The organism is Bacillota bacterium, assembly GCA_012842395.1.
Taxonomy (GTDB): domain Bacteria; phylum Bacillota; class SHA-98; order UBA4971; family UBA4971; genus UBA6256.
The window spans coordinates 115,344-173,014 of sequence record DUSX01000004.1; the positions used below are offsets into that span (position 1 = coordinate 115,344).

Annotated in this window: 55 protein-coding genes and 1 tRNA gene (2 of these 56 cut by a window edge); 1 reads left to right on the plus strand and 55 read right to left on the minus strand. The window is 63.0% G+C overall.

Features of this window, described 5'->3' with window-relative positions:
• The 27 genes from GX515_02700 to GX515_02830 form a co-directional block, all read right to left on the minus strand.
• Positions 1 to 1,810: the 5' portion of a CehA/McbA family metallohydrolase gene (locus tag GX515_02700; protein ID HHY31924.1), read on the minus strand. 326 nt of this gene lie to the left of the window's left edge; the window shows 1,810 of its 2,136 coding nt (coding positions 1-1,810); the start codon lies at positions 1,808 to 1,810; its stop codon lies beyond the left edge, outside the window.
• A 117-nt stretch (positions 1,811 to 1,927) separates the two neighbouring features.
• Positions 1,928 to 3,193, minus strand: a complete 1,266-nt coding sequence (locus GX515_02705; protein HHY31925.1) for an ABC transporter substrate-binding protein — start codon at positions 3,191 to 3,193, stop codon at positions 1,928 to 1,930.
• 312 nt (positions 3,194 to 3,505) lie between these two features.
• Positions 3,506 to 5,914 (minus strand): DNA internalization-related competence protein ComEC/Rec2, encoded by a 2,409-nt coding sequence (locus GX515_02710; protein ID HHY31926.1) that lies wholly within the window; start codon positions 5,912 to 5,914, stop codon positions 3,506 to 3,508.
• 93 nt (positions 5,915 to 6,007) lie between these two features.
• Positions 6,008 to 6,676 (minus strand): ComEA family DNA-binding protein, encoded by a 669-nt coding sequence (locus GX515_02715; GenBank protein ID HHY31927.1) that lies wholly within the window; start codon positions 6,674 to 6,676, stop codon positions 6,008 to 6,010.
• A gap of 225 nt (positions 6,677 to 6,901) precedes the next feature.
• Positions 6,902 to 6,977: transfer RNA gene (locus GX515_02720), tRNA-Ala, on the minus strand.
• An 85-nt stretch (positions 6,978 to 7,062) separates the two neighbouring features.
• Entirely contained in the window at positions 7,063 to 7,434 is a 372-nt protein-coding gene (rsfS, locus tag GX515_02725; GenBank protein HHY31928.1) for a ribosome silencing factor, read from the minus strand.
• Between the two features lie 153 nt (positions 7,435 to 7,587).
• Positions 7,588 to 7,845 carry an RNA-binding protein gene (locus GX515_02730; protein ID HHY31929.1) on the minus strand — a complete coding sequence of 86 codons (258 nt, stop codon included), beginning with the start codon at positions 7,843 to 7,845 and terminating at the stop codon, positions 7,588 to 7,590.
• 409 nt (positions 7,846 to 8,254) lie between these two features.
• Positions 8,255 to 8,842, minus strand: coding sequence for a nicotinate-nucleotide adenylyltransferase (locus GX515_02735; protein HHY31930.1), 588 nt, complete (start codon positions 8,840 to 8,842; stop codon positions 8,255 to 8,257).
• 56 nt (positions 8,843 to 8,898) lie between these two features.
• Positions 8,899 to 9,921, minus strand: a complete 1,023-nt coding sequence (gene obgE, locus GX515_02740) for a GTPase ObgE (protein ID HHY31931.1) — start codon at positions 9,919 to 9,921, stop codon at positions 8,899 to 8,901.
• A gap of 342 nt (positions 9,922 to 10,263) precedes the next feature.
• Entirely contained in the window at positions 10,264 to 10,533 is a 270-nt protein-coding gene (gene rpmA / locus GX515_02745) for a 50S ribosomal protein L27 (GenBank protein HHY31932.1), read from the minus strand.
• A 3-nt stretch (positions 10,534 to 10,536) separates the two neighbouring features.
• On the minus strand, positions 10,537 to 10,908 hold the full coding sequence (rplU, locus tag GX515_02750) for a 50S ribosomal protein L21 (protein HHY31933.1): 372 nt from the start codon (positions 10,906 to 10,908) through the stop codon (positions 10,537 to 10,539).
• 179 nt (positions 10,909 to 11,087) lie between these two features.
• Positions 11,088 to 12,860, minus strand: a complete 1,773-nt coding sequence (locus GX515_02755; GenBank protein HHY31934.1) for an Rne/Rng family ribonuclease — start codon at positions 12,858 to 12,860, stop codon at positions 11,088 to 11,090.
• A gap of 86 nt (positions 12,861 to 12,946) precedes the next feature.
• On the minus strand, positions 12,947 to 13,597 hold the full coding sequence (locus tag GX515_02760; GenBank protein ID HHY31935.1) for a DUF2344 domain-containing protein: 651 nt from the start codon (positions 13,595 to 13,597) through the stop codon (positions 12,947 to 12,949).
• 89 nt (positions 13,598 to 13,686) lie between these two features.
• Positions 13,687 to 15,567, minus strand: a complete 1,881-nt coding sequence (locus GX515_02765; protein ID HHY31936.1) for a TIGR03960 family B12-binding radical SAM protein — start codon at positions 15,565 to 15,567, stop codon at positions 13,687 to 13,689.
• A 145-nt stretch (positions 15,568 to 15,712) separates the two neighbouring features.
• Entirely contained in the window at positions 15,713 to 16,585 is an 873-nt protein-coding gene (locus GX515_02770; protein HHY31937.1) for a peptidase M50, read from the minus strand.
• Positions 16,582 to 17,673: a M23 family metallopeptidase gene (locus GX515_02775; GenBank protein HHY31938.1), complete on the minus strand. Its 1,092-nt coding sequence runs from the start codon at positions 17,671 to 17,673 to the stop codon at positions 16,582 to 16,584. The genes GX515_02770 and GX515_02775 overlap by 4 nt, the downstream gene beginning before the upstream one ends.
• Before the next feature lie 482 nt (positions 17,674 to 18,155).
• Positions 18,156 to 19,274 (minus strand): rod shape-determining protein RodA, encoded by a 1,119-nt coding sequence (gene rodA / locus GX515_02780; protein ID HHY31939.1) that lies wholly within the window; start codon positions 19,272 to 19,274, stop codon positions 18,156 to 18,158.
• A gap of 10 nt (positions 19,275 to 19,284) precedes the next feature.
• On the minus strand, positions 19,285 to 19,593 hold the full coding sequence (gene minE, locus GX515_02785; GenBank protein HHY31940.1) for a cell division topological specificity factor MinE: 309 nt from the start codon (positions 19,591 to 19,593) through the stop codon (positions 19,285 to 19,287).
• Between the two features lie 21 nt (positions 19,594 to 19,614).
• The gene (gene minD / locus GX515_02790; protein HHY31941.1) at positions 19,615 to 20,418 is read right to left on the minus strand and encodes a septum site-determining protein MinD; all 804 of its coding nucleotides are present in this window, start codon (positions 20,416 to 20,418) and stop codon (positions 19,615 to 19,617) included.
• Complete coding sequence (minC, locus tag GX515_02795; protein ID HHY31942.1) at positions 20,400 to 21,179, minus strand: septum site-determining protein MinC; 780 nt, start codon at positions 21,177 to 21,179, stop codon at positions 20,400 to 20,402. The genes minD and minC overlap by 19 nt, the downstream gene beginning before the upstream one ends.
• Positions 21,180 to 21,308: 129 nt before the next feature.
• Positions 21,309 to 23,180: a penicillin-binding protein 2 gene (mrdA, locus tag GX515_02800; protein HHY31943.1), complete on the minus strand. Its 1,872-nt coding sequence runs from the start codon at positions 23,178 to 23,180 to the stop codon at positions 21,309 to 21,311.
• Between the two features lie 248 nt (positions 23,181 to 23,428).
• Positions 23,429 to 23,938, minus strand: coding sequence for a rod shape-determining protein MreD (gene mreD, locus GX515_02805; protein HHY31944.1), 510 nt, complete (start codon positions 23,936 to 23,938; stop codon positions 23,429 to 23,431).
• Complete coding sequence (gene mreC, locus GX515_02810; protein HHY31945.1) at positions 23,935 to 24,855, minus strand: rod shape-determining protein MreC; 921 nt, start codon at positions 24,853 to 24,855, stop codon at positions 23,935 to 23,937. The genes mreD and mreC overlap by 4 nt, the downstream gene beginning before the upstream one ends.
• Positions 24,856 to 24,857: 2 nt before the next feature.
• The gene (locus GX515_02815; protein HHY31946.1) at positions 24,858 to 25,916 is read right to left on the minus strand and encodes a rod shape-determining protein; all 1,059 of its coding nucleotides are present in this window, start codon (positions 25,914 to 25,916) and stop codon (positions 24,858 to 24,860) included.
• Positions 25,897 to 26,667, minus strand: a complete 771-nt coding sequence (gene radC, locus GX515_02820; GenBank protein ID HHY31947.1) for a DNA repair protein RadC — start codon at positions 26,665 to 26,667, stop codon at positions 25,897 to 25,899. Before radC ends, GX515_02815 begins: the two co-directional genes overlap by 20 nt.
• A gap of 11 nt (positions 26,668 to 26,678) precedes the next feature.
• A complete protein-coding gene (locus tag GX515_02825; GenBank protein HHY31948.1) occupies positions 26,679 to 27,302 on the minus strand; it encodes a septum formation inhibitor Maf in 624 nt (207 codons plus the stop codon).
• A gap of 72 nt (positions 27,303 to 27,374) precedes the next feature.
• Entirely contained in the window at positions 27,375 to 28,496 is a 1,122-nt protein-coding gene (locus GX515_02830) for an FAD:protein FMN transferase (GenBank protein HHY31949.1), read from the minus strand.
• A gap of 194 nt (positions 28,497 to 28,690) precedes the next feature.
• Here GX515_02830 and GX515_02835 point away from each other — a divergent pair, with 194 nt between their 5' ends.
• Positions 28,691 to 28,918 (plus strand): alpha/beta-type small acid-soluble spore protein, encoded by a 228-nt coding sequence (locus GX515_02835; GenBank protein HHY31950.1) that lies wholly within the window; start codon positions 28,691 to 28,693, stop codon positions 28,916 to 28,918.
• A gap of 227 nt (positions 28,919 to 29,145) precedes the next feature.
• Here the strand turns inward: GX515_02835 and GX515_02840 are convergent, their stop codons facing one another.
• The 28 genes from GX515_02840 to ispG all read right to left on the minus strand — a co-directional run.
• A complete protein-coding gene (locus GX515_02840) occupies positions 29,146 to 29,979 on the minus strand; it encodes an RnfABCDGE type electron transport complex subunit B (GenBank protein HHY31951.1) in 834 nt (277 codons plus the stop codon).
• A 24-nt stretch (positions 29,980 to 30,003) separates the two neighbouring features.
• Positions 30,004 to 30,603: an electron transport complex subunit RsxA gene (gene rsxA, locus GX515_02845; GenBank protein HHY31952.1), complete on the minus strand. Its 600-nt coding sequence runs from the start codon at positions 30,601 to 30,603 to the stop codon at positions 30,004 to 30,006.
• Between the two features lie 48 nt (positions 30,604 to 30,651).
• On the minus strand, positions 30,652 to 31,281 hold the full coding sequence (locus GX515_02850) for an electron transport complex subunit E (GenBank protein ID HHY31953.1): 630 nt from the start codon (positions 31,279 to 31,281) through the stop codon (positions 30,652 to 30,654).
• Positions 31,282 to 31,878, minus strand: coding sequence for an RnfABCDGE type electron transport complex subunit G (locus GX515_02855; GenBank protein HHY31954.1), 597 nt, complete (start codon positions 31,876 to 31,878; stop codon positions 31,282 to 31,284).
• The gene (locus tag GX515_02860) at positions 31,871 to 32,824 is read right to left on the minus strand and encodes an RnfABCDGE type electron transport complex subunit D (GenBank protein HHY31955.1); all 954 of its coding nucleotides are present in this window, start codon (positions 32,822 to 32,824) and stop codon (positions 31,871 to 31,873) included. Before GX515_02860 ends, GX515_02855 begins: the two co-directional genes overlap by 8 nt.
• A 42-nt stretch (positions 32,825 to 32,866) precedes the next feature.
• On the minus strand, positions 32,867 to 34,198 hold the full coding sequence (rsxC, locus tag GX515_02865) for an electron transport complex subunit RsxC (protein HHY31956.1): 1,332 nt from the start codon (positions 34,196 to 34,198) through the stop codon (positions 32,867 to 32,869).
• Positions 34,199 to 34,627: 429 nt separating this feature from the next.
• A complete protein-coding gene (gene ndk, locus GX515_02870; protein ID HHY31957.1) occupies positions 34,628 to 35,071 on the minus strand; it encodes a nucleoside-diphosphate kinase in 444 nt (147 codons plus the stop codon).
• A gap of 339 nt (positions 35,072 to 35,410) precedes the next feature.
• On the minus strand, positions 35,411 to 37,084 hold the full coding sequence (locus GX515_02875) for a formate--tetrahydrofolate ligase (protein HHY31958.1): 1,674 nt from the start codon (positions 37,082 to 37,084) through the stop codon (positions 35,411 to 35,413).
• A 26-nt stretch (positions 37,085 to 37,110) separates the two neighbouring features.
• Positions 37,111 to 38,523, minus strand: a complete 1,413-nt coding sequence (gene gltA / locus GX515_02880) for an NADPH-dependent glutamate synthase (protein ID HHY31959.1) — start codon at positions 38,521 to 38,523, stop codon at positions 37,111 to 37,113.
• Positions 38,508 to 39,359: a sulfide/dihydroorotate dehydrogenase-like FAD/NAD-binding protein gene (locus tag GX515_02885; GenBank protein HHY31960.1), complete on the minus strand. Its 852-nt coding sequence runs from the start codon at positions 39,357 to 39,359 to the stop codon at positions 38,508 to 38,510. Before GX515_02885 ends, gltA begins: the two co-directional genes overlap by 16 nt.
• Before the next feature lie 533 nt (positions 39,360 to 39,892).
• The gene (locus GX515_02890) at positions 39,893 to 40,528 is read right to left on the minus strand and encodes a redox-sensing transcriptional repressor Rex (protein HHY31961.1); all 636 of its coding nucleotides are present in this window, start codon (positions 40,526 to 40,528) and stop codon (positions 39,893 to 39,895) included.
• Positions 40,529 to 40,910: 382 nt separating this feature from the next.
• A complete protein-coding gene (locus tag GX515_02895; protein ID HHY31962.1) occupies positions 40,911 to 42,671 on the minus strand; it encodes a 4Fe-4S binding protein in 1,761 nt (586 codons plus the stop codon).
• Between the two features lie 44 nt (positions 42,672 to 42,715).
• Entirely contained in the window at positions 42,716 to 44,326 is a 1,611-nt protein-coding gene (gene nuoF / locus GX515_02900) for an NADH-quinone oxidoreductase subunit NuoF (protein HHY31963.1), read from the minus strand.
• Between the two features lie 24 nt (positions 44,327 to 44,350).
• The gene (gene nuoE, locus GX515_02905; GenBank protein ID HHY31964.1) at positions 44,351 to 44,830 is read right to left on the minus strand and encodes an NADH-quinone oxidoreductase subunit NuoE; all 480 of its coding nucleotides are present in this window, start codon (positions 44,828 to 44,830) and stop codon (positions 44,351 to 44,353) included.
• A gap of 32 nt (positions 44,831 to 44,862) precedes the next feature.
• Positions 44,863 to 45,225: a (2Fe-2S) ferredoxin domain-containing protein gene (locus GX515_02910; GenBank protein HHY31965.1), complete on the minus strand. Its 363-nt coding sequence runs from the start codon at positions 45,223 to 45,225 to the stop codon at positions 44,863 to 44,865.
• Between the two features lie 255 nt (positions 45,226 to 45,480).
• Positions 45,481 to 45,906, minus strand: a complete 426-nt coding sequence (locus tag GX515_02915; protein HHY31966.1) for a SoxR reducing system RseC family protein — start codon at positions 45,904 to 45,906, stop codon at positions 45,481 to 45,483.
• A 51-nt stretch (positions 45,907 to 45,957) separates the two neighbouring features.
• Positions 45,958 to 46,503, minus strand: coding sequence for a sensor histidine kinase (locus GX515_02920; protein HHY31967.1), 546 nt, complete (start codon positions 46,501 to 46,503; stop codon positions 45,958 to 45,960).
• A gap of 18 nt (positions 46,504 to 46,521) precedes the next feature.
• Positions 46,522 to 47,262: a PHP domain-containing protein gene (locus GX515_02925; protein ID HHY31968.1), complete on the minus strand. Its 741-nt coding sequence runs from the start codon at positions 47,260 to 47,262 to the stop codon at positions 46,522 to 46,524.
• A gap of 100 nt (positions 47,263 to 47,362) precedes the next feature.
• On the minus strand, positions 47,363 to 47,719 hold the full coding sequence (locus tag GX515_02930; protein HHY31969.1) for a serine kinase: 357 nt from the start codon (positions 47,717 to 47,719) through the stop codon (positions 47,363 to 47,365).
• A 5-nt stretch (positions 47,720 to 47,724) separates the two neighbouring features.
• Entirely contained in the window at positions 47,725 to 49,074 is a 1,350-nt protein-coding gene (locus GX515_02935; protein ID HHY31970.1) for a 4Fe-4S dicluster domain-containing protein, read from the minus strand.
• On the minus strand, positions 49,071 to 49,502 hold the full coding sequence (locus GX515_02940; GenBank protein ID HHY31971.1) for an anti-sigma regulatory factor: 432 nt from the start codon (positions 49,500 to 49,502) through the stop codon (positions 49,071 to 49,073). The genes GX515_02935 and GX515_02940 overlap by 4 nt, the downstream gene beginning before the upstream one ends.
• Positions 49,492 to 49,983 (minus strand): hypothetical protein, encoded by a 492-nt coding sequence (locus GX515_02945; protein HHY31972.1) that lies wholly within the window; start codon positions 49,981 to 49,983, stop codon positions 49,492 to 49,494. The genes GX515_02940 and GX515_02945 overlap by 11 nt, the downstream gene beginning before the upstream one ends.
• A 59-nt stretch (positions 49,984 to 50,042) precedes the next feature.
• Entirely contained in the window at positions 50,043 to 50,591 is a 549-nt protein-coding gene (locus tag GX515_02950; protein HHY31973.1) for an SPOR domain-containing protein, read from the minus strand.
• 61 nt (positions 50,592 to 50,652) lie between these two features.
• Positions 50,653 to 52,686, minus strand: a complete 2,034-nt coding sequence (locus GX515_02955; protein ID HHY31974.1) for a hypothetical protein — start codon at positions 52,684 to 52,686, stop codon at positions 50,653 to 50,655.
• A gap of 14 nt (positions 52,687 to 52,700) precedes the next feature.
• Complete coding sequence (locus GX515_02960; protein HHY31975.1) at positions 52,701 to 53,399, minus strand: endonuclease III; 699 nt, start codon at positions 53,397 to 53,399, stop codon at positions 52,701 to 52,703.
• Between the two features lie 22 nt (positions 53,400 to 53,421).
• Positions 53,422 to 56,073: a valine--tRNA ligase gene (locus GX515_02965; GenBank protein HHY31976.1), complete on the minus strand. Its 2,652-nt coding sequence runs from the start codon at positions 56,071 to 56,073 to the stop codon at positions 53,422 to 53,424.
• A gap of 740 nt (positions 56,074 to 56,813) precedes the next feature.
• Positions 56,814 to 57,470 (minus strand): glycosyltransferase family 2 protein, encoded by a 657-nt coding sequence (locus GX515_02970; protein HHY31977.1) that lies wholly within the window; start codon positions 57,468 to 57,470, stop codon positions 56,814 to 56,816.
• Between the two features lie 38 nt (positions 57,471 to 57,508).
• Positions 57,509 to 57,671 carry the 3' end of a flavodoxin-dependent (E)-4-hydroxy-3-methylbut-2-enyl-diphosphate synthase gene (gene ispG, locus GX515_02975; GenBank protein ID HHY31978.1) on the minus strand. 908 nt of this gene lie beyond the right edge of the window, so the window shows 163 of its 1,071 coding nt (coding positions 909-1,071); its start codon lies off the right edge, out of view; it ends in the stop codon at positions 57,509 to 57,511.

Genomic DNA, 57,671 nt, shown 5'->3' on the forward strand with positions numbered 1-57,671 from the left:
CATCGGCGGTGAGGATGCACGTGGCCGTTGAGCCGAACGCTGAACCCTCTCCTTTCTCCCGGACCTCGTCGTCCGAGAACCTCATCGAACAGCCAAGCGCCGTCAATATCGCATTGAGCTGATCCACGTCACGCTCGGGGTCTTCAGCGTCCGACGAGCCCGCAAGCACCAACGAGCCCCCGCTCGTCACGAACTCGCGCACCGCGGCGAGCTCGGATTCATCAAAGGTGGTCGGGGTGAGCGCGATACCCGGCTCGGGATTCGCGATGATGAGGATCGACGTTCCCCTCAGGCTCTCGGGTGTGATCCTTCCCTGGCACAGCACTCCCTCGTACCCGTTCGACGCCAGCGCGTCCAGGAAACTGCCTGCGAAACCACTCGCACGGTTATTGTGACCCTCGTCCACCACGACCCTGGGTAACGCTTCAGGAAGCACGTGGAGTTCAATCGAGTAAGCGTTCTCCGAATACGCGGGCATGGACGGGTCGATGACCGTGGCCACAACGGTGACGTCCCCGCTCACCGGGCACGCCCATTCGAGGGAGACCGGCACCGTGGCACCCGGGCCGACGTCTGTCTTGACCGCCCCGATGGGCATGCGTTGGCCGTCCGCCACCGCCGCGAACTCCACAATTGTGCCCGGCGCAGGTCCTGCGCCGAGGTTCACCACGTCGCCGCGCAGGTGCCCCGTCGCGCCCTTCTTGGCAAGCGGAACGTCGAACCGGAAGTCAGCCATCAAGAGGTCGGACCGGCTCTTTATCCAGATCGGGCTTGTGACCACCACATCTTTGTCCTTTTGCTCGATCCGCAGGTAATACCAGTTGTACCCATCCTTGGGCGTAATGCGCAGCGTCCGGTGGAAGGGCACGCCCGACGCACCCTCGTCGCCGGAACCCGGCAGCGTCGCGATCACGGTCCCACGGTTGGAGACCACCTCTGCCTTTTCCACGGCGTCGCCGGGATCCGGGTCAGACACATCGATGACGAACTCGGCAGGCCCAAGAGGGAGGGTCGACCCCATCCACTGCCCTTCGGCAGCGAACCGCACGCGAACGTTCTTGTCTTCGGTTGAGTAGGTGCGCATCGCCCGGAGCGCTTCCATGAGGTCCTCACGCGTGAGAGCGCGCGCCACCACGCCGGTCCTCGCGTCCGTCGCCGTGCCCCAATCGGCTCTGTGATTGTCCTGGCTGTTGATGGCTCCGAGATGCCATCCCCGGTCCAGGGCGCGAACGTATGACGCCTCATACTTGGTGTTCCCCGGATACGGCCCGGAGCCGACTTCGAGAAGCCTTATGGTCTTGTTGCCCTCAAGCGAGTACTTGAAGTCATCCCAGTTCCCCTGCTCGTTTCTTTGGGGGTGGTTGAAACTCGCTATGCCTTTGTTCTCGCTCATCCACCCGATGAGATCGTCAAAAGTCACCTGAACGTCGCGGGAGCAAGGCTCGGGGGCTTCAATGATGGATATGTGTCCAGCCCCGTGCGTCCACTCGGTCCCTCTGAAGGCAACGAACCTGCCTGGTTCCGTAAAACTCTTCGCCGCCTCCACAAGCGCTTCCCAGTGATGAGGGTTCTCGACCATGTAGTAACCATGCTCAGTGATCCCCAGAAAGTCGAGACCCGCGACGTCCCTCGCGTAAGCGTAAGCCTCCTCCGGAGTCAGCTCACCGTCGGAGTACGACGTATGAGAGTGGATGTACCCGAAGTAGAAGTCCCACTCCCCATCCTGCGCCGAGACCTGGCCTGAGGCCGTCGCCACCGCAGCAAGAACGCATATGATCGCGGACCACAGGAGCTTTCTTCCGCGGATCACGGGTCCTCCTCCTTCCCGCATGTGCACCGGACAAGGGTCCGGGGCAAGCCCCGCATAGCTGCCCCGGACCACCCGCCCGCATGCCTTGCCGTGTACCTCAGTGACACGAGACAAGAGCTACTTGGCTAGCAGAGCGTTGACTTTCTCGGCCGCCTTGTCCAAAGCCTGTTTGGGAGTGGCCTTCGCGAGGAACGCCTCTTCCACCGCCTGGCTGATGATATCGCGGATGTCCTGCCATTCCGCTATGTTCGGGTCGGTTACCGCGTACTTGAGCGCGTTGAGACTAGCAGCGTTTCTGGGGTTGGCGGCCATCCAGTCCTTCATTTGCTGCAGGTAGAGCGCGGACTTCCTGACGGGAATGTAGCCGGTGTTGATCGCCCAGTATGCAGTCTGGGTCGGGCTCGTGAGCCACTTCATGAACTTCCACGCGGCCTGTTGTTCCTCAGGGGTGGCGGAGGCGAACATTACGAGGTCCGTTCCTGCTACGGGCGCTGCCGGGGTCTTCTTATACGGAATCGGCCCTATGCCCCACTCGAACTTGTTCCCGACCGCCTGGTCTGTATACGAGTAACTCGCCGAGGTCGCGAAGTACCCGCACGTTCTGCCGGCCCCGAAGTCGGCATCGGCGTAGCCGGGGATATAGTAAGCCACCTTGTACTTGTGAAGCAGGTCCACCATGAACTGAAGGGCTTCGACACCCTCTGGGCTGTTGAAGACGGCTTTCTTGCCGCTTGCATCAAGATACCGACCGCCGTTCGTGAAGAGGAGGTTGGCGAAGTAGTCAACGTTGGGCCTGAGCACGATCCCATATCGCGTGATCTTGCCGTCCTTTACCACGGTCGTCGCCTTCGAGGCGATGAGAAGATCCTCCCACGTCTTGGGCGGTTCAAGGCCGGCTTCCTTCAGAGCTGTAAGATTGTAAATGTAGATGGCGACGCTTTTGTTGAACGGCAGGGTGTACATCTTGCCGTTGAACGTGCAGCCGACCCGTAGCTCCGGCCAGAAATCCTCCACTTCCTCCTTGGAAAGACCACCAGGCCCCGCGAAAAAGTCTTCAACCGGCTTCACGGCGCCGGATTTGACGTATTCAGCCACCCAGTTGCCGTAAGCCTGCGCCATCGTGGGAGGTTTCTTCGCAGCAAGCGCGGCCATTATCTTCTGGTTGAGCGCGCTATAGCTCCCCTGGTATTCGGTCTTCACGACTATGTCGGGATTCTGCTTTTGGAACTGGGCGACGAGCTCATCCAGGGCCTTCCCGAGGCCCGACCCCATTCCGTGCCAAAACGTTATCGTAACCTTGGAGCCTGCCGCCACAGGCGAGAATCCCGCAAGAAGCACGATGAGAAGGCTGAGGCTTATAACGCTGACAACAACTCGTTTCAACCGGTTCCCCCGAAGCGACGCGCCTCACCGCGCGCACCGGGGAATCCCCCCTTTCATGCTCGTTGTCCCGCCCTCAGGCGTCGTTCGGACCCTTTCCATCATCATTTGCGCTTTGACAACCATGCAAGGTCGGAAGAGCCCACTCTCACCTCCTTTTGACCCTCCTCTGTCGCCCGTCAGTCTGGGCATGCCGGGACAGCCGTATGACGCGGCTCGCCCTCCCCGCCACTTTCCTGGCGGACTTATAAAATTCTCCCCAAAATTCGTCATTCCTGCCATAGCTGAACCTTTCCTGTAAGAGACCTTGTCACCTCATCGTCGCATGGGAATGACCCTCAGCCTTCTGCCACACACGCGCGCGGTCACCGCGCCGTTTATGTCTGTCCTCAGCGTGGTGACAGCACCCCCGGACAGCAACTGCAGGGTGTCGCGCGCGGGGTGTCCGAAGTCGTTGGGACCAACCGATATGACGGCCCAAGACGGGGATACGGCCCGGAGGAACAGCGGGGGGCACGCGGCCGACGCCCCATGGTGCGGGACCTTGAGGATGTCAGCGTCAAGGTCCCAGGAGGCCTCCACGAGCGCCGAGAGGACCTCCGGGCCGGCATCTCCCGTCAGAAGAACCCTCGTGTTCGCGAACCTCATCATCATCACGACGGAGAGGTCGTTGAGGTCTTGAACCGCAGTGCCCGGACTGAGTCTGGACGGGCAGAGGATATCTATGGTGACGCCATCGCCCAGGTCCACACGGCCTCCCTGGGCGACTTCGACGACCGGGACGCTCCTAGCCTGCGCAGCGTCTGCCAACCGCACGTCGAGCTCCGGCCTCAGTCCCTCTGGGAGCCGAGGTCTCAGCAAAACACCTACATCAAGGCGCCTGAGCACTTCGAAAAGTCCGCCGATGTGATCCTGGTGTGGGTGCGTGGCGACAACGACGTCTAGACGCCTGACGCCGCGACGTTCCAGATACGGCACGACCGTGTCGGCGCCAGGGTCACGCCCTGTTGGGGCAAGGGAGCCTCCGGCGTCAACCAGCATGGTCCGACCAGCAGGGGTGCGGATGAAGCTCGAGTCGCCCTGGCCGACTGACAGGAACACGATCTCGAGCGCTCCCGGCCTCAGGACCGCGACCCACATCAAGACGGCGGCGGTGGCCAACCCGAGCACCACAAGATGGCGCCGGCGCAAAGCGACCGCGCGCCGCAGACGCCTGGGGCCGTCGGCCACGAACATCGAGAGATATAGGCACAGCACGGCCCAGAGAGGGGGCTGGGCCACAGGCAAAGACGCGAACGGCACGCGCCCAAGCGTCTGTATCAACCGCTCCAGCGCGAGCAGAACGAGTGAGTTTCCGGCGTTCAGGACGACCGCCACCGGAAGGCAGACCGTCCCGACGAGGGCCGCGACGAAACCCGCGACGACCGCTACCCCCGCAAGAGCAACGCACGGCACATTTGCGATGATGCCGATGAGGGACACCCGGCCGAAGTACCAAGCTACAAGCGGCGCCACACCGACCTGAGCCGCAAGCGACGCCGCAACGGTATCTGCGAGCCAGCCTGGGAGTCTCGCAAACATGCGCCTGAACCGGGGTGAAAGCTGCAGGATGCCGAGGACCGATGCGAAAGACATTTGGGCCCCTGGATCGAAGATCACAAAGGGATTCCGCCCTGCCATCACAAGGCCACTCAGATACAGGGCACCACGGGCGCTTGGGCGGCGTTTCCTCAGCGCCGCGGCGCCCGCACACGAGAGCATCAGGGCGGCCCGCACCGCGGACGGGCGCATGCCGCATGCGACCGCGTACAACCAGCCGCCCCCTACAGCGCAGATAAGAGCAACGCGCCCGCGAACGCCCAGGATTGCGAGAATGCCCCACAGGACCGCAGCCACTAGCCCGACGTGCAAGCCGGACACGGAAAAGAGATGCGCGGTACCAGTGGCCTGCGCCTCAACCTGCATGCCCTCCGGAGCGCTCCCGAACAGCATCGCTGAGAGAAGCTCCGCTTGCGGCTGGGGCAAAGTGGCGCGTGTCACCGCGATCATGCGCCGACGCACGTCTGCTGCCACCGTGGCCGCCCCGAAACGGCGACCCGGCCGAACAGACACTTCGCGGGAGCTGGCGACGTACAGCGTCCCCGAGACGCCTTTGCAGGCGAGCGCGGTTCTCGTGTCGCGCTCACCTGGGTTCGCGGGAGGTTGCGGAGGATAGAACCGTCCCGAGACCTCCACCACAGCACCTGGCAGCAGGCGGGCCCGAAGGTCCTCGTTACAGTTTACGACTAGGAGCAGCTTGGCGCCGGAGGCTCCCGGATGACCGTTTACCGACCGAACCCTGACCACGCCGCGCCATCGCCCGTCCGACGTCTCGTCGGGGACTCCGTCGATGACGCCCGCAAAGGTCGCCCTCGCAGCGCGGCCGAGGTCGCGCACAATGCGGTCAGGCTCCCGTTCCCACGAGGCCATCGCCATGGATACCATTCCAGCCAGAAACACAAAGGCCCACAACGCAAGGTTCTTGGAGCCAGGACGCGGCGCTGCACCGCCCCGGAATCGCTGCCACGGTCTTCGTGCGGCCCGTCGGTCACGCCAAGCTAAGATTCCGGCCGTTACCAGCAGGGATGCCGGGCCGAGGAGGGCAGTCGGCCCCCATGCCTTCATCATCACCGCACCGGAACCGAATAGAACGAGCGTACACCGGATGACCGCAGCTTGCTCCACTGTCTCGTGCCCCCGTCGCACCCAACCCGCTTCTAGGCCGGTACCCTCGACACGTGGCGGCGCGCCGCCAGCTCGGACACCTCGAGGCGCCCGTCAGTACACGGTGACGAAGTCCTTCAAAGCCTCGTACTTCTTCGCACCGATCCCTGGCACGTCCAAGAGTTGCTCCGGGCGTTCAAACCTTCCCAGGGCGTTGCGGTAATCAACTATCTTCTGGGCAAGGACCGGGCCTATGCCGGGAAGCGCATCCAGCTCGGTGAGACCGGCCGTGTTGATGTTGACGCGGCCGCGACCGCCCCCTGGCGCACTCGCGGGGTCGGCGTGCGTCTGGGCAGGACCTTCGGTCGGGCTCGTGCTCACGCCGGGCTGCTCGCGGGGTTTTACTGGAACGTACACCTGTGAGGAGTCGGACAACACCATAGCCATGTTCACTAGCTCGGCCCGCGCATCAGGAGCAAGCCCTCCCGCTGCCTTCACGGCGTCGGCCACGCGAGACCCGCGGGGAAGCGTATAGACACCAGGCTTCACGACCCCTCCGCATACGTGTACGGTCACCTCATGTTCCTGAGAGCAATCGCCTGTGGCCTCACCTCTCTCTGCTGCCTCCACGCTGCTGGTCGCGCGGGGTTCTGTCACCGCGCCCGGAATCACCACGACATCGTTTTCAGAAAGGCGCCTAGTGACGAGCACGACTGCGCCTGCGCAAAGCGCGAAGGCCACCACGCACAACACAAACCTCTGCCGCCTTGATAAGTCGAACACTGGATCACTCCCCCCAGCTTGTCTCCGCAGTTACCATAAATGTTCCATGTGCGGCAGAAAGTTCCTCTGGTGCCGGACTAGCCCACCAAGGCGGTTTCGGGGTGACACCGTGGGTGATTCTCAAGACGGCAACGCCCTCCGCCTACGGAGGCGGAGGGCGTCTCTTAGGTTTCATCGAGACCAGCGTTCCGCGAAGAATCGCTGCCCCCAATCAGTCAAAAAAAGTGGTGGAGACGATGGGAATCGAACCCACGACCTCGTGAATGCCATTCACGCGCTCTCCCAACTGAGCTACGTCCCCAGACACTTGATGCCTCATCACGACCATCGAACCGCGTTGCGCGTCATGCGGTTCACTGCGATTATAACAAACCATCCCGGCCAAGTCAAGACCGCCGAGCCTCGCGCCGCTCGGCGCACACGCCATCAAGACCTTGCCCTGCCCGGCCTTCAACAATCCGCGCGCCCCTGTACAGGCGCTCCAGATCGTAATACTCTCTCTCCCGGGCATGAAACACATGGACCACCGTGTCAGCATAGTCGAGGATTATCCAGCCACCCTCGACGGACCCTTCCCTATGCCTCGGCAGGATACCCTGCTCCTTAAGCTCGTTCAACACCGCATCAGCAATAGCCTTCACCTGCGTGCGGGACGTCCCGCTCGCTATCACGAAGTAATCTGCTATTATAGTCAGTTCCCGGACGTCCAGGACCAACACGTCCTGGGCTTTCTTGCCCTCTGCAGCCGCACGGGCCATCTCAGCTACGGATAGTGGGTCTATGCTTGCCCGCCTCCCATTCGCTCCGGCTCAGCTTGAAGCACGAGGAAATACCCGGGCTCCCTATGGCCACCTGCCGTACCGCGTCGCGCGGACCTACCTTCACGCAGGTCGAAAAACCGCCGCGCCCTATCAGTATCTTGGCTGACGCGGCCTCGCCTCGTTCACGATGATCTGTCTTCCGCCGATGTCAGCACCGTTCATGGCCGCAACCACGCGCTCGACATCCTCATCCTCGACCTCTACGAAGCCGAAACCCCTTGACCTCCCTGTCTCTCTGTCCGTAATCACTCTGCTGCCCTTGACATCCGCCACCGCCCTGAACGCCTCGGCAAGGTCCTCCTCTGTCACGGCCCAGGGCAAGTTCCCCACGTACAGGGTCTTTGTCACCGCGTACCACCTCCGCTTTATTATGAAAGAAAAACCAAGGCTGCAAGATACCTTGGTTCTCCATCCGCACATTCTATTCAGATCGTGGCGCGGCCGGCAAGCTCGTCACAGCCAACCAACGGCCGCTGTGCTACGTATAGGCTTTGACTGCCTCCGATCGGATTCCGCCTACGGAAAGACCTGAACCACGGAAACCCGCAAGACTACGCTATGATCTGGCAGGAGTTTTCACTTGAGTATGCACGCCGGCCGTGGCCTGCGTGCGCACGTGGCCTTAGCGCACCCAGCCTGACCTCCAACTCCTAGATTCCCCAGCTTCTGCGCGTCACCAAACTTATTATACCACCCATACCGGTTGCTGTAAACGCCCGCAGACGGACTTTGCACGCCATAGACCCGGCCCGGACGCTCAGAGATACAGCCCGGCCTTCCTGATGTAGTTTTCCACGCTTTCAGGCAGAAGATAGCGGATGGGGTCTCCATTCCTTACGCGTGCCCTTATATCCGAGGACGATATGGCAAGCGCGGGCACCTCGAGCACGAACACCCCGTGATCGGAAATAGCCCGGGCACGCTCGAGCTCCGCCTCAAGGCGGCTCGTACAATAGCCCGGCCTCGTCGCCGCTATGAACGCACACATCTTGAGCAGGTCGTGGGCGTCCTTCCATGTGAATATCTCGAGCGCGGCATCGGCGCCAGTGATGAAATAGAGATCCGTATCCGGCCCGTGCTTCGCGCGGAACTCCCTGACAGTGTCCACCGTATATGAGGGCCCCGGGCGATCCAGCTCGACCCTTGACACCTCAAAGTAAGGGTTCGTCGCGGTCGCGAGGACGGTCATCATGTAGCGGTCCCTGCCTGGGGATATCCGGACCCCGCGCTTGTGAGGCGGTTCACCCGACGGCACGAACACCACCACGTCAAGGCCAAACTTGGCCCTTGCAACTTCGGCTGTCACAAGGTGACCGTAGTGTATCGGATCAAACGTGCCGCCCATGATGCCCAGCCTTTTCGGGCGTCCTAGTCCTCCGCCCGGAGATTCGTCGCCCCTAGTCACGACTCGCCCTCCTCTCCGCCCCCCTTGCCAGAACAGGCGAAATCAGCCAGGGCGGACACGAGTTCACGCACGCCCTCCCCGGTTACCGCAGAAATCGCGTATACGCGGATTCCGCGGGACCCCAACGTCTCGAGGACCCTCCCCAGCCGACCTCTTGCCTCAGGCACGTCTATCTTGTTCGCCGCGACAACCATCGGACGCGCCGCAAGGTCCGGACTGTACAGCCGGAGCTCATTTTGCACGATCTCGAAGTCGCCGACTGGGTCCCGGTCCGGCGCTGCGAGGTCGAGAACATGGACGAGAACGCGCGTGCGTTCCACATGCCTTAGGAACTCATGGCCCAGGCCCGCCCCAGCGTGCGCACCCTCAATGAGCCCGGGAACGTCCGCCACGACGAAACTCCTGCCATCCCCCACGTCCACCACGCCCAAGTTCGGAACGAGCGTGGTGAAAGGGTAATCTGCAATGTTCGGCCTTGCCGCCGATATCCTTGATATCAGAGTGGACTTGCCCACGTTCGGCAGCCCCACGAGTCCCACATCCGCGAGGAGCTTGAGTTCCAGCTCGAGCCACCTCTCCTCGCCTGGCGTCCCTGGTTGCGCGTAACGCGGCGTCTGCCGACGCGGTGTGGCGAACCTCGCGTTTCCTCGGCCGCCTCTGCCGCCTTTCGCGACAACGGCGACCTGCCCGGCGGATACGAGATCCGCGAGGACCTCCCCTGTCGCGGCGTCTCGCACCACCGTCCCCGGTGGCACCTTGATGATCTCGTTGGCCCCGTTCCTGCCATGTTTGTTGGCACCCGCGCCTGGGTGCCCGTTTTCGGCCCGATAGTGCGTCTTGTGACGGAGGTCCATGAGGGTGTTCATCGAGCCGTCCGCCTGGACAATGACGTCTCCGCCATCGCCTCCGTCACCGCCGTCGGGGCCGCCTGCAGGAACGTACTTCTCGCGGCGGAAGCTCACCGCACCCCTTCCGCCGTCGCCGGCCTTGACGTAGATCCTTGCGATGTCCACGAACATGCGGTTCACCCCAGGGATATCTTTCCCCAGCCGCCTCACACGAAGCCCCACTGCACGACCCGCGGCGACTACTCACCAGGCGAAGCCCCTCCGGGAACTCGGCTCGCGGTTCTTGTGTTCGACGCCTTTCCCGCTTTCCCTTCTCAACCCACGCCCGCCGATGCCTAACGAAAACCCTCCGCAGGCCTCACCACCTGCCTGCGGAGGGTTTTCACCTTCACCCGGAACCACTGGAACCACACCCGCGCAGCCTCGGACGCGACGCGTCCCGTTCGCGGCAACGCAGCAGGCTCCTATGCCGCCGCCACCGCAATCTGGCCGCGAGTCACGGACCCCGCGAGCCTATGAACCAGCGGCCTCTACGGGGTACACGCTAACGCGCTTGGCGTCCTTTCCACAACGCTCGTACGACACGCGCCCGCTAACCTTGGCGTAGAGGGTGTCGTCACCGCCCACTCCCACGTTCGCACCCGGTCGAATCCTGGTGCCTCGCTGCCGGACGAGGATGCTGCCCGCGGGAACGAGCTCGCCCGCATGCTCCTTCACGCCCAGCCTTTTCGACCTCGAATCGCGCCCGTTTCTCGAGCTGCCTACGCCTTTCTTGTGAGCCATGCATCACACCTCCTCGCCATCAGAAGGGCTCTGTGAGACATCCTGACCCACCGCGGAGGCCTCGGGCAGGATGCGTTGAATGCAGACTTCTGTGAATGGCTGCCTGTGACCGTAGCGCCTTCTGTAGTTCTTCTTCGCCTTGTACTTGAAGACCAACAGCTTACGAGACTTCCCCTCGGAAACGACCTTGGCGACGACCTTCGCTCCCGGCACAACCGGGGTTCCGATCTTGACGACGCCCTCGTCGTCGGCGACCAAAAGGATACGATCGAACTCCACGGTCTCCCCAGGTTTCTGGCCGAGTTTCTCGACGCGCAGGGTATCGCCCTCGCGCACGCAGTATTGCTTGCCACCGGTCTCGACTACCGCATACATCCCGACTTTCGCGCTCCTCTCGCTTCGACTCGCCGGGAACAGGCACGCGCCTTGGCGTTCTGCGCGTTTTGCTCGAAAGCCCGTCCCGAGCGGCATGGCGACACGCGCCCACAGAGCCTAGTCTACCACACGCCGCTCCGCGGTGTCAAATGCGACGCGCCTCGTGTGACCTCGCGTCCTCATGCGCCACGGTTCGCGGAGCCGGCTTGCGCACTCGCCTCCCCAAGGCCAGCGCTCGCACCGGGGCCTCCACCCGCGAGATCCCGGGGCTTCGCGCGCGCATAGGTTCGAAACACCTTGGCTATCTCAACCTTGATCCTCTTGCCGACAAGCTTTCCGCCACCATCGATGTCCACGATGTATCCGTCGATGCGTGTTATGCCGTTACTGGGGTTCGAGGCATGCGGCTCCTGGACCTCCACCTCGAGCACGTCCCCAACGCTCACTGGAAGTGCGCGCTTCTCGACCTCCTCGCGGGTCCCGGTGATCACTACGTCCATATCCTCGATGTGAAGCGCGGGATTCCCTTTGACGTAAATGACCTTGCCTGTTTCCTGCTCTATCCTGGAGAGATTCGCGCCCCCCTGGCCTATCAAGAGCGCCGCAACGCTTGGATGCAGCGACACGAGCATCGCTTCCTCGGCCTGTCTCGCTGCCATCCGTCTTATCTCCTTCTCCGCTCGTAGCGCGAGCGTCTCCTCAGATAGCACACGGCCACGCCCGTCGCAGTACGGGCATGGGCGCGACAGCACGTCCTCGAGCCCCGGACGGGTCTTCTTCCGCGTCATCTCGAGGAGTCCCAAGTGCGTGAAGCCCAGCACTGTGGCGCGGGTCTTGTCCTTCCGGAGCTCTTCCTCGAGCCTCCTTATCACTTGTTGCCGTGCGTCCTCGGAGTCCATGTCGATGAAGTCGATTACGATGATACCTCCGATGTTCCGCAGCCTCAGTTGGTGAGCGATCTCGCTTGCGGCCTCAAGGTTTGTCTTCAGCACTGTGTCCTGCAGGTTGGTGGTGCCTATGAACCTGCCCGTATTGACGTCGATGCTTGTGAGGGCCTCGGTGTGGTCGAAAACCAGGTAACCGCCGCACGAGAGCCATACCCTCCGCCTAAGGGCCTTCTCGATCTCCTCCTCGATCCCGTAGTAGTCGAATATCGGCTCCTCCTCGGCGTAATACTTCAACTTCCCTTTGAGCTGAGGAGACATGATATTCAAGAGGTCCCTGGCCTTCTCAAACTCGTGGGCGTCGTCCACGATGAACTCGTCCACGTCCTCTGAGAAGAGGTCTCTCATTATGCGGTAGATGAGATCGTAATCGCGGTGCAAGAGAGCGGGAGCCCGAGTGCGGCGGGCCTTCATCTTGATGCGCCGCCACAGCTTCACAAGGAACCCGATCTCCTGCGTGATCTCCTTCTCGTCCTTTCCCTCCGCAGCTGTGCGCACGATGACACCGCAGCCCCGGGGTTTGGCCTTCGTAGCAAGCTTCTTCAGTCTGGCGCGCTCCTCATCATTGGATATCCTCCTGCTCACGCCCACGTAGTCTACGGTCGGCATCAAGACGACATTGCGTCCGGGCAGGGTGACTTGGGTGACGACCCGCGCGCCCTTCGTGCCGATGGGCTCCTTCGTGATCTGAACGATTATCTCCTGTCCTTCCTTAAGAACGTCCTTTATCGAAAGGGCCTTGATGTCCTCTACGTCCAAGTCATCGAACTGGCCTTCTCTCGCCTTGAGCGCGTCTTCCACATAGAGGAAGGCGTTGCGTTCGAGCCCAACGTCGACAAAGGCCGCTTGCATGCCCGGCAGCACGTTTTCCACGCGGCCTTTATATATGTTTCCGACATACCTCTGATGCGCCTGGCGTTCGATCTGGATCTCGACCAGGTGCCCGTTCTCTATGACAGCGGCTCGAGTCTCGCCCGGCCGCACATTCACCACTATTTGCTTTACCATATCATTTTCACTCCTCGACATAACTCCCCTGTGGGGAGGGCCAGGACGGGCACGCGAGGCATGCGACAGTCGCCTGCCCGTCGGGTTCATTCGCGTGGGAATGGGACGAGCTCCCCATTCCTCTCCACATAAAAGTCCTTTCGCACTATCCTTGCCCGGGCGCACGCGCGCCCGAGACCTGCGCGGCGCGCTATCTCACGCGCCACGTCGTCGGGCCGGACGTGCCCCGCTGGTCCGGCCGCCGCCAGCATCCGGACATGCGCCGCTCCGTCCCTCTGGTCGACGCCGAGAGCGTAGACCAAGGGTCGTATGTTGACCTCCTTTGTGCCCTTGGGCGTCGTGCGGATGACCCGAACGGAGTCCGCCCGGACGAATCCCTCGATCGCGGCCTCGACGGCATCCTGAGACGCTATGCCGTCGCCGCACTCAAAAACCATCTCGTAGGAGGCCGCGCGGATCACGGAGCTAAGAGGGGGTTCTCCGAAAGGAAGCACCATGCACCACATCAAGCGGAGCCCATCCGGCAGCAAGGGTTCAAGCCTTTCCTTCACCTCGTCTGCGCCCACCCTTTCGCGCAGCTCCACATCCACCAACTCGCACTCGCTCTCGACCCCGACCGGCAGCGCCGGCGAAAAAGACATACGCGGATGTGGATGGAACCCCTCTGTGAGGGCCACCGGTAGAGCGGCCCTGCGGACGGCCCTTTCGACCGCGCGAATGAAGTCAAGATGTGACATGAAACGCGCGGGGCCCTTCTTTGTCAGTCTGAGCCTGCAGGTGGCCTGCGGCTTGCCCGGCGGAGAGACGGCAGCACTAACCATCGAGCCTAAGACACCCCCTCAACAGGCCGCGCGAGGATGCGCGGGGCAACCCTGAGTTCGGGACAAACCCCGCACTTCACGCACCTCCCGAGCCGGCAATCGGGGGTTGCGACGCCCTCAGCCGCTCTCTTGGACTCCGACACGAGGTACTCTTTTGTCACACCTGCGGTGAGATGATCCCACGGCAACACGTCGTCGTATGCCCAATGCGTGTTCGCGTAAAACCTCGGGTCCACACAAGACCTCGCGAAGGCCTCCTGCCACTTCTCGAAACGGAGTTCCTCGTGCCAAGCGTCAAACCTGCACCCGAGCGCGACCGCCTCCTCAAGGACAGGTGCGAGCCGCCTGTCACCTCTTGAGAACACGGCCTCTAGGAAACTCGCCCTGACGTCGTGCCACGCAAGCTTGAGACCTTTCCCACGAAGGTGCCGCTTGAGGTAAGCCTGCTTCGCCTCAAGCTCCTCCATTGGACACTGAGGGTGCCACTGAAACGGCGTGTGGGCTTTCGGGACAAATGATGACACGCTCACGGTAACCTGGGGCGAGCGCGCTGCGCCCGCACGCCTGAGCTCCTCCCTGCCGCACGCCAAGACCTCCTTGGCAAGATCGACGATGCCCGCCAGGTCCTCATCGGTCTCAGTCGGCAACCCAATCATGAAATAGAGCTTCAGGTTTTGCCACCCTGCCGCGAAGGCTGCCCTTGCCGCATCAATCAGGTCATCGCGGGTCACGCCCTTGTTTATAACGTCCCTGAGCCTCTGCGTCCCCGCCTCGGGAGCGAAAGTCAGCCCGCTCTTCCTTCCTCTCTCCACCTCCTTTGCGAGATCGACGGAAAACGAATCAACCCGAAGCGACGGGAGCGAAACTGCAACGCCCGACCCGGAATAGCGTTCCAGGAGACTTGACACAAGCTCGCGAATGCGCGAGTAATCCGCGCTGGAGAGCGACATCAGCGATATCTCCTCGTAGCCCGTGTTCGTGACGAGTCGCCCCGCGAGCTCGCAAAGGTCGTCGAGGTCTCTCTCCCTCACAGGCCGGTACACCATGCCCGCTTGGCAGAACCTGCACCCGTGGGTGCACCCACGAAAGACTTCGAGCATGATGCGGTCGTGGATCACCTCGGCGAAAGGCACGACGAACTTGTCCGGAAACGGCACGGCGCCGAGGTCTTTCACGACTCTCTTCCGCACGGGGTAGGCTGCGGCCGGGCTCGTCGGGACTATCCTCGCGATCTTGCCGTCCGCCCGGTACTCAACGTCGTAGAGAGAAGGCACGTAAACGCCGGGAACCCGCGCGAGGGCTTCCAAAGTTGCCCGCCTCGAAAGCCCCTCTCTCTTGCTGCGCTTGTACTCGTCGACGATCTCGCCCACGGCCTCCTCGCCCTCCCCGAGCAGGACGGCGTCGAAAAACGGCGCCACAGGCTCAGGGTTGTACGCGCACGGGCCTCCGGCGATAACGAGGGGATCTCGCTCCCCCCTGGCGCTTGCACGGGCCGGAATTCCCGCGAGGTCCAGCATCGCAAGGACATTAGTGTACGATAGCTCGTACTGCAGGCTAAAGCCTACGATGTCGAACTCACTGGCGGGCACATGCGACTCGAGGGAGTACAACGGAACGCCCCTGGCCTTCATCGCGGCGTGCATGTCCACCCACGGCATGAACGCTCTCTCGCAAGCGGTGTCGTCCCGTTGGTTCAGTATATAGTAGAGGATCTTGAGGCCCAGGTGGGACATGCCAACCTCATACGTGTCGGGAAAAGCCAACAAAACCCTGACGGCCACGTCGTCGAGGCGTTTATGCACGGCATTCCACTCACCGTCCACGTAACGGATGGGCCTTTCCACCTCTGAGAGGATCTCGTCCAACAGCTCCGAGTTTATCTGCATGAATCGCCCCACCGAGCATATGTTGTCGCATCAGCCATGGTATTCGCGCGTCCCGGCGCCCGAAACCACCGAGCCACCGCGCCCTTCGAACACATTCTATCAGATTCCACCGGCCTGCGCTACGGAAACGTCCGCGTGTTGGTTTTCATCGTGCGATGGTGGCCGCAAGCGCGTCGGGCCCATGCTCGCTCATGGCTTTGAGGACGTCCAGCTCGCACGCGAGCGTGCGGATGACGAGCTCCGTGTCAAACACCAGCACGACGTTGAGCTTCCCAGGCACGAAATGTCGCACGACGTCCTTGAGACAGGCTTTTTCATGAACCGCGAGCAGGTTCACGGACATCGTGCCAGCCGCCAGGAACTCCCGCTTCTTTCTAAGAGTGTCCCTCACCCTCACCCATGATACGGCCCGAGCCTCGCGCGAAGCCGCGAACACCAGAAAGCCTCCGAGCACTGGCAAGAGCACGTTGCAGTGACCCGCATACGCCATGATCCCTCCTGCCATGAGAATGCAAAGTCCCAGGACGCGTCCGACGGCCGACGCGAGCCGAGACGCTCCCACCGTGCCGAGGGTGGGGACCAGGGCCGCACGCAGGATACGGCCCCCGTCCAGCGGGATGCCGGGAAGAAGGTTGAAGAGCCCGATGGCGATGTTGGTTTCCACCAAGAACCGTGCCAGCGAGCTCGACACGAAGCCGCTCCGTTCAAGGACGGCGGCGAGGTACGCGAAGGCGAAGTTGTGGGCCGGTCCGCATACCGCGATGATCGCCTCGCGTGCGGGGCTTGCCACGAGAGGCTCCGAAAACGAGGCGACGCCGCCGAACGGCAGGAGTTCGACCCGCTCGGTGCGGATGCCGAAGCATGCCGCGGCAGCAACGTGTGCGAGTTCGTGCAGGAGGACGACCCAGAACACGAGCAGGGTTTCGCGAAGCAAGCCGACCGAAGCGTAAGCGAGCAGAAAAAGGAGGAAGAACGGGCTCACCCGGAACTCGATCCCGCAAACGCGAGCGATCCTCACAACCTCTCCCGCCTGCCCCCCTCAAGGTAGGCAAAGGGATCAACGGGCTTCCCACCCGCCGATACCTCGAAATGTAGATGGGGTCCGGTGGAGAGGCCAGTGCTCCCGACCTCAGCGATCTTCTGCCCGGCGCGCACCGTATCCCCAGGCTTCACAAGCACGCGTGAACAGTGCGCGTATAGGGTCGTAAGCCCGCCTCCATGGTCGAGCTCGACGATCCTGCCGTATGTGCCGCATGGCCCGGCACGGAGGACCCTCCCGGCGGCCGCGGCCCGGACCGGTGTGCCCATGGGAGCCGCGATGTCCACGCCCTTGTGGAAGAGGCGCCGCTTATATATCGGGTGAACCCTGTACCCGAACCCATAGGTCACTTGCCCGTTGACCGGCGCCACGAGCTTCCCGGCGCTCGCGAGGGCGCGCGCGGAGGAGGCAGTGGATGAGCTCGAACCGGCGGCCGCGGTCCGTGAGGCGGCTGCCTTCTGATCCGGCTCCGCAGCGCCAAGCCCCCTCGTACTGGCCGGCTGGGAGGGTCCGGGTCCACTCGGGTCCTCGTGCGATGCAACGGGCTCAAGAGCGACCCGGCCTGCGGAGACGGAGAAGGCTCGAGCCGCGGTGGGCCCCCGGCTCGCCACTTGATCGTCTATTCCGGCCTCGTGCGGGGTTATGTTCCCTGCCCCGGGGCTGAGCGGCCCGGTCGCCCCAGGCCTGTTATTAGCGGGAACAGACGGTGCGGGAGGAGATGAAGCAGCAGGGTCCGCAGTCCCAGAGCGCTCGGCAGGGTCGTCTGCACCTCCCCCTGGGGGCTCGTGCGTCCCGGCCGTCGTCCCCTTCAGGTGGCTGGCGGAGTTGTCGCCTGCTTCTTCGCCCTCGCGCAAAACCTGCCAAGACCATGGATTCCAAGAGAGAAGCCCCGAAGCTGCGTCCCGAAGGGCCCTCCCGATTTCCGACAGGCTCGTGCTCCGCGTCAAGAGAGCCTCGACGTACGGCCGCACGGCGGTCGCGAGCGTGAGATTGCTCCTGGTGATCCCGAGAACGAGGGCGAAGATCAGGAGCGAGATCACGGCGTTCCGGGCGATCCTAGAAGGCATCGCGCTCCTCCTCTCAGGGAAAGCCCCATTCCGCCACGCTAAGAGTATATTGTGGTGGGCTGTGCTCTATGCACCAAGGCCGGGACGGCCGCGTCGACGCACGTCCGCGGGCGCGAGCCTCGAGGCACGGGCCCCCGCGCGGCGCACGCGTGCAGTCCGCGGCCGCAAAAGCCGGACCGCCGCGCGGGACCACGCGACAGGATCTGAATGTAGCGCCATAAACCTTCGTCCTCTTTCTTGAGGGCGCTGGGGTTGCCGGTGGTTGCACGACGGGGCGTCGAGAATTCGGCTGTCTTACGCGCCGAATTCGAACGAGGCGCGCTGCAAGCGCGCCGTCCCCGGAGGGCAACACCGGCAAACCTGAGCAGGCCCCCTCCGCCCAAAAGCGGCGCCAAATTCTGGCGACATGCTTGGGGCCCGCCGCGCCAAGCCCTGTCTCTCTGTCTCTCTGAGACGGTCTCGCTAGTCATCGCGGAGAAGAGTCAGAAGAGGATCTTCTGGCGCCTCATGTGGATATCGAGGACCAGGCCGATAGCGATGAGGTTTGCGAGAAGCGCACTCCCGCCGTAGCTGAGGAAAGGCAGAGGGATGCCGGTCACCGGCATGAGGCTCACGGTCATTCCGACGTTGACCAACACGTGAAAGAGAAGCATCGCGGCGACACCGGTCGCAACCAGCTGCCCGAACGCGTCCTTCGCGCAGGCCGCTGCGTTCAAGCAGCGCCATAGCACTATACCGTACAGGGCGAGCACAGCGATGGCTCCTACGAAGCCGAGTTCCTCTCCGATGACGGAGAAAATGAAGTCGGTGTGGTGTGCAGGGAGGAAGTTGAGCTGGGCCTGCGTTCCGTGGAAGAGCCCTTTCCCGAAGAACCTCCCCGACCCGATGGCGATGGTCGACTGTATGACGTTATACCCAGTGCCTGTCGGGTCCTTGTACGGATTCAGAAATGCCAGCAGACGCGCCCGCTGGTAACCCTTGAGGAGGAAGAAGAATACCAAGGGGGATGCAACCGCGCCGGCGCCCACCACAGCGAGCAGGTCCTTTCCGCGAGCGCCCGCCACGTAGACCATGGCGAAGGTTATTCCGCAGAACACCAGGGCCGTTCCCAGGTCGTTCTGGAGGAGGACCAGGGCCGCGGGGACAGCCGCGTGCAGGAACGCGAAAGCAAGCCCGCGCGGCGTAGCTATGTCGCGGGCCTCAGAAAGGTGGTTCGCGAGGGTCAAGATCAGTGCCACCTTGGCGAGCTCGGAAGGCTGTAGCGCAACAGGTCCTATTCTGAACCAGCTCTGCGCGCCGGAGATCCTATGCCCCATCGCAAGGACGAGCGCGAGCATACCCACGTTGCCAAGATACAGTACCCGGTGCGCTCTCTGGGCGAGCCTGTAGTCGGTGGTCAGGATCACGGCGCAAAGAAGCACCCCGAGGGCAAAGGCGGCGACCTGCTTCTTGACAAAGTACAACGGATCCTGCGGGGACCAGGAACCTATACCGCCGCGCGTCGCGCTGAACACGATGACGAACCCGACTAGGCAGAGCGCCAGCACCGCAAGGATCAGCGCGTAGTCGAGATTCCGCAGTAGACGCTTCTCAAGGAGCACAGGCGCGCCCTCACCTTCTGTTTTTCCCTCGGCGGGTCGGCTCGTTTCCGCGCCTGATTCCGATCACAGGGACGCTCGCTACCAACGCAAGTCTCTTGTCGGACGAGTCGAACCTGAGGTTCATCCCTGCCTCGTCTATCTCGACGTACTTCGAGACAGCCTTCGCAAGGTCCAAGCGGAGACCCTCGAACACCTGCGGGGAGACGTCGACGCGGTCGCACGCGAGCGCAAGCTTGAGCCGCTCCTTAGCGAGGCTCTTGCTCCCCAGCCCGCCCGGCTTCGACTTGCGGCCCAGGATCCGTGACACGAACTCGAACACGACGCGCTCCCTCCCCCGGCCTTACCTGCTCACACCGATCCCGATGATGCGCTTGAGTCTCGACCACAGGCCTCCTGCGTCCAGGGACATGAACGGGACGTTCTCCCCATCGATCCTTGCGGCTATACGCCTGAACGCCTCACCAGCTCGGGAGGCTCCGTCGAGCACCACGGGCTCGCCCTTGTTAGTGGACGTTATCACGCTCTCGTCATCCGGGACCACTCCCAGAAGGTCGATGGCAAGGATGTCTATGACATCCTCCACATTCAGCATCTCTCCGCGTTTCACCATTTCAGGCCGAAGCCGATTCACCACGAGCCTCGGCCTTCCCACGCCCTGCGCTTCGAGCAGCCCCACGATGCGGTCTGCATCCCTCACCGCGGACACCTCCGGCGTGGTCACGATGACGGCCTCGTCTGCGCCTGCAGTCGCATTCTTGAATCCTCTCTCTATCCCGGCGGGACAGTCGACCACAACGTAGTCGAATTCCTGGGCGAGGTTCCTAGTGAGCTGCCTCATCTGCTCAGGCTGAACCGCTTCCTTGTCCCTGGATTGGGCAGCGGGCATCAAGAACAGCGTCTGTAGACGCTTGTCCCTTATGAGGGCTTGCCGCAAGCGGCACTTGCCCTCGATGACATGAACGATGTCGTATACGATCCTGTTCTCCAAGCCGAGGACAATGTCCAAGTTACGCAGCCCGATGTCGGCATCAACCAGGGCCACCTTCTTGCCGCGAGAGGCAAGGCCGCAACCGATGTTTGCGACGGCAGTCGTCTTGCCCACGCCTCCTTTGCCCGAGGTGACCACTATAACCCTTCCTTCCATCCAGGTTCCTCCTCCATCTCAGCCTTCCTCGCGGAGTAGGCCTCGATCACTATCTGCTCGTTTCTGATTCGCGCCATCTCGGGACTGCGTGGAGCCTTGCTTTCGCCGTCCGGAGGTCTCGCGATGACATCGGCGATCCGAAGTTGCGTAGGCATGAACCGCAGCGCAACCACTATTGCACTCTTGTTTTCCGGTGCTCCGGCGTGGGCCACACCGCGGAGAGCACCCATGACCACTATGTCGCCCCCGGCCACGACCTCGGCACCGGGGTTCACATCTCCCAGCACCACGATGTTCCCGCCGAACGTCGTGCGCTGGCCTGAGCGCAACGTCCCCCTGACTAAAAGCGTTCCGGCAGCTCCGCTGCCTGAGAGCTGTTCGCCCTCGACGCGGCCATGACCGTTTCCCTCGGAGTCCCCGTGCGTCCGTTCGGAAGCCGGCCCCGGCTTGGACGGCACCGGCGCCCCGGCACGCTGCGGCACCGGCGGCTCCGCCACCGTCGCGAGACCGATTCCGCCAGCCACGCGCGACACCGACATGCCGAACGATTCGACTATGTTCACCAGCTCGCGCACGTCGTCATCGGAGAGCGCGAGCTCGCCGATGTCCAGAACCGCGCGGGTCGCCCCGGCGAAAAAGCTTGACGTTTTCTCGAGCTTGGCCGCGAGCTTCCCTTTCAGGCGCTGAAAGTCTTCGTCGTGGGGCAGGATTATGCACAGGCCCCGTTTCGTCCCCTTGAATATCACATCCTCGGTTTTCATGGGCAGCCGCGCACGCCTCCTCCATGGCCCTTTGGGATTGCAAGCGATCTCACCATACTTTCACCAGAGGAAAACGCAATTCCTGCCCGTCACCGTTGAAAAACTCCCGACTTGGCGGCGGCCGCATGCTCATTCGGCGGGGCCTCCGGCCTCTCCCGCAGCCGCACCACCGCCCGGGGTACTCGACGTCGCGTCCGCGGAGCGGTCGAGGCCGAAGTACGCCTCCATCACCTTTCTCGCGACAGGCGCGGCCGCCAACGACCCCCCCGTCCCGTGTTCCACCAAGACCACCACAACGATCTCCGGGTTATCTATGGGCGCGAACCCCGCGAACCACCCATGGCTCGCCCCAGATGGGTTCTGGGCGGTGCCGGTCTTCCCAGCGGTCGGTATCGGGAATCCCTTGAAAGCCGCAGCCGCCGTGCCCTCCGTAACGACCTTCGCGAGACCCTGTTTGAGGATATCAAGGGACTCTTGAGATACGTTCACAGTCGAAGCTACCTCGGGCGTAAACTCCCGGATGACCTTACCGTCCGGGGCAAGGATGGCCCTGGCCACCATGGGAACGTGCATAACCCCGTTCGCGGCCACGGTCGCGTACGCGTTCGCGAGTTGAAGAGGCGTAACGAGGAGGGCGCCCTGCCCTATCGCAACATCGAGGGTCTCAGTGGGATACCACATCTGGTCGTACCCTTTGAAATTCATGCGCTTCCATGCGCGGTCGGGCACCAGGCCCGACGCGTCGCCCGGAAAGAGGTCTATGCCGGTCGGCCGCCCAAAGCCGAACACCCTCGCGTACATGGCCAGGTCGTCGATGCCGACGCGCCGCCCCAGCTCGTAGAAAACGATGTTGCATGAGTTGGCAATGCCGGCGAGCAAGTCCTCCTTCCCGTGGCCTCTGCCGTGCTCCACGGTCCAGCATGCTTTCCCCGATTGAGGATCTCGGCCGGTGCATACGAACGTATCATCCAACGTGACCTTGTGCCGTTCGAGGGCGGCGATGGCGGTTATGATCTTGAAGGCCGACCCGGGAGGATACGTGTGGCTCGTGACCCGGTTCGGCTGGGGGCTAGGCGTCGAAGAGAGGAAGGCCAGTTCTTCCTTGGACAGCTCACCCACGAACATATTGGGATCAAACGAGGGCTTGCTAACCATGGCCAGTATCTCGCCGGTTCTCGGGTCCATCGCGACGACCGCGCCGGCCTTGGCCTCACTGGTTTTCGGCGACTTCGATAGCTCGTCCAGCTCCTCGGAGAGGGCTCGCTCGGCCGCGGCCTGAACCCTCTGGTCGATGGTGAGTACCACGTCATCTCCAGGCACGGGGGCCAGGCTTCCGAGGACCTTGATGGGCTGAGAGAGGCTGTTGACTTCAACCTGCTCGCCGCCGTCCACTCCGCGGAGGTATTCCTCGAAGGTCCTCTCGACTCCGACTTTCCCTATCAGATCGCCGGGCCGGTAACCTTTGTCTTTGTATGTTTTCAGCTCGGATGAATCGATCTCCCTTATGAAGCCTATGAGGTGGCTGGCGAAGTCCCCGTACACGTACCTGCGCACAGGGATCTCCTCGATGACCACCCCGGGAAGGTCGGTGCGTTGTTCGCCTATCGCCGTGACGACGGAAGGGTCCACATCCGTCTTTAGCCTAACGGGATCAAACGGACGTCTCGGCGCGGCAAGTTTTTCCTTGATGCTCTCCGGCGACATGCCGAGGACTGGGGCGAGCCGTGCGATGGTATTGTCCATGTCTGTCACGTCCTGTGGGACTATGGACACAGAAAACGCCATGCGGCTCGTTGCAAGGGGAACACCGTTCCGGTCCAGGATCTTGCCTCTCGGCGCGGGAACCGGGATCACTCGCACCCTGTTGCCCTGAGACAACGCCTCGTAGGTTTCGCCGCGCATGATCTGAAGGTGCCACAGGCGTGCAGCCAGTATCACAAGCACCACCAGGGCGACGAGACCGAGGTGTTTCAACCTATTCTGTACCGGGGACTCGGGCACGATCTCACACCGCCCTTCCGGTTCGCTCCAGCCGACCGCACACGACGCAAAGACTACGGCTCTTAGCCCGTGCGGCCCTTAGCCCGAGTCAGCCTCCGCGCGTAGCGGCCTGGACGCCCAACCAAGCCGCTGCCTCAGCGCATCCTTGGGAACTGGGATTGCTGCTGGCTCCACCAGGCTCCATCCGCCGCGCAGTCCGGCGGCCGGCCCGCGAACTCCGCGCGCGAAGCCCGATGACTACCCACCGTCTAGACGGCTTGGCGCCGCTCAGAGGCTCGTCTCGCGGACAAATCCAGCCACGTAACGAGCTTCGGGAACACCGGCGCGAGTACGGCGGAGTAAACCGCCTGCGCCAGCACCATTCGCGAGCTCCCCAGGGAGAATCCTAGCGGCACACCAAAGGACGACAGGAGAAAGCTCTCCATCAGCCCGGTGGCGACGGCCCCCAGGAAAACCATGGCGACCGGCACAACGATGCGGTCATGGAACACCTTTGCGTACGAGAGCCCGGCTCCCATTCCGACGACCGCGCGCACCAGCATGAAAAGCCCGAGGGACTGCCCCGAACACGCATCCTCAACGAAACCGACCACAAGGCCCACGACCGCTGCGTCTTTCCAGCCGAGCAGCATGCCCACGATCACTACGAACGCACAAACCAAGTCAGGCCTCGCACCCTGGACCGCCACAAAGGGACTTACCGTTATCTCCAGGACGACGAGGAGAACGCCTGCGCAGATCAGCAAGAAAAGCCTCATTTGCGCGCTGCCCCCTCGGTCGACCGCATCTGGTTTTGAGCGTCCGTCTCATCAGGGGCTTCGGGGGGCTCCGGAGCGCGGGTTATGACCAGGACCTCTTCGAGACGGGCAAAGTCAACGGCAGGTTTAAGATACGCCTCGGTCCCGACCCCGTACTTGCCTGGCACCAGCTCCACGATATTCCCGATTACCAATCCCTTCGGGTAGATACCCCCCAGACCCGACGAGAGGACCCTGTCCCCGACTTGCAGGTCGAAATCCTGAGTGAGAGGCTTGACACGGCAAAGACCTGGTCTGCCTGGATCCCCTTCCACCAAGACGAACGTCCTCGTGCGCTGCACCACGCCACCCACCGCGCTCCGGGGGTCAAGGATGAGAAGCACCGTCGCTGTGTGCGCCGAAGCCGACAACACCCTTCCCACGAGCCCCTCCATTGTCGCGACGGCCATGTTCTTCTTAACGCCCTGGCTCGTCCCCTTGTTGATCGTCACCGTGTCAAGCCAGTTGCTTGGGTCTCTGCCCACGATCTGTGCGGCGCTGGTCGGATACTCCAGCGTCGCCTGGAAGCCCAGGAGCTTCCGGAGACGGGCATTCTCAAGCCTGTACTCCTCGAGCCGCGCGTTCTCAGCCATGAGCCGCGATATCTCAAGGTAGAGCCTATCGTTCTCACGGACCAAGTGCTGCAGGTTGGCAACGGTGCGAATCGCGCCGCTTATCCCGCTGGCTACCTGGAAAAAGACTCTCGCCAGAGGCGTGAGCATCTCGCGCGCGGCACTTTCAGGCGGCGACAGCGCCTCTCTCTCGCCCGAGGTGACGAAAAGAAGAGCCACAAGGAGAAGCAGTATCGCGGCCATCATCAACCCGTAGCGCTTGCCCCCGGGATTCTGCTGCACGGGCGAGTCACTCCTGCCGGCCATAGTCAGACTCTCTCGCCGACCCTCGACGAACTCGTAAGCATCCGGTGATAGCGTTCCATCTCCTCGAGGGCCTTGCCCGCCCCTCTCACGACGCACGTGAGAGGCTCATCCGCACGGTGCACAGGCATGTTCGTGGACTCAGCGATGACCCGGTCGATCCCCTCTAGGAGCGAGCCTCCCCCCGAGGCGACGATCCCTTTATCGATGATGTCCGCGGAAAGCTCAGGCGGCGTTCTCTCTAAAGTCATCTTGACGGCCTCGACGATAGCCGCGACAGGCTCGCGAAGCGCCTCCTGAACCTCGCCCGCGGTTATGCGGACGGTCTTCGGAAGCCCGGAGACCATGTCCCGCCCCTTCACCTCCAGGCCGAGGTCCGGGTCGCGGGGCCGTGCGGAACCGATTTGCTTCTTGATCTCTTCGGCAGTCCTGGTCCCGATCACTAGGTTGTAAACCTTCTTCACGTGCTGCACGATGGCCTCATCCATTTCGTCCCCCGCGATCCTAATGGACCTGGAGGCGACGATCCCGCCCAGCGATATCACGGCGATCTCCGTTGTACCTCCACCGATGTCCACCACCATGTTGCCTGACGGCTCGAACACCGGGAGGCCTGCACCGACGGCCGCAGCGAGGGGCTCCTCAATGAGGTACGCCTCGCGAGCGCCCGCCTGGAGCGCCGCATCTATCACGGCCCGCCTCTCCACCTCGGTCACGCCGGAAGGCACGCCTATCACGACTTTGGGGCGGACGAGCGCCCGGCCTCTGTGCGCCCGCACAATGAAGTGGCGGAGCATCATCTCGGTGACGTCGAAGTCAGCGATCACGCCGTCCTTGAGTGGCCGCACAACCACTATGTTCCCGGGCGTCCTGCCGACCATCCGGTTAGCGGCTGACCCAACCTCCAGAATTGCACCTGTGTCCTTGCGCATCGCCACCACGGATGGCTCCTGGATGACGACCCCTTTACCCTTAACGTAAACCAGAGAGTTGGCAGTCCCGAGATCAATGGCGAGATCTTTGGAAAAGAGGGCCAGAACGGGGTCAAGAATCACAGCTCGCATTCTCCCTTCCAGCAACACAGGCAACTGGAGCCGCGCCGGCCTCGTGCCACGACGCCGCCCCCGCGGAAGGCGCGCTGACGGACGCCATAAGGCCGAGTTCCTTGAGGCTTGAGTACCTGTTGTCTCCCACGATTATGTGGTCAAGCACGTCTATCCCGAGAATCAGACCGGAGCTTGTCAGCCTGCGTGTTATCGCGATGTCCTCGGCGCTCGGAGTCGGGTCGCCGCTTGGGTGATTATGCACCAGAATGATGCAGGCCGAGTTTCTCCTCAGGCATTCTTTGAATACCTCTCTCGGATGCACGAGGGAGCTGTCGAGACAGCCCACCGACACTGTCACGACATCCATGACCCGGTGCTTCGCATTAAGTAGTACGACTTTGAAGTGTTCTCTGTCAAGGTACCGCATCTCGCCCATGAGGAGGCCCGCCACGTCACGTGGCCCGTTCACCTGAAGGAGCTCTTCCGGCTCGAGTGTCATAATCCTCCTACCTAGCTCGACAGCGGCTTTGAGACGGACGGCCTTGGCCAGCCCGATCCCCTTGTGACCCGCCAGATCACGTGTGGATGCAGCCGCTATCCCGCGAAGCCCGCCGAATACGCGCAGAACCGTACCGGCAAGCGAGAGAGCTGTCTCGCCGCGCACTCCCGTGCTGAGGATGATGGACACAAGCTCAGCCGAAGAGAGCGCCTCGGGGCCTGCCCGAAGAAGCCGCTCCCTGGGCCGTTCCTGAAGCGGCATTTGTTTCATCGTGAAACCGCTTAGTCGGCCCGGTAAGCGATCCTGCATGCGTTGCACCCCCTGAACGCCTCCTGTGCAAGGTCCACACCTATGGTGCGGGCGAGGCCCACAAGCCGAAAGATCGGCAAGCCCACCACGTTGAAGTAACAGCCTGATATCCTCTCGACGAGAAGTGCACCCCGCCCCTGTATTGCATAGGAACCAGCCTTCCCCAGCGGCTCGCCGCTCGCGACATACCAGTCGAGGACGACCGGAGGCAGGCTTGCCATGCGCACCCGCGTGGTTTCGTGGCACGCGGCCTCGCGGCCTGTCTGGGCGTCCACCAACGCGAGCCCGCTTATCACCTGGTGCCAACGCCCTGACATGCGACGAAGCATCCTACGAGCGTCATCGGGGTCCGTTGGCTTGCCGAGGACCTCGTGGCCGAGCACGACCACGGTGTCGGCCGCGATGACGACCGCATCGCGTTCCTTGGACGCGACGTGGCGCGCCTTAGCCAGCGCGAGTGACACGACGCCCCCGGCGGGATCGCTGCAGTCGACGGCGTTCTCGGGTATGCCGCTCGGCACGACGTCGAACTCAAGCCCGATCTGCCGCAAAAGCTCAGCTCGCGCGGGTGACGCGGATGCCAGAACCAGCCTCAACCCCGCATGCCACCTCCGGGCGGCTCCTGTGCAAGTTCCAAAGCCGCACCTTCTACCGATCGTCGGGTAAGCTCAAGGTGACGGGAACCCTGGAGAGAACACGAGATGTCCATTGGCATCGACCACCATCGCAGAGATCCCGTCCAACCCCTCGAGGATCTTCGGGCCCTCCACTGGCCCTAACACAAACACCGCCGTAGACAACATGTCAGCATCAACAGACGTCGGTGCGATTATCGTGGCGCTCTCCGCACGGTCCGCAGGCATGCCCGTCTTGGGATCGAAGATGTGATGGTAACGGTGGCCGTTCTCAATGAAAAACCTCTCGTAATCCCCGGATGTCACGACGGCCCCGTCTGTTATCTCAACCACAGGGCCCACTGTATCGGTCGGGCTCGAACCCCTTGGATCCCTTATCCCGATATGCCATGGCTTCCCGTCAGGGCGAGTGCCCACCGCGACGATGTTCCCCCCTGCGTCAATGAGGGCGTGCTTGATCCCGTGTTCCCTCAGGACCGCCGCGGCCCGGTCCGCCGCGTAACCTTTGGCGATGCCGCCGAGGTCGATGGACATTCCGGGGTGTGCGAGCCTCACCGTCTTGCTAGCCGGATCAAGCTCCATGGCGCGGAAGTCCACGAGGGCGACGGCTTTTGCGAGGACGTTGCTGTCGGGCACGTGAGGGGTCTCGGTGCCGAAGCCCCAGGCGTCTACCACAGGCCCGATGGTCACGTCGAACGCGCCTCCAGAGAGCTCCGAGCATTCGCGTGATTTCTCTAGCAGCGTGAACGTTTCGTCGCTGACCTTGACGGGGTCCCCGCCCGCCGCCTCGTTTATCCTCGTAACATCGCTCGTCGGAATGAACCTGCTCGTCAGGTTCTCGATCCTACGCATCTCATCGAACGCCGCCGACACTGCGTCCTTCGCCCCCGGACCGAACGCCTGTATACTCACGTACGTGTCCATCAGGAACTGGCTATCCACGTACTCCTGCGGGTCGACCACGGCGCTCGCCGTCGCGGCCTTTCCGCTCTCGTTCGCCGCGTGCGGCGCACCTGCCTTCGGCGGCCACGGGATGACGCTAAACCTCACAAGCAGGTAGCCGACTACAGCGATAACGCCCAGGAGAAGGACGAGAAGGAGGGCCCAGAGCCGACGCCCCCTCCCCCTCCGCCTGCGCCCGTACTCCCACTTCAACTGAATTCCACCCCCCGATGGCTTTCCCTGAGACAGTGTATCACTTCTCCTAAACCCTGACAAGCAGCCGTTTGGGCTAGCCACCACGGCGGTTCCGCGCCTGTCATAGGTTCGTGAGAGATGGCAATGATAGAAGTGGATGCCTCCTCGGAACGTGAAAGAAGCAGAAACCAAGAGGAAGGAGCGTGCAAGATTTGGGCAGGAAGAAAAGCAACGACCGTCTGAGGACACTACGCCAGCTCGACCGCTTGAAATGGGAAACCGCGGAGCAACTCGGCCTCACGGACGACCTGAAGGACCCCGACAAGCTCAGCGCGGTGGAGGCCGGCAAGATTGGCGGGCAAATGGTGAAAAAGCTGGTCAAAAAAGGTGAGCGAGCTCTCGCCGAGGACAGCGCAAGAAAGGCTGAAAAAAACCTGTAACTCTCCCCGCGAGAAGAGCCCCGAAACCGCCTTCGGACACGTCAGCGGGGCTGCCGGCAGCACGCGCCGAAATCAAAGGAGAATTCCCGCGCGCGCCACGGTTCGCACCACGAAAGCGCGCCTCGCGTCCACCGGCAGCCCCCGTCTCGCCCGAAGGAATCAACCCCCAAACGTAACGCGGCGACACAAGTCGGCCTCACCCAAGCACCATTCACGCATCCGGCGACTTAACTTGCCGCGAGGCTGCCCGTGCCCGCGGTCGTGTTCCGGCTTCTCATCACGATCGACTTAGTCGGGCATTTCTCAACGCATTTGCCGCACGCGTCGCACTTTGCCGGGTCTATGACGGCCAGGTTGTTATCCATCGTGATCGCGCCATTGGGGCACGCCTTCATGCACAGCCCGCACCCGATACACCCGACTTTGCAGGTCTTGCGGACATCGGCACCGCGCGCGTACGACCTGCACAAAACGGTTACGGATTGGGACTCGGGCACAAGCTGAATGATGCCCCTGGGGCACGCCGCAACGCATCTCCCGCACGATGTGCATGCTTCCTCATCCACCACCGGGAGGCCGTCCGGCCCCATGTGGAGCGCGTCGAAGGAACAGGCAGCCACGCACGAGCCCATGCCGAGGCACCCGTACGTGCACGCCTTCGCGCCGCCGCCCACCAGCTGCGCAGCCTTGCAGTCGGCAAAGCCATCGTATACAAACCTCACCCCACACTGGCCCGTGCCCCCCTGGCACAGCACCCTAGCCACCTTGCGTTCTTTCGCCGCGCCGGCCTCAACCCCCATGATCGCTGCGACTTTCGCCGCGACGGTCGACCCTCCGACCGGGCACGCGTCCACAGGCGCCTTGCCCGCGACTATCGCAGCCGCGAGGCCACTGCACCCCGGAAAGCCACATCCGCCACAGTTGGCTCCCGGGAGCACCTCAACGATCATCTCCTGCCTGGGGTCCTGCTCCACCGCGAACTTCTTCGCAGCAAGAGCGAGCGCGAGGCCGAATATGGCCCCCATTAGCCCGAGGCCGAGGATCGCCTTGACGTAGATCATCCCTTGCTCACCCCTCGCGAAATTCTACATGACGCCGAAAAGCTCTTTCAGTCGGAAGCCCGCGAATCCCAGGAACGCGATGGACAAGAGGCCCGTCGTTATGAGGGCGATCGGGAAGCCTTTCAGCGATTCAGGGATTGGCGCGAGGTCCATACGCTCTCTTATCGCGGCGAAGAGGATTATCGCAAGCGCAAACCCTGACGCGCCCGCTATGCCGTTCACCGCCGCCTCCAGAAGATTATACTTCTCGGTTATGTTCAGAATGGTCACGCCCAGCACGGCGCAGTTGGTCGTGATAAGTGGAAGGTAGATCCCGAGAGCCTTGTAGAGGACAGGGCTCACCTTCTGGATCACCATCTCCACGAGCTGCACCAGCGCCGCGATGACGAGGATGAAAGCGATAGTCTGGAGATACGTCAGCCCCAGCGGCACGAGGATGTAGTATTGGACCATCCACGTCGCCACAGATGCCACGCCTATCACGAAGATGACCGCCATGCCCATGCCGGTCGCCGTCTCGACCTGCTTGGATACTCCTATGAACGGACATACGCCGAGAATCCTCGACAGGATGAAGTTGTTCAGCAACACCCCGCCAAAGAATATAACAAGGAATTCGCCCACGCGGTATCCCTCCCGTCACGATCATGCGTCAGGCTCGGTCTTATGCGCCTACGCGCGCGCCGCCTTCTTCCCCCGGCGACCCAGGTAATTGAGAAGGCCGATCAAGAGCCCCAGAGTGATGAAACCGCCCGGTGGGAGGATCATCATCACCGCGGCCAGGCTCCGTTCGAACACCTTGAAACCTGCGAACCCGAAGTCAGGCACCGCCAGGAGTGTGCCGGTGCCGAGGAGCTCCCTGATGGTGCTCATCCCGGTCAACGCCATGGTAAACCCGAGCCCCATGCCGAGACCATCGGCCAGCGAGTACAGGACGCCGTTCTTGGACGCGAACGCCTCGGCCCTCCCCAGGATGATACAGTTCACCACGATCAGCGGGATGAATATCCCAAGAACCTCGTGCAGCTTCGGGACGAACGCCGCCATGACAAGGTCCACTATCGTCGTGAACGACGCAATCACCACGATGTAGCAAGGGATGCGTATCCTGGACGGGATCACGTTCCTCAGCATCGAGATTATGACGTTCGACCCGACGAGCACGAACGTGGCTGCTATTCCCATGCCTATGCCGTTCGAGATGGCAACGCTCGTCGCCATCGTCGGGCACATCCCGAGCAGAATCCTGAAAGTGGGGTTCTCCTTGACAAGCCCCTTTGTAAACTCTGATTTGAAGCTCATTCACCAGACCCCCTCTCGCGAAGCAAGCTCGAACAGCCGAAGCGCCTCGTCAACGCCGCTCGCGACCGCCCGCGAGGAGATGGTCGCACCGGTGATGGCCTCCACTTGACCCCCGTCCTTCGTGACCTTCACCGGGGTCCCCGCGCGCAGCCCAACGAACCGCATCTGAAAGTCGCGGTTGGTAACGTTCGCGCCCAGCCCGGGGGTCTCCGAGTGTTTCACCACCGTGAGCCCGGTCACGACTCCATCGCGCGACACGCCGACCACGGCATCGATGGGCCCGCCGTACCCGGACGGGCTGCAAGCAAACGCAGCACCGGCCATCTCTCCGTTCTTGTAACCCACATACACTTTGGTGATCGCAGAGAACTCAGGCCTACCTCCGCGAGAAGCGGGGGGTGCCACAGCCAGGACCCTATCGGTCTCGTCCTTGAACTCGTCCGCGCCCGGCACCACGCTCGCAAGCGCCTGCTCCAGCTTCATGGCGGCCTGCGCCGCGATTCGCTCCTCCGTGATGTCATTCACGAAGGCTAGCGCTCCCGCCGCCACCGCGCATATGGCGAAGAGGATGAAACCCAGCTTCCACACGTCACGCAACTTTCCTCACCTCCCCGAACTTGCGCGGCATCGTGAGCCTGTCGATAAGAGCGGTGGCTGCGTTCATGATCAGGATCGCGTAGCACACGCCCTCTGGATAGCCACCGTAGAGCCTGATGAGCATGGTCAATACCCCACAGCCGACGCCAAAGATGATCTGACCCTTCGGGGTGACCGGGGTCGTGACGTAGTCGGTAGCCATGAAGAAGGCACCCAGCAGCAGCCCTCCGGCGAGCACGTGAAACAGTGGATCTTGGCCGAAGAGCGCCGCGAGCACCGCGACCGTGCCGATGAAGGTGAACGGGATACGCCAGCTTATATGCCCCCGCCACAGCAGGTATGCCGCGCCTACTAGTATGGCGATCGCCGACGTCTCGCCTATCGAGCCTGCAACGTTCCCCAGGAAGAGGTTCAAATACGGCGTCTTAATGCCGCCGAGCCTCCAGAGGGCAAGCGGCGTTGCAGTGGTGACCGCGTCGAAGTCGGGCACCCACGGGGCCTGGAAGATGGGCCATCTCCACCTCGTCATAAGCACGGGCCACGAAGCAAGCAGGACAGCCCGTCCGATAAGCGCGGGGTTGAAGACGTTCTGCCCGAGCCCGCCGAAGACGAACTTCCCGATAGCCATCGCGAACACAGCACCGATGGCACCGATCCATAGCGGCAAGTCGGGCGGCAGGACTAGGGCCAGTAGGAGCCCGGCCACCGCAGCACTGTAATCCCCTATCGTCAGGGGCTTCCTCATGAGCTTTTCCAGCACCGCCTCGGTCGCGACGGCCGCCGCCACACAAACAGCCATCATGCCGAGCGCCCGGAGCCCGAAAAACCACACGCCTGCCAGAGATGCAGGCATGAGAGCCAGGATAACGTCGCTCATGATGATCGGCGTAGACACGGCCGTCCGCTGGTGCGGTGAGGAAGATACTATGAGTCCGGTTCCGTCCATTGATCGATCCCTCCACAAGAGAACAGGCTTCGGGCGTGCCGCTCAGCTCGCCTGGGCCTTGCGCCTCTTTGCCATGATCTCGGACTTAGCAAGCCTGATCGCCTGAACTAAGCGCCTGCGCGACGGGCATATGAAACTGCAGCAGCCGCACTCGATGCAATCCAGTGCGTTCATACGCTCGGCATCATCAAACCTGCCAGCCTCCGCATAGCTCGCGATCCACAGCGGCATGAGCCTCATCGAGCATGCCTCGACGCACTTGCCGCATCTCACGCAAGCCATTGGTTCAACGGGCGCGGCCTCCTCCTCGTTCAGAAGCAGAACCCCGGACGTGCCCTTTGTGACAGGGATGTCCATCGTGAACTGAGCCGTGCCCATCATAGGACCACCGATAATGACTTTCGCAGGCGGGCTAGAGCACCCGCCGCACGCCTCGACGAGGTCGCTCACAAGCATCCCGACCTTGACGAGGACATTCTGGGGCTCCGCGACGCATGAACCCGCCACTGTGACCACGCGTTCCACAAGCGGCATTCCGGAAACAACGGCATCCTTCACGGCCGCGGCAGTGCCGACGTTGTTTACCACCACGCCCACGTCCACCGGCAGGCCGCCCGACGGGACCTCGCGCCCGAGGATCGCCCAGATGAGCTGCTTCTCCGCCCCTTGTGGGTATTTCACTTTGAGAGGCACGACCGAGATCCGGTCATCCCCTTTCGCTGCCTCTGAGATCGCCTCGATGGCGTCGGGCTTGTTCTCCTCGATCCCGATGTAGGCCTTCGTGACACCGGTGGCCTTGAGGAGAAGCTTCGCTCCCTCGACCACATCACCGGGCCGCTCCACCATAAGGCGATGGTCGGCTGAGAGGTATGGCTCGCACTCCGCCCCGTTCAGGATCACCGTGTCAAAACTCTTCCCAGGCGGGGGCGTAAGCTTAAAGTATGTCGGGAACGCAGCGCCTCCCAGGCCCACGATCCCAGCCTCGCGGATTATGGCCTTGATCTCGTCGGCCTTGAGGCTGTCCACATCGGCGCGTGGCTCCACATGTTCATCAAGGGTTTCTTGCCCGTCAGACTCGATCACGATGGATAGCACGTCTCGTCCGCCCGCCTGAGGATGCGGGGAAATGGCCACGACCTTGCCCGAGACGCTTGAATGAACCGGAGCTGTGAGCCGGGCGGAGCTGTCGCCGATTTTCTGTCCCACCTTGACCTCGTCACCAACCTTGACAAGGGGCTCGCAAGGCGCACCCGTGTGCTGGTGGAGGGGGATCACGACCCTAGCCGGAGGCCCAAGCCTCCTTATGGGCTTTGAGGCGGTATCCTCCTTGTGATAATGAGCGTGCACTCCTCCCCTGAAGGTTTTCGCTACCATGGCCGCCAAGCACTCCTCCTTAAGCCCCAAATCCGGGTGCAGCCTGAAACGCGCATACAAAGTCGGGCAGGCACCTTTCAGCGCCTAACCCGCATCGAAAGCATACAAATGGGGATTCCCGCCGGACGTTCAGGGCCGCACCCCAGGGCCAAACCACTTTATTCTCGACTCGCGCCGATTATCCTGCTACCGCCCGACGCTCTTTTCTTGCCGGAAACCGGGCACTTGCTCCTCTCCGCCGGTTCCCGGGACGCTGCAGGTCGGGTCATAAGCGTCCCACGCGTATGATAATACCACAACCGCGCGGGACACGCATCTTGGGAAGGCCCTCCTCGAACTGGAGACTTATGGGCGTCCTCGCCCTCAAAGGCCGCTGCCGCGCGCCCTCAAGGAGCCGTTCGCCAGAGGCTGGCGCGAATGCGTCACGATTCAACTGCACTTGCCCTGCCCGCAAACAAGGCTCTCAGCCTCTCCGGGGAAGAAGATCCTAACCTCCCGCTCGTAGCTCTCGCATGAATCCGAGGCATGCACCACGTTCTCCGGAAGGGTCCCGCCGAAGTCTCCCCTGATCGTGCCCGGGAGCGCATCCGCCGGGTTTGTTGCACCGATGATATTCCTAGCAACCTTGATCGCGTCGGTATCGCGCTCGAGAACGAGGAGCGCCGACGGCCCGCGGGTGACGTAGTCCAGCAGCCCCTCGAAAATCGGTCGGCCTGCCAGATGCTCGTAGTGGCGAGCGGCGTCCGCCCGCGCGATAGTCCTCATCTCCATCTTGACGACGCGAAATCCCCTTCTCTCGAAACGCTCGATCACCGCTCCGATGAGCCCGCGCTCCACACCATCGGGCTTCACGATTATGAACGTGCGCTCCATATGCTCGATGCCTCCTATGTGAGGGCTTGTCGGCCACCGCCGCGTCGTCGCACGCCGGTAGGTGGCCGGTGTCCCGCTCGGGGACGGCCCGCCGGGCGGCGTATTCCCACGGAACCCGCCCCGCTAGGCTGGTGACCGCGTGCTGTCCTCGCCGCGCAATCGCCGCCGGCGTCTCGCCTAGGCGATGAGCGCCTCGGCCTAGGACCTGGCCCGCCCTCATACGTCCCCATAACGACATCACGGCGGGCCCCGAGGCCGGGCCCGCCGGTCAACAACGCCAACCACTCAGGAACGCGACCGGGCGCGGTACCACCAGCCCTGAGGCCGCCTCGTGTTCCTCTAGAAAAGCCCCTTGATCTTGCCCTGATCGTCGATGTCCACGTTCTCAGCGGCTGGATGAGCCGGGAGCCCGGGCATGGTCATCATCTGGCCGCACAGAGGCACGAGGAAGCCAGCACCGGCCGAGGCGCGCACCTCGCGTACCGTCAGCTTCCATCCCCGAGGCGCGCCGCGAAGCGAGGGATCGTCAGAGAGCGAGAGCTGCGTCTTGGCCATGCAGACAGGCAGCCTGCCCAGGCCTTGCTCTTCGATGACCTTGATGTCCCGCTCGGCCGTCCCGGCGTACACCACGCCGTCGGCCCCGTATATCTCCGTCGCGAGACAGTGGATCTTCTCGCGCACCGAGAGGTCCAGATCATAGAGGAACCTAAACTGCGGCTTCTCGTGCTCGATAGCATCCAGCACAGCCTCGGCCAGCTCGATGCCGCCCTCACCGCCTCGCGCCACGACCTCGGATACCGCCGAACGGACACCGAGCTCCTCGCAGTGCTTGCGCAGGTACTCGAGCTCCTCCCGGTCATCCGCCGGGAACCTGTTGATAGCGACCACCACCGGGAGCCCGAACTTCTTCGTCACGTTCGTGACGTGCTTGTCGAGGTTTTCGCAGCCTTTCGCGAGGGCCTCCAGGTTCTTCTCGGCGAGCTTGCTCTTGGCCACGCCGCCGTGATGGTGCAGCGCGCGCACGGACGCAACGAGCACAACAACGGCGGGCCGCACGTCGGTTATGCGACATACGATGTCGAAGAACTTCTCAGCACCCAGGTCTGCCGCGAAGCCTCCCTCAGTGACCACGTAGTCAGCAAGCCGAAGTGCCGTTTCAGTGGCGAGGATGGAGTTGTTCCCGTAAGCGATGTTGGCGAACGGTCCCCCGTGAACGAACGCTGGCTGGCCCTCAAGAGTCTGTACCAAATTCGGCTTTATGGCGTCCTTCATGATCACGGCCATGGCGCCGACCGCCTTGAGGTCCGCAGCCGTGACGGGCCTCCCGTCGTACGTGTAAGCCACTATGAGCCTTCCGAATCGTTCCTTGAGGTCTGACATCGAGCGCGAGAGCCCGAGGCACGCCATGACCTCTGAGGCTACGGTGATATCGAACCCGCTCTCCATCGGAAAACCGTTGGCCTTGCCGCCGAGGCCCACCACGATGTTACGAAGTTGTCTGTCACTTATGTCCATGACCCGCCGCCACACGACTCTCCTCGGATCTATCCCGAGTTCGTTTCCCTGATGAATATGGTTGTCAACCATCGCGGCGAGCAAGTTGTGGGCGGCTCCGACGGCATGAATGTCGCCAGTGAAGTGCAGGTTGATATCCTCCATCGGCAAGACCTGAGAGTACCCGCCACCCGCAGCGCCGCCCTTGACGCCGAAGGTCGGGCCGAGCGACGGCTCGCGCAGAGCGACCATGACCTTCTTGCCGAGCTTGCCAAGGGCCTGCGTGAGGCCCACTGCCGTGCAGGTTTTCCCCTCTCCGGCGGGCGTCGCCGTTATGGCCGTTGTGTAGATGAGCTTGCCGTAGGGCCGGCCCTTGAGCCGTTCGACAGCTTCCAGGGTCACCTTGGCCTTGTATTTGCCATACAGCTCGATGTCATCCTCGGTAAGCCCCACCTTTGCCGCGATCCGTACGATCGGCTCCAGTCGTGCACTTTGAGCGATCTCTATGTCCGGAGGGATCCTGCCGTACGTTGGTTCAGCCACCGTCACTCGCCCCTTTCCCGTTTGGCACGAATGAACTTGTCTATCCCGCGCGCAGCGAGCTTGCCTGCGCCCATCGCGGCTATCACCGTGGCAGACCCGGTCACTATGTCGCCGCCCGCGAATATCCCGGGAACGCTCGTCTCGCCGGTCTCCTCGTTGATAACCACGTTTCCGTGGCGCCCAAGCTTGAGCCCGGGCACGCTTCTCACTAACAGGGGGTTAGGATCCGTGCCCACCGCGGAGATCATCGTGTCTACGTCGATCACGAATTCCGAGCCAGGCACCGGCACCGGCCTCCGCCTGCCGCTCTCGTCCGGCTCCCCCAGCTCCATCCTTATGCACTCCATGCCCCGGACCCAGCCTCGCTCGTCACCCAGAACGCGCACCGGGTTGGTGAGGAGCATGAGCTCGACCCCCTCCTCCTCCGCGTTCTCGATCTCCTCGAGCCTCGCTGGCATTTCCGCGCGCGACCTTCGGTACACTATGGTGACCTTCTCCGCGCCGAGCCTGAGGGCTGTCCTTGCGGCGTCCATCGCCACGTTTCCCGCGCCCACCACCGCGACGCGCTTGCCCACGCGAATCGGTGTATCATACTCCGGGAAAAGATACGCCTTCATGAGGTTCGAGCGCGTCAAGAACTCATTTGCGGAGTACACACCGTTGAGGTTCTCGCCGGGGATGCCCAGGAAGTGCGGTAGACCTGCCCCGGTTCCGAGAAAGATCGCGTCGAACCCGTCGCGAAAGAGCTCGTCAACGGTCAGTGTCTTTCCCACGAGCGTGTTGGTCCTGATCTCGACACCGAGCCGCTTAACGTACTCCACCTCTTCGTCCACTATGATCTTCGGCAAACGAAACTCTGGAATACCGTACCGGAGCACCCCGCCCGTGGAGTGGAGCGACTCGAAGACCACCACCGAGTACCCCATTCGCGCGAGGTCCGCGGCACACGTGAGCCCCGCAGGGCCGGACCCGACCACCGCAACCCTGCCTGCACACGCGTGGGCGGAAGCCGGGCCCTGAGCATCCCGCGCACCTAGAGCCCTTTCGTAATCCGCGGCGAAACGCTCAAGGGCACCGATGGCCACGGGCTTGCCTTTCTTGCCCAGGGTGCATCTGGCCTCGCACTGGGATTCCTGGGGGCAGACGCGCCCACATATCGCGGGAAGGCTGTTTTTCTCCTTGATCTTCGCGGCAGCCTCGGCGAACTTGCCTTCGCTGATGAGCTTCACGAACGAAGGGATGTCCACCTCCACAGGGCACCCTGCCACGCAAGGACGCTTCGGGCAGCCGATGCACCGCTTCGCTTCCTCCACGGCGATCTCGGCCGAATACCCGAGGGCCACCTCGTTGAAGTTCCGTATCCGTTCTCGAGGATCTTGCTTCGGCATAAGATGCCTGTCTACTTTCGCCGGCATTTGCATCCCTCCGCATGCGCCTTGTACCGCTCCATGGCAAGCTTCTCCTCGGCGAGGAACCGTGTCTGCCTCGCCATGAGCTCGTCGAAATCCACCTTGTGCCCGTCGAACGCGGGCCCTTCAACACACGAAAACATTGTCTTACCGTCCACGGTCACCCGGCATGACCCGCACATCCCGGTGCCATCGACCATTATGGCGTTCAGGCTCACGATGGTCTTGACGCCGAACTCCGCCGTGACCCTGCACGCAGCGCGCATCATCGGAAGGGGCCCGATGGCGACTACCTCGTCGGGACGAAGGCCTCCGGCAAGCAGATCGTGAAGGAGCCCCGTCACGAACCCGTGATACCCATAGCTTCCGTCGTCCGTGCAGTAATGAACCTCGTCGCTGACCGCTTCCATCCTGTCCTGGAAGATCAGTAGGTCTTTTGTCTGGGCACCGATGATCGAGACAACCTTCGTACCCAACTGGTGGAAGGCCTTGGCCTCCGGGTATATAGGAGCGACCCCCACCCCGCCCGCCACGCACACCACGGTATCGAGACGCCTTATGTCCCTCGGGGTCCCGAGCGGGCCGACGATGTCGAGAATGGCATCGCCCTCCTCAAGGGTGCCAAGCTCACACGTGCTTTTCCCGACCTCCTGAAACACCATGGTAATGGTCCCCGCCTTGGGGTCGCTGTCCGCAATGGTCAGGGGAATCCTCTCACCGTGATCATGGATGCGCAACACGAAGAAGTGGCCCGGGCGCGCATGCTCCGCGACCTCCCGCGCTTCCACAACGAACAGCTTGATCCTCGGGGCAAGCTCCTCCTTCTTGATGATCCTGTGCATGTCTCTCCCCCTTATCCGTCGCACAAAGTGAGGGCACACCAGCCTCCGCGCCCAATTTGCGGCAGGCGTCAGGCGCCAGGCGCCGCTGTTGCAACCGCCAGCTCCTCCGCCCCAGACGAACCGCCCTGCCTCGGAGTCGGGCCCGGTTCCCCATCCTCACTTAGGCCGCAGCGCGCCTAAGCGCTGCGGCCCCCAGGTTACTGCGAGATCTCTTGATACATTCGCCAGACTTCCTGCTATTCCTTGCGACCACACTGAACTATCAAGCCGTTTTTGAAAGCCTGGCTTCACCCCCCCAGGGTCCCGCCGTCGATTGCCGCGATGCGGTAGCCTAGTAACGATGCCCTAGCCGTGACAGGGTGGCACGGGGACTGCGCTGGAATGCGGGCGATGTCGCGACCGACGCAGGCGGGGACTTCGCTCCGGGCCCGGGGCACCGCGATCCGGTGCGGCCCTGCTCCTGCCTTGGAGACAACAGGCGGTTGCCATTCTCATCCTTTCGATGGGGCCAGTCGCAGGCTGGCACGCACAACCTAGAGGTAATACGCAAGGTGCATGAGCTCCACACTTAGGTCGGTGTTATGAAGCCGTACACCGTCCGGAACCCTCAGCTTGACGGGGGCGAAATTCAGGATGGCCTCGATGCCGGCGTTCACGCAGGCGTCGACCACCCGCTGCGCCGCCTCCGCTGGAACCGCCACTATCGCCATGCGGATCTGCCGACTGCGCGTCACATCCGGGATAGCGTCCACATGCTCCACTACCACGTCGCCGACCCGCGAACCCACCTTGGCCGGGTCGGAATCGAAAAGCGCCGCCAGTCGGAGATGGTAGTTTCTTTCGGCGGCGCGTCGACCTATGATGTATCTCGCCAGAGCCTGGCCAAGGCTGCCGGCCCCGATGATGGCCACATTTATCTCCTTGTGCAGGTTCAGAACCGACCTGAGCTCATCGCGGAGCACGGCTATCTGGTAGCCAACGCCTTGCTTGCCGAAACCGCCAAGGAAATTGAGGTCCTTTCGGACTTGCGCGGGGCTCACCCCGGCCCTCTCACCCAGCTCGAACGAGGAGATGAGGCCGCCGTGCACATCTTCGTCGAGGGTCTCGAGAACACGGAGGTATATAGGCAGCCGCCTTATGACAACATCCGGAATCCGCAGCTTCCTCAATGCCATACCCCCCATGGGAAGTTCCGGCGCCATCGGCCACGCGAACGCGCTTTTCCTGGCCTGGCAGGGGCCCGACCTACGAGCCTCGCGTTCGACGGTATTCGACGCGACGGGCCCTGTTCCTCCCCCTTGTCTCTGGCCCGCTTCTCCGCCTGGCGAGCCCCGCGCTCCGATAGAGCTCGGGCGGAGAACCCGGACCTCGCCTTGTCCCATACTATAGCACACCAAAAGCGGCCTTACAATCTCCGCCAACGCCCATCGCCAACTCCAACCGCCGTCCCAGACCGCGACCGCGCAGAAACCACGCGCATGGTACGCGCAAGGGAGCGGAACAGGCGCGCCCCGTCCGCTCCCTTCTGCCTTGCCCCATTCCGGGACGAGCTCAACCCGCGGCCTCACCGCCGCACGCGGCCCTGCTCATCCACGGGTACTTCTCCCTCGGGGTGTAGTGCGTGTGCAGAAGACGATGAGATACCTCGCCGAGCGGCTCGCCCAGGAACTCTGCGTATATCTGCTTGATCGCGGGGTTCAAGTGGGACTTCCTGTACGGGAGACGTCTGTCCGCTTCGTACAGGGCCCTGCCACGGATGCCGCGGATCTCCATGGTCGTGGGGATCGGCTGGCCACCGCCCCCCACGCACCCGCCGGGGCAGCACATTATCTCTATGAAATGATAGTCAGCCTTGCCCTCGCGGAGGAGGTCCAGGATCTTCTTGGCGTTGCCCAGGCCATGTGCCACGGCGACCCTCACGTCGAGGTCTCCAACCCTGACCGTGGCCTCCTTTATGCCCTCGAGGCCTCTTACCTCCTCGAATTCGATCGCCGGGAGCTCGGCCCCGGTGGCCACCTCATAGACCGTGCGAAGCGCAGCCTCCATCACGCCGCCGGTCGCCCCGAAAATAGCGCCCGCGCCGGTGGAGATGCCCATCGGCTCGTCGTGCTCCTCTTCAGGCAGGTCCTCGAACCGGATGCCGGCCTCGCGCAGCATCCGTCCGAGCTCGCGGCTGGTCAGCACCACGTCGACGTCCTTGTAGCCCGAGTCGCACATCTCAGGCCTGTCTGCCTCATACTTCTTTGCAGTGCACGGCATGAGCGACACCGAGAAGATGTTCTTGGGATCGATGCCCGCCTTGCGGGCATAGTAGGTCTTCACGAGCGCCCCGAACATCTGCTGAGGCGACTTGCACGTCGAGACGTGCTTCAGAAGGTCAGGGTAGAAGTGCTCCCCGAACTTTATCCACCCCGGGCTGCACGACGTGATCATCGGGAGGACCCCGCCCTCCTTCAGCCTCTTCAGGAACTCGTTGCCCTCCTCGATGATGGTGAGATCGGCCGTGAAGTCGGTATCCATCACCTTGTCGAACCCGAGCCTGCGGAGAGCGGCGACGAGCTTACCGGTGATGATCTGGCCGGGTGGCAGGCCCATCTCCTCTCCGATGCTGACCCTTGTGGCGGGCGCAGTCTGAACCACCACATGCTTATTGTGGTCGGCAATCGCCTCCCAGACACGGGCGGTGTCGTCGCGTTCGGAGATGGCACCCACCGGACACGCATGGATGCACTGGCCGCAAAGGGCGCACGCGACCTCGTCGAGGCCGCGGCCAAATACCGGCGTGATCACAGTGTCAGCGCCGCGACGCGACGGGTAAAGCACCCCCGCCGCCTGCACGTCGTGGCACATGGAGACGCACCGCCGGCACAGTATGCACTTGTCAGGCTCTCGAACTATGGCCGGGGTGGAGTGATCCTCCGGGAGCCCGCGAAGCTTGTGCTCGAAGCGGATCTCCCGCATGCCGAACCTCTCGGCGAGCGCCTGAAGCTCGCAGTTGCGATTCCTCACGCACTGGAGACAATCCTGGGGGTGACGAGCGAGGAGCAGCTCAAGGTTTACCTTCCTAGCCTGCCGGACGCGCGGCGTGTTGGTGTACACGACCATTCCGTCCTGCACCGGGTAGGCACACGCAGGCTGGAGGAGCTTCTGGCCCTCGATCTCAACGACACATATCCGGCAGACGGCTTGTACCGCCAGGTCTGGGTGGTGGCAGAGCGTCGGGATGTCGATGCCGAGCTTCTTCGCAGCTTCCAGGATGGTCGTGCCGGCATCGGCCTCGACCCTTCGGCCGTCTATGGTCACCATTGCCATTTGCGTATCACTCCTTCCGTCTCTCCTGCTTGACCCCGGCGGGATCAAATCCCGCACGTCCCGGTTGGACAGCGCTTCTCATTGATATGGGATTCGAATTCGTCGCGGAAGTACCTGAGCATCGTCTTTATGGGGACCGGCGCAGCTTGGCCGAGGCCGCAGAGGGACGACGCCTGCATCACCGAGCCGAGCTCGTCGAGGAGCTCGAGATCCCCTGGTCTTCCCTCGCCGCGAGCGATCCTCGCCACGATCTCACGAAGGCGCGCAGTGCCCTCGCGACACGGTGTGCACTTGCCACACGATTCGTGCTCGAAGAACCTCATGAAGCACTCGGCTATGTCCACAATGCAGTGGCTGTCGTCCATGATAAGGAGGGCGCCCGAACCAAGCGCCGAGCCATGTTCGGGCAAGGTGAAGTAATCCATCGGCACGTCGAGCAGCTCGCGCGGGAGGCATCCCCCGGACGTGCCGCCGGTCTGGGCCATCTTGAAGCCCTTGCCTCCGGGTATACCGCCTCCAATATCGTATATCACGCGGCGAAGCGTGATGCCCATGGGAACCTCGATGAGCCCCTTGTTGTTGATGTCGCCGGTGAGCGTGAAGACCTTGGTGCCGGGGCACCTCTCAGTGCCAAACTTCCTGAACCAGTCAGGCCCGTTCAGCAGGATTGGCGGGATGTTCGCGATCGTCTCCACGTTGTTGACGACAGTGGGCTTCCCGAACAGACCCTCCGTGCCGGGGTAGGGTGGCTTCACCCTGGGCTCGCCCCGCTTGCCCTCGATCGATTCTATGAGCGCGGTTTCCTCCCCACACACGTACGCGCCCGCGCCCTTTCGTATTTCCACATCGAATGAGAAACCCGACCCAAGAATGTCGGACCCGAGCAGGCCGAGGGCTCTTGCCTGCTCTATGGCCTTGGTCAACCTCTCAATAGAAAGCACGTATTCCCCTCGGACGTAAATGAAACCTTTGTCCGCTCCCACCGCATAGCCCGCTATGGCCATTCCCTCGAGGATGCTGTGAGGGTCTCCCTCAAGGATCAATCGGTCCTTGAATGTACCCGGCTCCCCCTCGTCCGCATTGCAAAGTATGTACTTCTGGTCGGCCTCGGCTTTCGCCGTGAAACTCCACTTGAGCCCTGTTGGGAAAGCCGCGCCGCCCCTGCCAACGAGCCCGGATTTCCTCACGGCCTCGATGACGTCTGCGGGCTTCATCTCTGTCAGGCACCTCGCGAGCGCTCGGTACCCGTCTCGTGCGATGTACTCCTCGATGGACTCGGGATCGATGACCCCGCAGTTCCGGAGGACTATGCGCTCCTGCACGCCAAGGTAGGTCGGCTCCTCGTACGTCACCACTCCGGCCTGGGGTGCTTCGCCCACGAGCCGTCTCACCACTCGCCCCTTCAAAAGGTGTTGCTCGACTATCTCAGGAACGTCGGAGAGCTGGACCTTCTGGTACAAGGTGCCCTCCGGATAGATCACGATCACCGGCCCAAGGTCGCAAGGCCCTAGGCAGCCCGTCTCGACTACCTTGACCTCTTTGTCTAGCCCTTGCCGTTTCACCTCGGCGATGAGCGCCTCGCGAACCCCCTTGCAGCCCTCGAGCACGCACGGGGTTCCCCCGCAAACGAGGACGTGCGAACGGTAGAACTCCACGAGAGTAAACCTCCCTTCTGGGCGTCACTTGTATTCTTTTAGGATCAGCGGGACCCGTTCGGGGGTGAGGTTGCCGTACACCGCCTCATTGATCATGATGGCCGGCGCGACGCCGCAAACCCCGAGGCAGCTGGTGTACTCAAGTGTGAACTTGCCGTCGCTCGTGGTGCCGCCCATCGGGATGCCAAGCTCCCTCTCGAGTGCGTCCACGACGGCCTTTGCTCCCAGCACGTGGCACGGAGCGTTCTCACAAACCCGTATTATGTACCGGCCTTTCGGCCTGGTCGAAAACAGGCTGTAGAACGTCGCGACGCCATACACCTTCGACACGGGGACATCGAGGCCCAAGGCGATCTGGGTGATCGTCTCCTCCGAAAGGTAACCGGCCTCCTTTTGGACGTCGTGGAGGATGGACACGAGGGCTTCGGGTTTCCTGCAGTATCTTTCGAGGATTCCATCGACCTTGGCCGTACACGCGCGCGTGCCTTCTGACGTCGGCTCCATGCTCTCCGCCCCTCCTTTCTGTTGGGCAGGCATCACGCAGTCGCTATGACCCACTCGCCCACAACCTTGCCGTTAACGACGTGGCTTGCCACGATCTGACGCGCTTTCTCCTGCGTCACCTTGCCGTAGGTCACCTTCGGAGCGCCGGGCTTGATCACGTCAACGATGGGCTCTTGCTCGCATAAGCCCACGCACCCGGTCTGGGTCACCACCACGTCCTGAATGTTGCGCTTCGCAAGCTCGTCCATGATCGCAGCGAGCGTTTCCCGCGCCCCCGCGGCGATTCCGCACGTGCCCATGCCCACAACGATCCTGGTTGTTTCCTTGCCCTCCCTCAGTCTGGTCATCGCCTGTGCCTGTTTCCTAATGCGCTCAAGCTCTTCAACGGTCTTCATCGCGGACACCTCCTGACTTTCCCCTCTCCACCAAGCCGCGTCAGGCTTGGGTCAGATTGCGCTATATCCGTACATACTTATGTCGCTTGCGCCTTTTTTCACAATCCCCCCTTTACAAGAACCCACGCGCGGCAACGATCCACACTGCCCCTATGATACCATCGCCTGGTCTCCCACACAATAGCTACTTCAACACGCGGGAGAGGATTCCTCCGCGACCCTGGAACCCACTCGGGAGCGGCCACTCAGGAGTAGTCACTCAGGCCCTATCACCCGCGTGACCTCCGCCCTGAACCGTTCGGGGTTGACCCGCTTTCCGTACGCGTAGACCAGCCCGTACGACAGACCGAGAAGCACGAGGCCTACCACTGCGCCGAACAGGGACGCGGACGCCCCCCTCCCCAAGGCTCTCGCCACGACAGTCCCGAGGTATATGCCTACGACCATGAAGATGAGAGGCACCATATACGCGATGAAAGCCGCCCCGAGCACCCGGGAGCCCTCCAGTTCCAGCGCAACCTCGTCGCCCGGACGCGCGCCCGCGCGGTTGGTCGCCTCCACGACCACGGTATCGGTGCGTCCGAAGTCGCAAGCCTTGCAATGACGGCAAGCTTCGTGACGCGTGACCTCTACCTTGGCCAAACCCCCGTAGACCTCGACAACCCTGCCACGTTCTTCCACTAGGAACCCTCCCTGGTGGCATCCCATGCGTCGCCACCATGCCTGTCTCAGTCATGCTCGCTGGACCTCGCGCAGGCCTTCCCGGATGATATTCCTGATGATTCCCGCGAGCGCCGGGGTTGTCGGGGGTATGTCCCCCAGCAACCTTCTGAAATCCTGCGAGTCAAAGGAAAAAACCCTGGCACCGCGCGCATGTACGTACCTGAATCTCACGTCCGGGTTGCACATCACGAGGACCGTGATTGTCTCCGCCATGTCGCCCAGCGGTGCCCGGTCTATGTGGCTCAACCTAAACGTGGCCCGCACTCTCGTGCCGTGTCCTGGCACAGACTCGACGCAAAGGTCTCCCCCGGCCAGTCTGGCCGCGTCACGAAACAACGGAAGGCCAAGCCCCACCTTGCGTGTGGTGCGCGATGTATAAAACGGGTCCAACGCTGATCTTAGTATGTCCGCGGGCATCCCGGCCCCGTCGTCCGCCACTTCTATAGTGAGGAGGTCCGAAGGCTCGTCCTCCGAGACGATCACGTCGACGGTCCGAGCCCCCGCCGCGATGGAGTTTTGGACGATGTCAAGGACGTGCAACGACAGCTCACGCACGCAAGGCCCCCCAACCTTTCACCCGACCGGCCAAGCCGCCCGGCCCCCTATCGAAGCGAGCGCGAGCTTAACCTCTGAAAAGGTCGGTCGCTCCAGGCGAAACGCCGTGTAACCGCGGATCTCGCTAAGCCTGTGGGCGTCGGAGGATACGACCAGCTGAAACCCAGCGAGCTGCGGAAACATCTCCCTAGCCCGGCTCGCACCGAGCCGCGCGGAAACCTCCAGTGCATCGGGGCATAGGCGCCGCGGGACAAAGCCCAGGTTCCTGATGAGGCTGAACGACGGCCTGTCGACGTGCGCCGGGATCACAAGGCCTCCAAGCTCCCGGACGCGGCAGGCCACGTCCTCTATGCCCATAGATGTTGACGCCAGAAGCAGTCGCGTCACTCGACCCTTCAAGACGCCGCGCGGGTCCAGGACGACCTGCTCGCCAAACCTCGCCTCGTCGTTTGCCACGTTCGGCAGGCCTTCGTACACCTCCGCCTGCCACCTCGAGAGCGCCTCCGCGTCCTCGAAAAACGTGAGGACATGGACGTCCTCGCGCGTTTGCACCTCTATGCCGCAAAGAACCGCCACTCCCGCCGCCGCGCCCGCCTCGGCCACCGCGATCGCATTCTCAGCGGAGTTGTGGTCGCATATCCCAAGTAACCCCACGCCTTGCTCGGCCGCAACCTCCGCTATGGCTGGCGGGGTCATCTCCGCCTCCGCGCAAGGGGATAGAGCGGTGTGAACATGAAGGTCAGCAAGGCACACCTCCAACGCGCCCTCACCTCTGACCTAAGCGCGCGCCCGGCGTCCGCGCGCCGGTCGCCGGATCGCTCCGAGTGTTCCGGCAGGCACTGCGCCAGGCACTCCTCCGCTACGAAACCACCGGGAGCCGCCCGCGAATCCCCGCTGCGTAGAGACGGCCCGCGGCCTCGAAGGCCGGCAGGCGGGTTCTGAGAAGCGGGATGCCTTCCGCATCCGCTCGCCGGACGGCTTCCTCGTGGCACTCCACGCCTCCGGCCACCACGACGGCCGCGAGGCCGACCAGTGTCGCCACGGCGATGATGTTTTCATGGGCCTGCACGGTCACCCAGATGTCGCCGTCGCGAGCATGAGCCATCACGTCGCTGAGAAGGTCCGAGGCGTAGCCGCACTCGACATCCCTGTCGAGGCCACCAGCACCGGCTTCGACGGTGCACTCAAGCACGCTGAGGACATCTCGCACCTTCACCTATCTCACCCCCCGTCTTCTCTCGGCCCGGGTCCAGCGCCCATGGCGGACGGGTTCTTCTTCGCGAGGTCGAAGAGCTGTTCCGCGAGGACCTTCACCTGGTCGCGCAGTTTGAAGACGCAATCTGTATCCACTGCCAGCCCCTGCACGATGTCTTCGGCAAGAGCCCTGCAGTGCGGGGAACCGCAGGACCCGCAGTCAAGCCCGGGCAGCTCCTTCACGACTTTCTCGATCATCTCCGCCTTGGAGATCGCCCGCGATACATCGTGATCCAGGCGGAAGGCGGGAACTGCCGCGATGTCCTGTCTCATATCAAAGCAGCCAGCCCTGGCACGCCGAGTGAGCTCCTCTTCTTCCTCCGCTGTGAATGCAGGCATATCGGCGAATCTTTTCGCGAGCTTGTTCAGGTGCACGTGGGCTATGAAGGGGTTGCGAACCACGAGCGCGCCTCCGACGCAGCCGCCGATGCACGCCTGCGCCTCAATGAAATCCACGCTGCCGAGCCTGCCGACCTCCACCTCCTCGAGAACGTCGATGACGCTGTGAATGCCGTCCACGACAATGTAATTCTCCAGACCAACCGCGGCATTCTCGCCCCCCGATCCTCCCCAGCCGATGCCGGCGCCCGATGCCTTTCGCCTGGGAGGGACCGAGCCTGGGCTCGCCAGACGCCGCGAGATCTCCCCGTACACGCTGGCGATGGAGATCGCTCCGTCCACAGCCCGGAAGCCGCGCTTGACTGCCTCGCGGACCCATGTCACCTTCGCCGGGCACGGCGTGATGAAGAACGTTCCGATCTCGTCCGGCGCGATCCCCAGCTCCCTGCTCTTGCCCTCTTTCGCCAGCTTGCCCGCGCACGTCATGGGGGAATCAACGGGGATCAAGTGGTCGATAAGCGCGGGGAACCTCACCTGTATGAGCCTCACCACGGCCGGACACGCGGCCGATATCATCGGCCGCACCTCCCGGTGCCGCGAAAGATACTCTCGCGTCGCCAGAGTCGCCACGTCGGCACCGCGCGCAACCTCGAACACGTCATCGAAGCCCATGTCGATCAGGGCGGCGAGGACCCGGTCGGGGTCGACGTCCGGGCCGAACTGACCGTAAAGCGCCGGGGCCGGCAAGGCGATGGTGTACTTGAACTCTTTCAGGCGTTCCAACGAATCGGTTATGGCGGTCTTGGCGTGGTTGTCGCAGGTTCTTATGCATTCACCGCAGTCAGTGCACCTTTCCGCGTTGATCCTGGCTTTGCCCTGCCTCACCCTGATGGCCTCGGTCGGGCAGTTCTTTATGCAACGGGTGCACCCGCGGCACTTTTCTTCGATGAGGAGGACCGAGTGAAAGAGGCCGCTCATGGCAGACTTCCTTTCGGGGGAAGGTTTATCACCATTCTCACGCTCGTGCCTCGACCGACCGTGGACTCGATGTGAAACTGGTCGGAGTACCTTTTCATGTTGGGCAAGCCCAGTCCCGCGCCGAACCCCATCTCTCGAACGTGCTCGGGTGCGGTCGAATACCCCTCCTGCATAGCCAGGGAGATGTCGGGAATCCCGGGACCTTCGTCGTCCGCGGCCACCTCAATGCGGTCAGGCGAGATGTCGACCGCGAGGATCCCACGAGAGGCGTGGATCACTATGTTCATCTCAGCCTCGTACGCCACGATGGCGGCCCTCCGCGCTGTCTCCGGGTCGACCCCCACCTGACGAAGCGCGCGCTTTACCCGCGCCGCAGCCTCCCCAGCCGCCTGAAAGTCGCCGCCAGTGACCCTGCACTCAAGGCGCATCTCGTGGTCCCCCGCGCGCGGCCCGCTCGCTATCGCCCGCGTTTCCACCGTCCCCGCCCGCCGCGGGAGCGTTCCCGCCCTCACGGCCGCTGGCCCGAGCCACGGCATCGGCGCCGCTCGTCACCGCACCCGGCCAAGCGCACTTGCCGCGCAGGCCGGCCTCGAAAAGCAGCCCGGCTGATTCATAGAGCGGGTAGGACGTGCACAGCACGGGAATGCCGGCCTCTTTCGCCATCGAGACTATCTCGGCGGTCGGCTTCTTGCCGCGGACGAACACGATGGCCGAAAGGTCCATCATCTCCGCCGCCCGGATTATCTGAGGGGTAACCAGCCCTGTGAGAACGAGCATCCTTGCCCTCGTGAACGCCAGTAGATCGCTGATCAGATCGCACCCGCACGCGGCCTCGATCTCCTGGTCGAGCTTGTCCTCTCCCGTGAGGACCGTCGCGTCGAGGATTCTCATGACATCGCGCAGCCGCACTCTCCATCATTCCTTCCGGCCAGGATCGCGGGTCCCCAGCCTCCTAAAAGAACGGGGACTCACCGGACCACGACCACCGAGTACCCTTTTGCCTCAAGCTCCGCGGCGAGCCTGTCAGCGTTGGACTTGTCTTGAAATGCCCCTACCTGCACCCTAAATGGGACCCCCGGGGTCACAAACCCGCTGTACCCGGCGCCGGCTAGCTCGCGTGCGAGGGCCTCAGCGCCAGGTCTATCCTGGAACTCACCCACCTGGACTCGGTACAGGGTCTCACCGCCGGATGACGAGGGCAGACTGGAGCTCTCTCCGCTCTGGGCGGACGTGGGGACCATCTCACCGGGCCCGCCCCCTCCGACCGCCGCTGCCTCAGGCGACGAAGCGATGGGGCTCGAGGGAGAGGTGGACGCAAGATCCTCTGACGTCCCGGCGGGAGTGACCTCCCCCGCGGCTTGCCGCGGCTGGCCCTCACCCGATCCGGGGCCAGACGCAAGGAGGCCGAAAGCGTACCTGCCCATAAGTATGCCAAGACCGATGGCGAGTGCCGCCATGACTATCAGCATCAGCACCATGGACAGGCTCTGACCCACTCTTCCCCTTCTTTCAGGCATCATCCGAACCCCCTTCGGCATTATGCCAGCGTATTGCTCCCGGGCGGCGCTTTACACTATATTACTCCCAACGTCGCGAAGATTCCTCCTGTTCCTGCAAAAGGGCTGGCTCTTCCGCCCACGGCGGCCGCATATGAAGGTGGAGCGGCAGGACCCGCGTGCCCGTGATATCGTTACCAAGCTTTGCGAGGACGGCCGGCGTCGCGCTCGCGAACACGAGCGGTAAGTCCCGTCTCGCTGCAAGCTCCTTCGCGAGGCGCAGGCCAATCAACACGTCGCGCGGGGTCGTATCCTCACCCATGTGAGTGTTGCTGACGATCCCGGTGAAGGCAAGCCTCGAAGAGTCCTCGATGGATTCCAACATCGCTTCCGCGCCTTTGACGTCCCTCGTGAAGGGCCGGTTCGCGTTCACCACGAAGAACATGTCATATCCGGCCGCATCGAGTTCCACCGAATACCTTGCGAGGGCTCTCGCACCAACCGGGTCACCCCCGACGTCGAACACCACCGTGGCGCTCTCATCGTGGAACGCGCGCAGTATGTCGGGGGCAAGCGCGGGAAGGTCCGCCGCCTCGAATCCCGGAGCCGACGAAACGACCTCTATGCCCTCCCGGACCATCTCGCCCGCCGTCTCCCTGGACCTAAAGTAAGGATTGACGATGTCGAGGTCCACCACGATGACGCGCGCACCCTCGCGCCGTTTCAGCTTCGCAAAGTTCAGCGACACCTCGGTCTTGCCCGACCCGTACGCGCCGCTGAAGATCACGATTCTCTGAGTCTTTGGCAGTCTGCCGGCGACCGACAGCAGATGATTCCTCACCTCGCCCACGAGATACAGCGAGCCGCACACGACCAGGGCTCCGCCATCGCCCACGCCCGCCAAGCCCTCGTCCACTGCGTCGAGCGCGTTCTCGTTCACGAGGGCCTCGCACCCTTCGCTCGCCGCCAGGGCGGCGATGGCGCGAGGATCGGCCCCCCCAAGGCGCGACGACGAGGCTCGCGTGGCGACGATGCGGGACGCGAACCCTGCTATCTCATGGATCATCTCCGCGGCTGGCTTGTCCTTGGAGATCCCCACAACAGCAGTGACGCGCCGGCCACCTACGATCTCCGCTACCGCGCCGGCGAGCCTCCTGACACCGTCGAGGTTGTGGGCGCCATCCACGACGACGAGCGGGCACCGTTGGAGAACCTCGAGCCTCCCGGGCCAGCGGGTGACCTTGAGCCCTCGTCTCAAGGCCTCCGTTCCAACGTTTACTCCGAGGCTGCGAAGCGTCTCTACGACCCCCACCACGCACGCCGCGTTCTCCACCTGATGCTGCCCTAGGAGCGGGATCTCGAACTCGCCCATGTCGACTCCGCCTGCATGAGCCCGGAATACCTGGCGGTCGTCCGCGCGTGCGACGCGCTCGCACCATACGTCCTCGCCCACCACCAGCGTCGGTGCGGACTTCTCTGCAGCTACACGCTTCACCACAGCGAGCGCATCCGGGTGCTGGACGCCTATCACCACCGGCACGCCAGGCTTGATTATACCGGCCTTCTCGAACGCGATCTGCTGGATGGTGCCGCCGAGCTTCTCACAATGGTCCATGTCCACATGGGTGATGACGGAAACAAGAGGTGTGAGAACGTTGGTCGCATCGAACCTGCCCCCGAGGCCCACCTCGATTACGGCAAAGTCAGCGCGCTCCTCGACGAAGTGAAGGAACGCTGCCACGGTCCCCATTTCGAACTCCGTTGGTGAACCCAGAGCCCGGTCGGCGGCCACCTCCTGAAAGTGCGGCTTCAACCTCGTTATGAGCTCCGCGAGACGCGCCCTTGGTATGGGCTTTCCGTTTACCCTGATGCGCTCCGTGTACGACGAGAGATGCGGGGACGTGTACAGGCCGACCCGGAAACCCGCCGCGCGCAGCACGGACGCTGTCATGGCTGCGACCGACCCCTTTCCGTTTGTGCCTGCCACGTGGATGGCTTTGAGTCTCAAGTGGGGCGAGCCTACAGCCTCAAGCAGGGCGAGCGTCCGGCCGAGGCCGAGGTTGACTCCGAACTTCCCGAGGGTGTGCAAGAAGGCGATGGCTTCTTCGTAGTCCATACCTGCTGTTTTCGCTACTCTGAGGAGTTTTCCTTCAGAAACACACACTCTCTGGACAACAGGCACCCATCGCACCTGGGTTTCTGCGGCCTGCACCGGCGCCGCCCGTGGGTGATCATGTTGACGTGCAGCGGGTAAACCAGCTCGGACGGGACCACAGAGCCCAAGATCGCGTGGGCGCGGTCAGCATCGCACCCCTTGGGAATGAGGCCGAGCCGCCGCGCCACGCGGAGGACGTGCGTGTCCACGGGAAAGACAGGCATCCCGCACCCGAAAAGCAACGTGCAGGCAGCGGTCTTTGGCCCCACGCCGTCGAAGGACATCAAGTAGCCACGCGCCGCGTCCGGATCGAGACCCGAGAGAAACCCCAAGGAAGTGCTTCCGCGCTCGCGGTGCAGGCGCTCTAGAATCCGCTTTATCCGAGCGGCTTTCACACCGGCAAGCCCGCCCGTCTTTATCGCGTCCGCAACCTGCGCGACGTCGGCCGTCCTGACCTCGTCCCACGACGGAAACCTCTCCTTCAGACGTCGGAACGCCCTCGCAGAGTTGGTGTCGGATGTGTTCTGCGAGAGGACCGTGGCCACGAGAGCGTCCAACGGGTCCTCCCGGCGGGGACGAGGCGCGCCGTACATTTGCGTCAAGAGTTTCGCGATTCGCCGTATGCACCGCCTGAGCCCCCGAGCGTCCGCTGCGGTGGCATGACGCACCGGCATGGAGGATGTCCCCATCACACCCTCAGCCCCGAAGGTCCGCGAGCCTTGCCGCGAGACGCGCCCGCTTTTCGGCATATTCCTCCCGCCTCGCCCGCTCACGCTCGACCACGTCCTCCGAGGCCTTCTCGACGAACCCGGGGTTCGAGAGCTTGCGCTCCGCGGCCTCGAGCGCGGCCTCGGTGGCCCTGAGCTCCTTTTCCAGGCGCCTCATCTCAACGTCAAGATCGATCACACCCCCGAGGGGAACGTAGACCTCGGCGCCCGTGACCACGCCGTGGGCTGCCTTCTCGGGCTTGCGTTCGAGCCGCTCCTCGACGTCCAGGCGTCTAAGCCCCGCCAACCGCACCACGAGCTCTTCGCCGGTCTTCAACGTCTCCGCCGTCCTGTCAGTAGCGACCACGATCGCATCGATCTTTTTCTGGGGAGGAACGTTCATCTCAGACCTTATGTTGCGGATGGCGCGCGTAACATCCATGAGCGTGGTCATTTCCGCCTCGGCATCGGGGTCGTCCAGCCTCTCCTCGAACCCGGGCCAGTCTGCCACCATGACGCTCTCTCCCGCGCCGGGTAGGCGCTGCCAGATCGCCTCCGTGACGAAGGGCATGAACGGGTGGAGGAGCCTGACGATCTTGCCAAGGGTCTCCCAGAGCACGTACCTGGTCGTCGTGCAGGCTCGCCCATCGTCTCCGTAGAGACGTGCCTTGGAGACCTCGATGTACCAGTCGCAGAACTCGTCCCACGTGAAATCGTACAGGGCACGCGCGGCCTCCCCGATCTCGTACGCGCGGAGGTGCGAATCCACCTCTTTGGTCACTCTGTTCGCCCTGCTCCGGATCCACCTGTCCTGAGGCAGAAGGTCGAGGTCGCGCTCCCTGACGTCCGCAGGATCGAACCCGTGAAGATTCATGAGAACAAACCGCGCGGCGTTCCAGAGCTTGTTGGCGAAGTTCCGGCTCGCCTCCAGCCGCTCCTCGCGGAACCTCATGTCGTTCCCAGGGGTGTTGCCGCTCACCAGGGTAAACCTCAGGACGTCAGCCCCGTACCTGTCCACCACCTCAAGTGGGTCCACGCCGGTGCCCAGGGACTTGCTCATTTTCTTGCCGCTCGCAGCCCTTACGAGCCCATGAATGAACACGTCGCGGAACGGCACCTCGCCCATGAACTCGAGGCCCATGAATATCATCCGCGCGACCCAGAAGAAGATGATGTCGTACGCGGTCACAAGCACAGACGTCGGATAGAAGTGCCGAAGTTCGGGCGTGTCCTCAGGCCATCCCATGGTTGAAAACGGCCACAACGCCGAGGAGAACCACGTGTCAAGCACGTCGGGATCCTGTTCCAGCCGCGTGCTGCCGCATTTTGGGCAGGCCGACGGCTCTTCGCTCGCAGCGGTCGCCTCACCGCACTCTCCGCAGTACCACACGGGAATTCGATGGCCCCACCACAGTTGTCTTGAGATGCACCAGTCGTGCACGTTCTCCATCCAGTTCAGGTAAACCTTGGCGAAGCGCTCCGGGACGAACCTGATGCGCCCGTCGCGCACCGCATCGATCGCCGGCTTGGCAAGGGGCTTCATTCTCACGAACCATTGTCGCGATATCATGGGCTCGACCACGGAGTTGCACCTTTGGCAGTGGCCCACCGCGTGCTCGTGCTCCTCCACCTTGACAAGCAGGCCAAGGGACGCGAGCTCCTCCACGACCTTGTCGCGGCACACGTACCTGTCAAGGCCCTCGTACTTGCCTGCCTCTTTCGTCATGGTGCCGTCCTCGCCAATGACCTTTATGGCCGGCAGGTTGTGTCGCAGCCCGATCTCGAAGTCATTCGGGTCGTGAGCGGGCGTGACCTTCACGGCGCCCGTGCCGAACTTGGGGTCCGCGTGCTCGTCAGCGATGATGGGGATCTCCCGGCCCATTATGGGCAGCACGACCCGTTTCCCCACGAGATGAGCGTATCGAAGGTCGTCGGGGTTCACCGCCACCGCGGTGTCCCCAAGCATCGTCTCCGGACGAGTGGTAGCCACCGTGATGTGGCCGTCCTCGCCTGCTAACGGGTATTTGATGTGATAGAGGGCTCCCTTGGTATCCTCGTGCTCGACCTCGAGGTCTGAAAGGGAAGTGCGGCACCTGGGGCACCAGTTGATGATGTACGTGCCTCTGTATATGAGGCCCTTCTCATAAAGCCGCACGAACACCTGGCGGACTGCGCGCGAGAGGCCCTCGTCCATAGTGAACCTCTCCCGCTGCCAGTCACAAGACGCGCCCAAGCGTTGGAGCTGGCCGCGAATGGTCCCGCCGTACTTTTCCTTCCACTGCCAGACACGCCGGAGGAATTCCTCGCGCCCGAGGTCGTGTCTGGAGAGACCCTCCTTGGCCAGCACGGCCTCGACCTTCACCTGGGTGGCGATCCCGGCGTGGTCCGTGCCCGGGATCCACACGGTGTTGTCCCCCATCATCCTGTGCCAGCGCACCAGGATGTCCTGGAGTGTATTGTCAAGGGCATGCCCGATATGGAGGGACCCGGTGACATTCGGCGGCGGGATCACAATGCAGAACGCCTTCCGAGATGGGTCAACCTCCTGATGGAAATAACCGCCGCGGAGCCACTTCTCGTAGATCTCCCCCTCGATCTCGAGAGGGTTGTATCTCGGTGCGAGCCCGCCGGCGTCGTTCACCTCGAGTTCAGCCTCACTGTGAGTTCTCGCCAAGTCTCGCGCGGCAGCCTCCGTGGTTCTCGTGCCTGTATGCGGTGCCCGTGCCGCCTGGCCCGTTTCCCCACGTTTCGTTCCTCGTGTCGGCCTCGTTCCGAGCGGCCGGAGGCGAGAGGCGCCGCTCCCTCCTTTCCTCAGTCGTCGCCGTAACGGCTCCACGATCCTGGCTAGGCCGTCCGGCACGTCATTCGTCACTCATCACTCACGACCCACCCACGCGAAAAGAGACGAAGGCTCGTGCGGCCACACTAGAAAGCCCCTTTCGCCATCCAAGGACGAAAGGGGCCAACCTTCGCGGTACCACCTTGATTCCTGCCCTCCGCGCAAAGGCGCCTCGTACGGCGCAAGCGACAGACACGCAGGCGCTCTACAGCTATAACGGGCTCCCCGTCGAGGCCTACTAGGCGCCGGCGCCGCACTTCCCCGCCGCCGGCCATCTCCCCGCGACGGCACTGGGCGCCTCACCGTTTCAGCCTCGATGCTCCGGAGCGACCTTCGGCGCGGCCCTCGCTCGGGCGACCTTCCAGCCGGTGGGCCCCCCTCTCTCTGAGCAGTGCCGCCCTACTCCTCTCCATCAACGCAGGCGTTCTGTGTCGTGTTGTGTTGCTTGTATCATACATCGCATCCCAAGGTTCGTCAAGGTCCCGGATGGACCGGGCACATCAGGGAGCCCACAGCTGCGGGCGGCAAAGCTTGGAGAGACATCAGCCTTTCATGTGGCTCACGATCTCCCAGTACATCCGGAGGCGCGCCGCGAAGCCTTCCAGCCGCCCGCGCTTCTCCTCCTTCATCACCTGCGAGACTCCGTGCAAGGTCACGCGCTTGACTCTCGCACCCCGCGAAGCAAGGTGCTTGTTGAGGACGACCTCGATCCCGAACCGGGCTCCTTCCATGGGGATATCCCTCACAAGCGCCGCCCTCACCGCGCGCTGCCCGGACAACCCCGGGGTGAGCTTCTGCGCAAGCGTGGTCGAGCTCCTTCCGCCTGAGAACACGCCCAGCGTGGCATCGGCCTCGCCCAAAACCACCGGGCGTATCAGCTCATCTACGTGGTCCGGAGTGAGCCCAACGAGGTCAGCGTCGATGAACGCCACGACCTCAGCTGCCGTCGCATCGAGCCCTGCCTTCATCGCCCCGCCCTTTCCCACGTTGCGTTCGAGCTCAATCACCCTCACGCCAAACGACCGGGCAGTCTCGGCAGTGCCGTCGGTCGACCCATCGCTCACAACGATGACCTCCGAGACATACCTCGCCCTGGTTACTGCCGAAATGACTGGGCCGATGCGGGACGCTTCGTTGTACGCAGGTATGATCACCGCGACGCTCGCCGTCTTCCGCACGTCCTGCATGACGTCCTGCATGTCCACGCCAATCCTCCGGTCGCGCGCCCAGGCGCGCCTCAGTCTCGCTCCCTTTGGGTGAGCTTGAATATCTCTTCGACGAGCCTGGACACGATCTCGTCGTGGGGCACCCGCGCAACCGGCTTCCCGTGGGAGAAGAGAAGACCGGCGCCCTCGCCCAAGGCGACCCCGACGTCAGCCTCACGCGCTTCGCCGGGCCCG

What these genes read in the sequence shown, in the direction of transcription:
- GX515_02735 (HHY31930.1), bottom strand. Translation starts at nt 8,842, where the DNA reads ATGGGCGGCACGTTTGATCCGATACACTACGGTCACCTTGTGACAGCC.
- ndk (HHY31957.1), bottom strand. Translation starts at nt 35,071, where the DNA reads ATGGAGCGCACGTTCATAATCGTGAAGCCCGATGGTGTGGAGCGCGGG.
- GX515_02955 (HHY31974.1), bottom strand. Translation starts at nt 52,686, where the DNA reads ATGGACTACGAAGAAGCCATCGCCTTCTTGCACACCCTCGGGAAGTTC.
- gltA (HHY31959.1), bottom strand. Translation starts at nt 38,523, where the DNA reads ATGCCGGCGAAAGTAGACAGGCATCTTATGCCGAAGCAAGATCCTCGA.
- GX515_02935 (HHY31970.1), bottom strand. Translation starts at nt 49,074, where the DNA reads ATGAGCGGCCTCTTTCACTCGGTCCTCCTCATCGAAGAAAAGTGCCGC.
- GX515_02950 (HHY31973.1), bottom strand. Translation starts at nt 50,591, where the DNA reads ATGCCTGAAAGAAGGGGAAGAGTGGGTCAGAGCCTGTCCATGGTGCTG.
- minC (HHY31942.1), bottom strand. Translation starts at nt 21,179, where the DNA reads ATGAAAACCGAGGATGTGATATTCAAGGGGACGAAACGGGGCCTGTGC.
- rsxC (HHY31956.1), bottom strand. Translation starts at nt 34,198, where the DNA reads ATGGTAGCGAAAACCTTCAGGGGAGGAGTGCACGCTCATTATCACAAG.
- obgE (HHY31931.1), bottom strand. Translation starts at nt 9,921, where the DNA reads ATGTTCGTGGACATCGCAAGGATCTACGTCAAGGCCGGCGACGGCGGA.
- radC (HHY31947.1), bottom strand. Translation starts at nt 26,667, where the DNA reads ATGAAACAAATGCCGCTTCAGGAACGGCCCAGGGAGCGGCTTCTTCGG.
- GX515_02850 (HHY31953.1), bottom strand. Translation starts at nt 31,281, where the DNA reads ATGAGCTTCAAATCAGAGTTTACAAAGGGGCTTGTCAAGGAGAACCCC.
- nuoE (HHY31964.1), bottom strand. Translation starts at nt 44,830, where the DNA reads ATGGAGCCGACGTCAGAAGGCACGCGCGCGTGTACGGCCAAGGTCGAT.
- rplU (HHY31933.1), bottom strand. Translation starts at nt 10,908, where the DNA reads ATGTATGCGGTAGTCGAGACCGGTGGCAAGCAATACTGCGTGCGCGAG.
- GX515_02760 (HHY31935.1), bottom strand. Translation starts at nt 13,597, where the DNA reads ATGTCACATCTTGACTTCATTCGCGCGGTCGAAAGGGCCGTCCGCAGG.
- GX515_02910 (HHY31965.1), bottom strand. Translation starts at nt 45,225, where the DNA reads ATGAAGACCGTTGAAGAGCTTGAGCGCATTAGGAAACAGGCACAGGCG.
- minD (HHY31941.1), bottom strand. Translation starts at nt 20,418, where the DNA reads ATGGAAGGAAGGGTTATAGTGGTCACCTCGGGCAAAGGAGGCGTGGGC.
- GX515_02940 (HHY31971.1), bottom strand. Translation starts at nt 49,502, where the DNA reads ATGCGCCTTGAGTGCAGGGTCACTGGCGGCGACTTTCAGGCGGCTGGG.
- GX515_02815 (HHY31946.1), bottom strand. Translation starts at nt 25,916, where the DNA reads ATGCGAGCTGTGATTCTTGACCCCGTTCTGGCCCTCTTTTCCAAAGAT.
- GX515_02970 (HHY31977.1), bottom strand. Translation starts at nt 57,470, where the DNA reads ATGCAGGACGTCATGCAGGACGTGCGGAAGACGGCGAGCGTCGCGGTG.
- rsfS (HHY31928.1), bottom strand. Translation starts at nt 7,434, where the DNA reads ATGGCCCGTGCGGCTGCAGAGGGCAAGAAAGCCCAGGACGTGTTGGTC.
- rpmA (HHY31932.1), bottom strand. Translation starts at nt 10,533, where the DNA reads ATGGCTCACAAGAAAGGCGTAGGCAGCTCGAGAAACGGGCGCGATTCG.
- GX515_02755 (HHY31934.1), bottom strand. Translation starts at nt 12,860, where the DNA reads ATGGTAAAGCAAATAGTGGTGAATGTGCGGCCGGGCGAGACTCGAGCC.
- GX515_02765 (HHY31936.1), bottom strand. Translation starts at nt 15,567, where the DNA reads ATGCAGATAAACTCGGAGCTGTTGGACGAGATCCTCTCAGAGGTGGAA.
- GX515_02775 (HHY31938.1), bottom strand. Translation starts at nt 17,673, where the DNA reads ATGCCTTCTAGGATCGCCCGGAACGCCGTGATCTCGCTCCTGATCTTC.
- GX515_02895 (HHY31962.1), bottom strand. Translation starts at nt 42,671, where the DNA reads ATGGCAATGGTGACCATAGACGGCCGAAGGGTCGAGGCCGATGCCGGC.
- GX515_02885 (HHY31960.1), bottom strand. Translation starts at nt 39,359, where the DNA reads ATGCACAGGATCATCAAGAAGGAGGAGCTTGCCCCGAGGATCAAGCTG.
- mreC (HHY31945.1), bottom strand. Translation starts at nt 24,855, where the DNA reads ATGGCCGGCAGGAGTGACTCGCCCGTGCAGCAGAATCCCGGGGGCAAG.
- mreD (HHY31944.1), bottom strand. Translation starts at nt 23,938, where the DNA reads ATGAGGCTTTTCTTGCTGATCTGCGCAGGCGTTCTCCTCGTCGTCCTG.
- GX515_02840 (HHY31951.1), bottom strand. Translation starts at nt 29,979, where the DNA reads ATGATCTACGTCAAGGCGATCCTCGGCCTCGGGCTAATGGGGGCCATA.
- GX515_02860 (HHY31955.1), bottom strand. Translation starts at nt 32,824, where the DNA reads ATGGACGGAACCGGACTCATAGTATCTTCCTCACCGCACCAGCGGACG.
- GX515_02960 (HHY31975.1), bottom strand. Translation starts at nt 53,399, where the DNA reads ATGCCGGTGCGTCATGCCACCGCAGCGGACGCTCGGGGGCTCAGGCGG.